We start from the raw sequence: 57,671 nt of genomic DNA on the forward strand, positions 1-57,671 counted from the left end.
GAAAATCGTATTTCTATCGATACCACGACTTTACCGGAAGATGTTGATGTCAAAAATAATTCAGAAATAGTGATTCCTAATAAAGGCGCCATGGTCACGGCTCACTTCGATGCGCATATCGGCGTAAGAGCATTAATCAAACTGGTTCAACCCGGTAATAAACCCGTCCCCTTTGGAGCCGTTGCGGTAAGTGAAGATCAGACGCTGGAAAATATTGTTGATGATGGCGGTATCTTGTATCTGACAGGGCTCACCCCGGAAAAAATGACCGTGCTGCATGTGAAATGGGGATTTGCAGCAAGCCAACAATGTCGTGCGAATATCAAAGTGAAAACATCCGGGAAGTCTGTGCAGACTCTCACGGCTCAGTGCATTTAAGGATGAAGATGAAGATAAACAAAGGGAAGCAGAGGATCACCCTCCTCGCGCTGGTATTAGCATTGTCAGGTACGTATTCCTCTTCAGCCCTTGCAGGGTCGGAAGCCTGCGAGCCCAGCACGGGCAGCGCGCTGTCTTATGACAATTCGCTCAATGAAGACATGAAAGCAGAAGAGAATACCGTGGGTAAGTCCTATGAACGTGCATTTAATGCAGGTCATCAGGGTTACCAGATAATGTGTAATTGCTCAGATGCCGATGTGAGTACCGATGCCATACTGATCCTTTATGCCCTGAAATCCTCTTTACCGGCCGGACATACAAACAATTATTATAAAATTAATGATCATCTGGATGTGATGACACGTATCGCTATTCCTAAAACGTCAGAGCCAGTGATTGTTCCGGCGAGTAAAATCAGTGATGCCACACGACACTGGGATAAGGACGGAACGGGAATTTGCCCACAGCAAAGTACACAGGACACCTTGACCACTGGCTCGGAAGGCAGCCTGTCGTTCTACGTCACAAAACCCTTTGTGGGTCAGCTGGAAATCCCGCGTACTGCGGTAGCTGAAATCTATGCAACGTCTGCAACATCATCCTCATACAGCACAAAATCGACTGTTCCGGTCGCCATTGTTTATATCGGCGGTACCATTACGGTTCCTCAAAGTTGCGAGATCAATAAAGGTGAAATTATATCGGTAGATTTTGGCACCATTAGCGCGGCCACATTTACCCGGCTCAAACAACCACCGGAGAATTTCCGACCTAATACATTCGATATCGTTTACGACTGTACGCAAAATGGTCTTCCGGTCATTCCTTCCGGCAACAAATTAACCATGACGCTCGAAGCAGAAGATGTGGTTGATCAGTACTATCTGGTGGGCAGACGCCGTGCTAAGGATAATGTGGCCGATATTGGCATCACTGTTTTAGATAGTGGCGGAATATCTATCCCGTTCAGAAACGGCATACTGCCTATGAATCAGAACGGTGAGGGGCAGATAACCCTGAGTGCCTACCCCATCAATCTGGTCGGCGGTAAGTTGGAAACCGGTGAATTCAGCGGGGTCGCGACCCTGAAAATTGATATTAAATAAGTGCTAAAAAGGCAGCCTTGATGCTGCCTGTTCTCTTCAGAGCATCCTTCTTCAGTTCACAATCTCTATATTCACTAACCGGCTGTCCGCCCTTCCATGATCGTCGACCGCACGGATACGGTACTGGCCGTTATTGATGGGCCGCCAGTTGATAGCAGATTTGCTGGCAGAGCTGCCGAGGTAGATGTCATCGACAAACCAATACACCGTTTTACTGTCCGCATCCGTGACCGCATTAAAGGCAATCCGGTCACGACCTTGCAGTGACTGCCGCAGCGTGTAAGTGGTATTTTTCAGTGGTGATGTGATGCGCGGAGGATTACCGCTGACATCCACCCCCTCATCTTTGCAGTGATTGGCCGGGGGTTTGCGTTTTGGCAGGCCTGCCTGTGCAAACACATTCGCCAGATCCGATGGCCAGAACTCAAACACTTCCGTACGGGTTTCGTCTTCTTCATAAGGCGGGCAGGCCACCTCACCGGTGAGTTTATCGAGACGTACCGGCCGGTAAACCGTATCAACTTTGATCGGCGACTTGCCCGGAATAAACCAGGTTTTCCCTTTTTGCTGGCACCACGGCGTTGGTAAATCACCACTGGCGAGGCAGATATCAACCCGCTTCAGCCGCTTCGGAAACGGGCGTTCAGGCTCCTGCAAATCAGGATAACTGGCGTTAATGTTGTCGATAATATTGAAAAATAACGGCGCCGCCGCCTCTGCGCCGACAAACACGTTGTTGCCTTTACTGTCAAAATTCCCTTCCCATACGACTAACACATAAGGCCCGAAAACCCCCACGCTCCAGGCATCACGAAAGCCCCAGGAGGTGCCGGTCTTCCAATAAACCGGCAGCGAAGACGGCGCCTGTGCCAGCGTATCGCCAGGTCGGCGGTGCTGGCGCAGCATGTCGAGTGTCATAAAACTGGCTTCCTCACTCAGCAAACGCACTGGCACCGTCTGGCGTGGATCGGACTTTTGCATCCGCAGTGGTTGCAACACACCCCGGTTCGCCAGCAGGGCATACAGTTTTGCCAGTTCCTGCATCGTCACCTCCCCGCCGCCCAGCACCAGCGACAAACCGTAGTGATTTTCGCCGGACATATTGGCGATGCCGGACAGACGCAGGAACTGATAGAACGTTGGCTGGTGAAGCTGTGACGCGACATAGACGGCAGGAATATTGCGACTGAAATTCAGTGCATCAGTTGCGGTCACCGGACCGAGAAAGCGGCGATCAAAGTTCTCCGGCGCGTAGGCACCAAACGCGGAAGGCACATCCTTCAGGATAGTCATCGGGTGCAGGACACCCTGTTCCATGCCCAGCGCATAAATGAAGGGCTTGAGCGCCGATCCCGGCGAGCGTTTGGCATTGGTGCCATTTACCTGCCCCTGAATCGCACGATTGTAATAATCCGCAGACCCAACCAGCGCACGCACACCCATATCACGGGTGTCGACCAGTAAAACGGCGGCATTGTGAATACCACGGTTTGTATTGCGGGTGATAAATGCATTGACCTGACGCTCGGTCAGCCGCTGCAAACCCGCATCCAGGGTAGTATCAATTCGGGTATCCGTGCGGATAACCTGCGGGTTTTGCTGACGTAACTGTTCAATGAAATGTGGTGCAATGTATGGCATCCGCTCGGGCTGGCGCATGGCCAACGGCAATCGGAATAATGAAAGCTGGCTGCTGTCTGTCGCATAATGCGCCTGCCAGCGCAGGAAAAGCCGATTACGTGCCTGCGTCAGCGCCGCACCGACAACACCGGTTTTAGGGTCGATACGGTTGCTCGGCGATTGCGGCAAAACTGCCAGCGTCATGGCTTCCGGTAACGTCAGGTATTTCGGGGCTTTGTTAAAATAGATCAGGCTGGCCGCGCCAATACTTTCAATATTTCGTCCGTACGGCGCGTTGTTCAGATAGGCTTCAAGAATGTCATGTTTGGAATAACTCAGCTCCAGTTGCACAGCACGCAACACCTGCATGAATTTACCGGATGGCGTGCGGGTATTCAGATGCCAGCGCATTCGCGCGAGTTGCATTGTGATGGTCGAGCCGCCCTGCATCTTTTCGCCAGCGATATAGCTGCGCCAGAAACCCCGCATCAGGCTGAACGGATTGAAACCGGGGTTATAATAGAACTCGCGATCTTCGTGCAGCAACAAGCTTTTCACCGCCAGCGGAGACACCTGTTCCAGCGGCGTCCACAGCCGGTAGCGATCATCGTTCGCCAGCGTGATACGCATCAGCGTGCCCTGCCGGTCATAGTAAACGGTGGAAAAAGGTTGCCCTTGCGAAAGAGGCGGATGCGGCCAGAGGCGACACGCCACCATAATCAGCACCAGTAAAAAAACCGCCATTGCTATGTTTTGCAGTTGACGTTTGGCTGTTTTGGAAAATGCGGGAAAGGTGATCATCTTGCTACTCAGAACAGGTTACGCCCCGCCGTAAACGACGGGGCTCTGCGTTTTGTTATTTTTCAGCCACTGCTGTGTCATCCGCCGGCACGACCACCAGTTTTTTATCACTGACGGACAAAGCCTGAACATCACGATTGTACATCGCCTCACCGTAGGCTGGCGGAATGAGGAAGCTGCCGGTATTGGTGGCTTTAATCTGATACACAAACTCCTGCACATCGGTACTGGCGCTGCCATAAATCACCACGCGATCTTCACGAATATCGCTGTAATCCGGTGCCCATGTCGAACCCGATGCCGCCAGTGGTGACTGCCATGACGCAGAAGCCTCTGCGCCATTGTTTTCCTCATCACTGTCAGATTCCGGCTCCGGTGGTGTTTGCTGCACCACTTCAAAACCACCCGGCAGCAAATCAACAATCGCCAGATTACTTTGTCCTTCCTGCGAATTAGCGCGAACTTTCAGATGTACATTGATCTTCTGCCCCAGCGTAATCTGCGTCACCGGCTTACCCTGCTCATCGGTGTAATCGCGGGTGATTTCCAGACCACGGGAAATGGCTTTCTCCGGCGCGGCCAGATCGTAGCCCGCCTGCGTCACCACATACCAGGCTGGCGCATTGTTGCTGTTTTCTACCCGGATAGCCTGCGCGTCAGCAGTGAAATTCGCTTTCGCAAACAGCCCCTGAACCTGAGAAATCAGCTGCGGTTCGACGTTTTTCGTTTTGCTGATCTGCGTGATTTTCAGCGCATCCGGCACTGTCGCCTGCGCCGCCACCTGTGTGGAATAACTCTCCAGCGCCAGAATGCTCATCGCCGAGGAATACGTCGTATAGCGCTCTTCTTTCAGCGCTTTAACCATATTTTCCAGTACCTGCGGCGGAATGGCCGACACTTTTTCCGGGAAGTGACGGGTGATCAGATACAGCCGCGTCGCGTCCTGCACCAGCGGATCAAAATAACTTTGCGTCCACCATGCTGTGTCATACGCCTTGCTCAGTTGCTTCCAGGTTGGCTGTAACAACGTATTCGCCTCATCATCCATTTTCAGCAAACGGTATGACGACGCCAGATACATCGCGCTCAGATCGGTTTCCCAGCTCTGTGGATAACGCTGCTGTAATGTGTCCTGCACCGAGGCCAGTAAACTGGTGGTGATTTCACCCTGACGGGTTAGCAGATATACCGCCCATGCCCGCAGACGCAGGGTATACAAATCATCGTTCTGATTGGCTGCCAGTTCGCGCAGCGCCGAATTGGCCTCTTCCAGCATACCGGCAGGCAACGCGATGCCCGCCGCTTTGGCTTCCAGCAAATATTGCACCACGTACGGTGTGACAAACGGATCGGTTTGCGGCGATGAACGCCACAGGCCAATCGCGCCGCTGTCGTTCTGACGTGAACGCAGCACCGCCATCATGTCTTTCAGTTGCTTGCTGCTGTCCGCCGGGCTGAGATTGCCGCGCATTTCCGGATGCATTGTTTCGAGGATCAACGGCACGGAGCGGCTGACAATCTGCTCAGAACAGTAATACGGATAATCCGCCAGATATTGGGATAAGCCGCGGGTCAGCACTAACGGCGAGTTGGATACCGCTGCCGTGCGCACCGCATAAGCATCAAACATCTGGCGCAGGTTATCGACGTTCTGACTGCTGCCGCTCATACGCCCCATCACTGACTGCGTGCGGAACGGCATCGCCGGGCGCACCGACGTACTGATCGTCCGGCGGCTGGTTTTATCTGCATACTTCGCGACAAACACCAGCGGTGCATCGCCCGGCAACGCTTTGGCGCGCAGGCGGAAGTTAACCACGCCTTCGCGTTTTTCTGCCAGTGACACGTTTTGATCGGCGTTACCCACCACTTCAAGCTGCGGCGGTACGGTCAGGTGAATCGCAACCGGGATGCTTTTGCCGTTCAGCCCTTCGAGGTTATTGCTGACCCCCACGCTGACATCAAACTCATCGCCCGGTGCCACCATCGACGGCACGTTTGGCGTCATGATGAAGTTGTCGCGCACGGTCGCCGAGGTCTGCGCTTTCCCTATTTTGTCCGGCGTGACGGAAATCGCCATCACGCGGATTTTACCGTTAAAGTAATCCGGCACCGGATAATTAAACTGCTTCTCACCGTTCACGTCGGTAATACCCGACCAGTACGCAACGGGCTTATCGCGCTTACGTTTGAACGGATTGACGTTCAGATCCAGCCCTTCACCGGCATCGCCGCCCGGCGCGGCGGCCAGCTGCATCAGCTTGCTGAATTCCGGCAGGATAAGATCCAGAATCTGCGCGCTTTCCACACCCAGTTCGCGTTTACGGAAGAAAAACTCCAGGGGATCTTTCAGGCGATAACGCGCCACCTGCAAGATACCTTCATCCACAGCAAACAGCGCCACCTGTTGCGGCCCCTCGGTTTTCACCGTCATGACCAGATTTTCGCCGGGTTTAATCACTTCAGGCGCGTTGACTTCAAGACTGTTCTGCCGTGCTTTGGTGCTGATTTTGAACGGCATCACCCCGTAGCTCAGCGGACTCATGAAGATTTCATTGGAATTCACATCACGCACGAACTGCACGTTAATGTAACCGTTGCCTTCCATTCCCGCCGGTACGCGAATTTTCTGCACCGAACTGGTGGTGTCGGTATGGAACCACTGCCAGCTGTACACTTTATCTTTCTCAATAGTGATCAGCCCGCTGCCGGTGTACGGCGCGTTAACGGAGACCTCGATTTCCTCACCTGGCTGATATTCCGCCTGATTGAGTTTCAGCTTCAGTTCAGCATTTCTGTCCAGCGAACGGCTGAGATTGGCGTTACCGGCCACGGTATAGCCAATGCGGTTCAGCACATTGCCTTTCGCATCTTCAATGACCAGCACGAAATCACCGGGTTTATCCGTCGCCAGCGTCAGGTTGTTGCCCTGCGCCGTCAGCGAAAGCGGTTGTTCCGACAACGGCACTTCCTTCATTTTCGACTGATATTTGTAAACGCCGGAATCCTGTTTGGTCAGCACTGAAATGTATTTCTGTTCAATCAGCGCGACTTTCAGGTCCGGCAGCGCAATCTGTTTTAGCGACGGGTCGATCGCAATAACGTTCAGATGTCGTGCGGCATCGCGGTTTATATAGCCTAAATCACCGTCGGCTTTTACGCCGATCAGAGAGTCATATGGCGATACCAGCACCCGCGCCGTCGCAGCCACGGAACGGCCACCACCGGCCACAAACGCCTCGGACAGCAGTTGCAGCTGGTACGTCGCGTCAGCATAAGATTTCAGATCCAGCGGGATATTCGCCGCGCCATTTTCGTCGGTCTTGCGGTCTTCCAGCTCGGTTTCAAAACCGTCGCTGTTCTGACGGTTCTCGTAAAAAGCGTAATCCGGGAATTGATCGAAGCTCGGATACATCGGGCGCAGCGTCAGTCTGGAGGTCACACGCCTGTCCTGCGCGGGCGTACCGAACAGGTTCTGTACGTCGATACTGGCCTGCAATTCTGACGGTTTCACCCAGCCCTGCCTGCGGTCCGGCGTCAGTTGCAGTTTCACCTTCAGTTGATCCGGCTCGAACTCTTTGACGTTGACCGAGGTATGGCCCAGCAAAGTGGAAGAGGCATTGTCTTTGCCAATCAGATACAAATAGATGTTCCATTCACCGGTTGGTGAATTATCGTCAGTGGTATAACTCAGCTCATTGAAACCGCTGGCACCGAGCGTCAGCGGAATAGTGCTCATCAGCTTGTCGCGCGGATCGTGAATTTCAGCCCGCACCGGCACACCCGCCAGACCGTTGCTCCAGTCGGCGGCGCGGGTAATCAGTCCGATATTGAAGGTGTCCCCCGGACGATAAACGCCACGATCAGAGAACAGATAGCTGCTCAGCGTGCGCGGGTCGTTCGGCGTGATTTCGCCATCGACATCAAAACGGGAGAAGTCGAGACCGCGATCGTTATTCCGGTCCGCCGGCAGGAAGGAGACATCGCCCTCCTTTTCCACCAGGAACATCACCGGCTGGCGTTCAAGGGTATAAACGTCCAGCGCAGGGAAGCGCACATGACCGTCAGCACCGGTGGTTTGTGTCAGCAGGGTAATGCCGTTTTTGGCAATCACGGAAACTTTCGCGTTCGCCACCGGCGCACCGCTGTGGATCGACTGCACAAACACATCACGTGTTTTATCCTGTGAACGCTTGGCAATAATCCCCAAATCGGTGACGACAACAAAACGTGAGTCGCCGACCGGTGCTTCTTCTTCGCCCTGCCCATCGTCCTGATAGACATTGCCGTCGTCATCAGTTTCCGGTTTATTTTCTTTCTTCTTCGGATCCCATTCCGACAGCGTCAGCAGGAATACGCCACGATGTGACGCCGGATCAGTGGAGAGGTAACGCGAAAGATCGACGCCCTGATAATTCACGTCGCCCGGTTTGTCGTTATTGACCGCCGTCTGATAGGTAAAGTGCTCGGTAAAATATTCGTCATTCAGGCGGTTAAATTCCGCCGATGAATACTCACGGCTTTTGAATGACACAATGTGTTGCAGCTGGCTTGGGATCACCCGTTTAATGTCCAGACGCAGGCCCGGCACGTTGCGTGCCGCCACGCTGATTTGTTTGTCACCGCTGACCGATAACAGCGAGCCCTGCGACATAAATTGCAGGGATTTCGGATAATCCGGAACCGCGACGATGCGGTACACTTTTTCCGGCATTTTGTAGCCACCGGAAGAGGTCAGAATATTGTCAATTTCCACCAGCATGGCGCGGCGGGCAGGCGCATCGAAGCGGAAGCTGAACTGCGGCTGATAATCGCTTTCCGCATCATTAAGCTGGATATTCAGCGGCGTGGACTGCGCGAGTACATTGTTTTCGACGCTGTCAACGGCCCAGCTGGCATAATCATCCGGGCCTTTGGCCTCGTCCTGATCATTTGGATTGTGCTGTGGCAATAGCCAGACTTTGACTGCCTGGCGGATATCTTTATCTTTCACCGCGTCGCTGAAACCGACGATCAGCGCCCGCTGACCTTTCGCCCCATCGGCATCCACCACCTGCGCACTGGCTTCATTCACCGCCAGGCTGTAAAGCGTCGGCACAGACACCACGGCATTTTTAGTCTGCGCAGTCGCATTCGACGGCACGGTCGATGTAATGCCTTCGCCAAGGGTGACACGCACCGAACCGCCGTGATCGAGCGGTTTCAGCGGCTCGGAATGTACCCAGGCGTTGAGTTTTTTCTGGTCATAGACCACAGAGTAATTGAGTTTCGACTCAGTTTTCGCTTTACCTTCGGTCAGGCCAAGCGAAATCTGTTTTTCGAAACTGGCAACATCCACCGGTGCATTGAATTTAACGTTAAAAATCGCGCTGCGTTTTTGCGGGTCCTGTGGATCCTGATAGTACTCAGCCTGCCCCAGCTGATAATCGAACGCAGGGGCGGTGAATTCATAACGGGTTTTCGCCAGCTTGATTTGCGGCGCAAGCAGGACATCAGGCGTAAAGTTCACGTCATATTTTCTGCCCATCGGCAGCGGATTTTTAGGGATGAAAACCAGCGTGTAGCCGCTCACCCATTTCCATTCACCTTCGGCGGCAGGTTTCAGGGAAATCCCTTTTTCAACCACTTTGCCAACATCAGTTACGGGCGCGGCGGAATGGCGGAAATTGAAAATCACCTGCTGTGATGCAGGTTTTTGCGCGGCGTAATTCACAACTTCAGGTCCGCTGACACGCACGCTGGTGTCCTGATACACCCTCGGGGCCGGGTCGATCGGCTGCGGGCGGCTGAGCCACCAGTGCCAGCCGTAAACGCCCGCCCCTGCGGCGCACAGCAAAACAAGAATCGCCAGGCTGATGGTTTTCGGGTAGTGATCTACGCCATTTTCCATGCGCGTAACACTGCGCTTAAGCCAGCCGGAAGTGGCTGCCCACCAGGCAGGCGCACGCCAGTCGATATTGCCGACCACCGGTTTGAAGACGCGACCCAGCAGGCTCAGTATAAAAGCCAGCACGCGGAAAAAACCTTTTATCAATATAAAAGGCAGACGAAGTAAGAATTTTAATAAATCCATTTGCTGCTGTACCTCTAATCCCTGTGAACTATCGCCAGAAGTGATATTTTTATGTGAATCAGGACTGTTATTAAATTCAACGCATTGCGCCGCAGGATAAAGATTATTTGCCCGCAAAGCCATCAGATATAGCGTAGCAGTAACGCAGAATTTCCGGCTGATTTCTGCGCTGCCAGCGGCGCCATTGTATGAAACAATAGCCGGAGAATGTTGAGGAAAGCGACAGGTGACATGAAAACCAAACTGATTACCCGTGAAGGCTACGACAAGCTCAAAACTGAACTGGACTTCCTGTGGCGCGAAGAGCGACCGGAGGTGACCAAAAAAGTCACCTGGGCCGCGAGTCTGGGCGATCGCAGCGAAAATGCTGACTATCAGTACAATAAAAAGCGGCTGCGCGAAATCGACCGCCGCGTGCGTTATCTGACGAAATGTCTGGAGCAACTGCGCATCGTCGATTACTCACCACAGCAGGACGGAAAAGTGTTCTTTGGCGCGTGGGTGGAGGTGGAAAACGACGACGGCGACATCAAGCGCTTCCGTATTGTCGGCTATGACGAAATTTTTGGCCGCAAAGACTACATTTCTATCGATTCGCCGATGGCGCGCGCCCTGCTGAAAAAAGAAGTGGGCGACAGTCTGGTGGTGACCACGCCGGTCGGCGACGCAACCTGGTACGTCAATGAAATTGAATACGTGAAATGATCAGCTAACTCCCAAAACACGCAGGTGGATGGCCTGATGACTGGCATTTTATGTCTTCAAACCGTATAACTGTGCCCTGCTTTTTTAAACGAAAAAACTGATACCAGACCTATGAATGATCAACTGAGCCGCATTATCGCAAGTGAATTGCAGGTTCGCCCGGAGCAGGTTGCTTCCGTGGTGCGTCTGCTGGATGAAGGTAATACCGTGCCGTTTATTGCACGGTATCGTAAGGAAGTCACCGGTGGGTTGGATGATACCCAACTGCGTCAGTTGGACACCCGTCTGGGTTATCTGCGGGAGCTGGAAGACCGTCGCCAGACCATTCTCAAATCCATTGAGGAGCAGGGAAAACTCAGCGACGATCTGGCGAAAGCCATCAATACCACGCTGAGCAAAACCGAGCTGGAAGACCTTTACCTGCCGTTTAAACCAAAGCGTCGCACGCGCGGACAAATCGCCATTGAAGCCGGACTGGAACCGCTGGCCGAACTGTTGTGGAACGCGCCGCAAAATGAGCCGGACGCTGCTGCCGCAAAATTTGTCGATGCAGACAAAGGCGTAGCGGACGCCAAAGCCGCACTTGACGGCGCACGTTATATTTTAATGGAACGCTTTGCAGAAGATGCCTCGCTGCTGGCAAAAGTCCGTGATTATTTGTGGAAAAATGCCCATCTGACCTCCCGGATGGTGGAAGGTAAAGAGCAGGAAGGCGCGAAATTTCGCGACTACTTCGATCATCACGAACCGATTTCCCAGGTACCTTCGCACCGTGCGCTGGCGATGTTCCGTGGCCGCAACGAAGGTATTTTACAGCTGGCGCTGAATGCCGATCCACAGCATGACGAACCGCCAAAAGAAAGCTATGCCGAACAACTGATCATCGACCATCTGGGTTTGCGCCTGAACAATGCGCCTGCTGACGTCTGGCGTCGCGCCGTGGTCAACTGGACATGGCGTATCAAAGTCCTGCTGCATCTCGAAACTGAACTGATGGGCACCGTACGTGAACGCGCAGAAGATGAAGCAATTAACGTTTTTGCCCGTAATATGCACGATTTGCTGATGGCCGCGCCGGCCGGTATGCGCGCTACCATGGGGCTTGATCCGGGTTTACGTACCGGTGTGAAAGTCGCCGTTGTGGATAACACCGGTAAACTGGTGGATATCGATACCGTTTATCCCCATACCGGTCAGGCGGCAAAAGCCGCGCAACAGGTTGCCGCGTTGTGCATCAAACACAACGTCGAACTGGTGGCGATCGGCAACGGCACCGCGTCGCGGGAAACGGAACGTTTCTTCCTCGAGCTGCAAAAACAGTTCCCGGCGGTAAAAGCGCAGAAAGTGATTGTCAGCGAAGCCGGTGCATCGGTGTATTCCGCTTCCGAACTGGCGGCACTGGAATTCCCGGATCTGGACGTTTCTATTCGCGGAGCCGTCTCTATCGCACGTCGTTTGCAGGATCCGCTGGCGGAGCTGGTAAAAATCGACCCGAAATCCATCGGTGTCGGTCAGTATCAGCACGACGTCAGCCAGAGCCAGCTGGCGAAAAAACTCGATACCGTCGTGGAGGACTGTGTGAACGCCGTGGGTGTCGATCTCAACACCGCTTCCGTTCCTCTGCTGACCCGCGTGGCGGGCCTGACCCGCATGATGGCGCAGAATATTGTCAGCTGGCGCGATGAAAACGGTCAGTTCCGTAACCGCGGGCAGTTGTTGAAAGTCAGCCGTCTGGGACCAAAGGCCTTTGAACAATGCGCGGGCTTCCTGCGCATCAACCACGGCGATAATCCGCTCGACGCCTCGACAGTTCACCCGGAAACCTATCCGGTCGTGGAACGCATTCTGGCAGCGACACAGCTGGCGCTGAAAGATCTGATGGGTGATTCCAATGTGTTACGCGGCCTGAAAGCCAGCGAATTCACCGATGAGCAGTTCGGTGTGCCAACGGTCACCGACATTATCAAAGAGCTGGAAAAACCGGGGCACGATCCGCGTCCTGAGTTCAAAACCGCCACCTTTGCCGATGGCGTCGAAACCATGAACGACCTGATGCCGGGTATGATCCTCGAAGGTTCTGTCACTAACGTTACCAACTTTGGTGCGTTCATCGATATTGGCGTCCATCAGGACGGTCTGGTTCACATCTCATCGCTTGCGAACAAATTCGTCGAAGATCCTCACACAGTGGTGAAGGCGGGTGACATCGTGAAAGTCAAAGTGATGGAAGTCGATCTGCAACGTAAACGTATCGCGCTGACTATGCGACTGGACGAACAGCCCGGCGAAGCACCGGCACGGCGTCCTTCCGCACCGGCGACAGATTCCCGCGATAATCAGAAGCGTCATTCACCGGGCAAACCGGCGGGGCGCAATGCGGCTCCTGCCGGTAACAACGCGATGGCCGATGCGCTGGCAGCTGCACTGAGTAAAAAACGGTAATTTTCCTTTTGCTCCTCTCCCTGTGAAAGCCGCTGATAATCAGCGGCTTTTTTTACGCCTCTTTTTTCGACACTTTTTAAACTCTCTCCTAATGAATCAATCACTGAGGTAAATCAATAAAACGCACATCCCGCAGGCATAGGATAGCGACGCGGTGGAGATACCCGCGAAGAGGCCCACCTCTTTTCTTTTGTCTCCATACGCGTACTAATTATGATAATTATTCTCATTTGTACTTCTTTGTGTATTCAGTGCACCGCCAGTTTCAGGCTGGCCATTTCGCACCAGGGACAATTTCAGAGCAATATTTTTAGCAACATAAATCGCCAGTCAGTGGAACCACCGGGCAAGGACGCACGGCGCAAAATCACTAAAACGCCGTCATCCATTAATGCCTGATCGCCTCGCGAGGAATTATGCAACTTCAGTCAAAACGTGCTTATAAAATTACCGGCTTTTCACACGAAATCAGTCCGGCTTACCGGCAGAAACTGCTGTCACTCGGGATGTTGCCGGGTTCATTTTTCAACATAATCCGCGTGGCGCCGATGGGCGATCCGGTACAAATTGAAACCCGCCGTACCAGCCTGGTGGTCCGCAGAAAAGATCTCGATCTGCTGCAGCTCGAGATGATGGCCTGATCCCCCGTCAGGCCGGTGACAGTACATTTTTCGCGGCGGGCCTTGCGCTTGCATATTCACCTTTTCTCACACGCAGACTTTAACGTATGAAACCATTAACTATCGGCCTGATTGGTAATCCGAACTCAGGTAAAACCACCCTTTTCAATCAGTTAACCGGTTCCCGTCAGCGTGTCGGTAACTGGGCAGGCGTCACTGTCGAGCGCAAAGAAGGTCAGTTCGCCACCGCAGAACATCAGATTACGCTGGTGGATTTACCCGGTACCTACTCCCTGACCACCATTTCCGAGCAAACCTCGCTCGATGAACAAATTGCCTGCCATTACATTCTTAGCGGCGACGCGGATCTGATGATCAACGTCGTGGATGCCTCAAACCTCGAGCGTAACTTGTACCTGACGCTGCAACTGCTGGAGCTGGGCGTACCGTGCATCGTGGCGCTGAACATGCTTGATATCGCCAAAATCCAGAACATCAATATTGATATCCCTGCGCTTTCTGCCCGTCTGGGTTGCCCGGTGGTGGCGCTGATCTCTACCCGGGCCAGTGGCATTCAGGAACTGAAAGTTGCCATCGACGCATTGCCTCAGGTGGCTGAGCTGGAGCGTGTGCAATATCATCCGCTGCTGCAACAGGAAGTCGATGTGCTGGCCGCCGGCATGCCGCAAGACATGTCGCTACAACAACGCCGCTGGCTGGCGCTGCAAATGCTTGAAGGGGATATTTATAGCCAGACACACGCAGGCAACGCGCACGCTTTATTGCCGCAGGTGAAAGCCCGGCTGGCTGAGCAAAAACTGGAAGACCCGGCGCTGCTGATTGCCGATGCGCGTTATCAGAGTATCGCGACACTCTGCGCGGAGGTCAGCAATTCTCATCTCACGGCACCGAATAAACTGACGCAGGTGCTCGATCGGGTGATCCTCAACCGCTTTCTGGGCGTGCCGGTTTTTCTGCTGGTGATGTATCTGATGTTCGTACTGGCCATCAACATCGGCGGCGCGCTGCAACCTATTTTCGATATCGGCTCAGCTGCGATTTTCATCCAGGGTATGCAGTGGATAGGCTTTACCCTGCATTTCCCGCAGTGGCTGACCATTTTTCTGGCGCAGGGGATAGGCGGCGGTATCAACACCGTGCTGCCGCTGGTGCCTCAAATTGGCATGATGTATCTGTTTCTGTCATTCCTTGAAGACTCCGGTTATATGGCGCGTGCCGCGTTCGTCATGGACAGACTGATGCAATCACTGGGTCTGCCGGGCAAATCCTTCGTACCGCTCATTGTTGGCTTCGGCTGTAACGTGCCGTCTATTATGGGCGCCCGCACGCTGGATGCACCGCGTGAACGTCTGATCACCGTGATGATGGCGCCGTTTATGTCATGCGGTGCACGTCTGGCGATTTTCGCGGTGTTCTCCGCGGCCTTTTTCGGACAGGACGGCGCATCCGTAGTGTTCTCGCTCTATCTGTTAGGCATCGTGGTCGCCATCCTGACCGGCCTGCTGCTGAAATACACCATCATGCGCGGCGAAGCCTCACCGTTTGTGATGGAACTGCCGGTGTATCACGTTCCGCATCTGAAAAGCCTGCTGCTGCAAACGTGGCAGCGTCTGAAAGGTTTCGTGTTGCGGGCCGGTAAAGTGATTGTCATCGCCAGTGTTTTCATCGGTGCACTGAACAGCTTCTCGTTCAGCGGCAAGGCGGTGGATAACATCAATGACTCGGCGCTGGCGTCAGTCAGTAAAGTCCTGACACCGGTGCTCTCACCGATGGGTGTCCATCCTGACAACTGGCAGGCGACCGTGGGGCTGGTGACCGGTGCCATGGCAAAAGAAGTGGTGGTCGGTACGCTGAATACGCTCTACACCGCCGAACACATCACCCATGAAGGTTTCGATGCGGCCAGTTTCAATCTGTTCGATGAACTGAGCGGTGCGGTGAAAGCAACCTGGCAGGGCCTGAAAGACACCTTCAGCATCAGCGTGCTGTCAAACCCGATCGAAGCCAGCAAAGGTGACGGCGAAATGGGCGTCAGCTCGATGGGCGTCATGAGCACCAAATTTGGCTCGGCGATTTCGGCTTACAGCTACCTGATCTTCGTATTGCTTTACGTGCCTTGCGTCTCGGTGATGGGGGCGATTGCCCGTGAAACCAGCCGCAGCTGGATGACGTTCTCCATCTTCTGGGGGCTGAATGTGGCGTATTCGCTGGCCACGCTTTTCTATCAGGCGGCGACGTTCAGCCGTCATCCGGCACACAGCGCCGGTATGATCCTGAGCGTGCTGATTTTCAATGCCATCGTCTTAACCGCCCTGCGCAAAGCCCGCAGCCGGGTCAGCATCCATCTGCATCCGCGCAATGTGGCGGCCTGCTGTAAACCCGCTACCGGCAGCGACTGTCACTAGGAGATAAAATGACCAGTCTGATTCAGGTTCGCGACACTCTCGCACTGGCCGGACGGGCAGATGCCCGCCAGCTCAGCCATCAGCTTAATGCCCCGCAGCCGCTGGTGCAGGCGATGCTTGAACGGCTGGTCGCCATGCACAAAGCAAAAGTCATCGAAGCCGATGACAACTGCCTGAGCGGCAGTTGTAAAAGCTGCGCCGACGGCAAGAAGTGCCTGACAATTTCTTACACCCTCATTCCCTGATACCGGCCTTTCCGCCCTTCCTGAATAGTCGCCCGGCGGCTATTCAGCTATCATTTCAGACCGCAACGGCCTACAACGCGCCGCAGGAGCCTGCATGATCGACAGTGAAATCACCTTCCGTAAACTCGAAATTTTTCTCGCCTATATGGAAAAGCAAAACATCACCCGCGCTGCCGAACAACTCGGTCTGAGTAGCGTCAGTGTGCATCGCGCCCTGCATTCACTGGAAGAAGGCTTGCGCTGCCCGCTGTTTATCCATCGTGGCCGCAATTTGCTGCCGCTGCCTGCCGCTGAAGCGCTGCTGGAGCACGCGACGCAGGTCATTGAGCAAATGGAGCACGGGATTCTGGCGACCCGGCGTGCCGCCGGTTATGGCGATAAGCGGCTGAAAGTCGGCACGTTATATTCACTGACACTGGAAACCATTCCGCGTCTGATCATGGGGCTGAAACTGCGCCGTCCGGAGCTTGAACTGGAGCTGGTGATGGGGTCCAACAATGATTTACTGCACAAGCTGGAAGACGGTCAGCTGGATGCCATTCTGATTTCGACCAGTGATTCCAACGTTGATGCCCAGCGTTACGATCAGTTGCCCCTGTTTCAGGACGATATTTTCCTCGCTGCCCCGGCCAGCGCTGAGCTGGCTTCAGAAGGCACAGCAGACTTACGCGATTTCAGACAGAAGAAATTCGTGTCGCTGGCCGAAGGGTTCGCCACCTATCACGGCTTTCAGGAAGCCTTCCAGGTCGCCGGTTTCGAGCCGGACATCGTCACGCGGGTGAATGATATTTTCTCGATGCTGAGTCTGGTGCAGGCGGGGGTTGGCTACACCCTCATTCCAGGCAGAATGAAAGGCGTGTATGAAAATACGGTGAGATTACTGCCACTGGCAGAAGCCTATCAGATGCGCCAGACCATCTCGCTGGTCTTCCCGCACAGCCGCGAGCACGACCCGAATTTGCTCGCCCTGGCCGCTGAAAGCCGGATGTATGCGTTAACGAGCAGAAAGCGCTGACAAGCGCTCGCTGTTTTGCGCAATCAGCACAACCGGCCAGTGCGTTTTATCAGGATGGTGGCTCCAGAGAGCTGATTCCGGAATGCTCACGCCGTCATAACGCATTTTCGAACCGTCATAAGGGTAAAACTGTCCTTTTTCCGTATCATGTTGTTGAATCGTATTTCATCGATGATTTCAAACCGTCTGGTCAGAGTGGCTGGACTGTACGACCTTTCAAGCACGATCATTTGCGAATCCCCGCGAATTAAAACTGGCATGATATCCCTTCATTCAGAGTGGTTGGACAATAGCACGTTGCACAATAATCAAACAATGCAATGTGTTTTCATCACCAACCTGTCATGCCTTTACTCAGCGTTCGTTTTCCCGTAACCGTGTTGCGAGACGTGCCGCAACCTGCGTGCCCGACTGACAGACAGACAGCGCTTCGCCCTGCTCCATCGCACGGCGTGTCAGGCCGGTCAGCACTGAGCCCGGCGGCATTTCTATCGCCAGCCGCACATCACGCTGATACGCAGCGACCATGGCATCCCGCCAGTTAACGGTACGCGCCATGTTCATTGCCAGATCGCCGGCGATTTTTTCCGGCTGCCAGTACACACGTCCGGTCGTTCCGCTGAGATAACCGCAGGCCGGACGGGAAAGATGAATCTGTTTAAACGCCTCCGCCAGTTTTGTCGCAGGCTCATCGAGCAGCGCACAGTGTGACGGCACACTGACCGCCAGCTGATGTGTTTTCTGCGCGCCCCGTGTTTTGGCGAGCTGCATCACCTGTGCCATGGCGGCATCGCTGCCCGCAATCACCAGTTGATCTTCCGCATTAATATTTGCCAGATACACCGGTGATGTGGCGCTGTTGACCTGAGCCACCAGTTCCTCAATCTGCGCCTGACGCAGGCCGGTGATCGCTGAAAGACCAAAGCCATGGGGATAAGCCTGCTGCATCAGTTCACCACGCAATGCCACCAGCCGGACGGCATCACCGAAGCCTAGCGCACCGGCAATCACTGCGGCTGGAAACGCGCCAATCGACAGCCCGCTGCAAAAATCCGCCTCAATCCCTTCGGCCTGACATTGTTTCGCCCAGACCACACCGGCAATCAATAAGCACAGTTGTACCGCACGGGTGGAACGCAAAGCATCGGTGCTGTCGAGCAACAGGACGTCTTCACCCAGTGCGAGACTTGCCTGTTCGATAAGAGAATGCGTGAGCGGATTATCCGGCAGGCGATGCAGCATCTGCGGCACCTGCGGCCCTTGTCCGGGGAAAGTAAATAAGATTTTCATCGTGCTCCTTGCTTCTTTTGGCCGGTATCACTCTGCCGGCAATTGCCACGGGTCACGCACCAGCAACGGGCCGGACGCCGTTTTCAGCATGATGTCACCGCCACGCAGCCATTCGCTGAGCGCAAATCCACCCCGTGGTGTATTGATCTGAACATCGGCGCGGCAGGGCAGCCGCTGAAGCTGGCCGTAAAAATCAGAAAACTGAGAGGGTTCTGCCGGCGTGTCGCAGCGCACCAGTAAATCGAGATCGCTGCCGGCGTGCATCACCGGGAGATCACTCACCAGCGCATACGCACAACTGCCTGTCACCCCCCAGACGAAGGGCCATTGCAGACTGCACAACGTAATCAGCGCCTGCACCGGTTGCTGAGACACAAACGGCGAGTGTAAAAGCGCGTTGACGTCGCTGATCAGGGATTCCGGTGTGACAACCCGCATCACCGCCGCCGGATCAATCCAGGCGGCGGCCCGCTGAATGCGGGTCAGCCCGCGAATACCCACCGGAACCGCACCGTCAGCACGCTTATCGCGACGCACCACCAGCGGCAGCGCCGTGCGCCAGCAGGTGTTCACCCATTCGGGTAAACCGCCGTCGTTCTCAAGCGCTGAACGGTCACTGATCCAGACAAAATCATGGGCACGCGGGTCAGACATATTCAATCCTTGTTTAATGCAGGGCTGCCGTTAACGAGATAAACAGCGGCAGGGTCACGATACACAAAACGGAACTGATCAGCAGTGAGGCTTCAGCATCCGGAGACTGCACGCCGAAACGGTTACCGAACACGATACCGAAGAAACCGGCAGACAACGCAATCATCAGGATCGCGGTCACCGCAACCTGACCACTCAGGCCAAACGCCAGAACCAGACCCCAGGCGATGAACGGCTGGATCAGATTTTTCGCCACACAAGATAACAGCACCGGACCGTTAATTTTCAGTTTACGGGCTGACAGAATCACACCGGTCAGGAACAGCGCAGACGCAGTCGCTGACAAACCCAGCGGCTTAATCGACGCCAGGAAGATTTCCGGCATTTTAATGCCAATCGCTGACAGGATCACGCCCAGCAACGGTGCCCAGACGATCGGTTTTTTCACGGAACGCCACATCAGAACCGGCAGCAGTGTCAGGGAAGACCCCTGATTTTCACCACTGAGACGCGCTTTTTCACGTTCCAGAATCAGCAGGCAGAACGGTGTCATCAGCACGGAACCGCAGGCGATAGAGACCGCAACGGACAACGATGTTGATGGCGCATCACCCAGCACGCTGCTCAGAATAGGCAACCCCAGCGCCGCATAGTTTGGCAGGGCTACGGTCAGCGTCAGAACGGCAGCGTCCTGCGGCGATTTTTTAAAGACTTTGGTGCAGATAAAGTAAATCGCCGCATAGGTGATCCACATGGCCAGCACCAGCACCAGAATCAGCGGTGACTGCTCCACAATGCCTGACCACGGGGTCTGTACGGTGGCGGCAAACAGCGCAGCGGGTAAAGCAAAATCCATCACGAATATATTCAGTAAAGAGACATTCTGGTTATCCACCATTTTCGCTTTCCCGGCGTAAAAGCCGAGGATCATGATGACGAAAATAGGGGCAAGCGCGTGCAATATTACGTAAGTCATAGCGTTTTTCCTGAGGCAAACAATGATTGCTCAGTCGGCGCCGGTGCGATGGTTTTTTTAGTATGACAGTCCAGTAGCAGACAACAGCAGGCCCTCACCCTGACGGATATGTCAGGGCGGGAACCCGCAATGCGGCTGCGTCACGCTGTTTGCAGGTGCGTTACCGGTTGAGACTGAAAGTGTTAAAGAATTACCATTCCTGACGCATCTGCTGGCGAACGCGCTGCGAACTTGCGCGGTTTTCTGCACCCAGACGGTTGCTGAGGCTAACGCCTTCTTTGCGTGCGTCCTGGATATTTTGCCAGACAGCGTTTTCTACGCTGCTGATGTCATCGGGTGTGGCGTTGTCCGGGTCAGCGATGTCGAGTAATTGCGACAGCAGACCCAGCGTGGCGTAGTTTTCGATGTCGTAAGCCATCGGCGGGATGGTGGCAGCCAGTTTTTCCAGGGCATCCACAGAACGCAGGGTGATACGTGCGGCAGATTCTTTGCCCATTGCATGGATCATTACGCCGTTGTTTTTGAAGGCGATCAGTTTGTTGGCCTGATAACCGTGCGCCAGAAATGCGCCTGACATCGCTTTGCCGACAATCAGCCCGATCACCGGATGTCCGGCCAGACGGGCTTTGGCATAAGCGCCTGCAGCACCGGCCAGCGCCTGATGGATCCCGAATGCTTCTTCGCGACGACCATACGCCTGACTTGGCACGTCAATCACCGCCACAATGGCACGTTTGGTACTGGCATTGGCGTCAGCCTCAATCACGTTGTTGACCACTTTTGCCAGATTCCAGCCTTCAAGCAGACCGACCTCGCCGCCCGCTGCACGCGGATACTGATTATTCTTGTCCGGTACCACGGCGATAAAACGCACGGACTGGTCATTTATTTTGCCGTCTGCCGCTTTCACGGAAGGGCAAAGACCGCTGACCGGAGTGGCGTCTTTGGTCAGTTCAGCGAACCAGTAATCACCCCGACTGGCTGCGTTACTCTTTACATTGCTCATGCGCGATCCTCCCGGTTAAACAAGGCTTCCGTCACTTCACGGCTGGCCTGCTGCGCGGTGTCAAAACCGGTCAGTTTTGGCAGGTAATAATCATATTTATCAGAACGATGACTCACTGGAACGCCTTTTTTGATGAAGGCCAGCATGCTGTCTTTCACCTCAGCGAGGGAGTCTTTCACCAGTGCATCAACAAAACCGCTGTGATAACGCACTTCGCCACCGGTCATGCTCCAGATGAACGGGCGGTCACGGGAATCGTATTCATCGATACCGGCTTCCTGTTCAATTACCTGCGGACCGTTCAGACCCAGGCGGGCTTCACGGGTGACAATCAGATAGCTGCACAATGCGGCGGCAATCGACATGCCACCGAAGCAGCCGACGGTACCGGCAACCACGCCGATCACCGGCGTATAGCGGCGTAAATCAACAATAGCAGCATGAATATCAGCGATGGCGGCAAGGCCCAGATTGGCTTCCTGCAAACGCACACCGCCGGTTTCAAGCAGCAGAACGGCCTGCGTCGGGATACCATTACGGTTATCTTCTGCCGCCATTTCCAGCGCAGCGGCCATTTTGGCCCCGGACACCTCCCCCATGCTCCCCCCCTGGAAGCTGCCTTCAATTGCCACAACCACCGCCGGCTGACCGTTAATCTGGCCTTTAGCAACGACCATGCCGTCATCGGCCTGCGGCACGATACCCTGCGGTTCCAGCCACGGTGACATAATGCGTTCAAACGGCCCGAGCAGTTCGCGGAACGTTCCGGCGTCCAGCAGTTTACGGGCGCGCTGACGGGCGCTCAGTTCGATAAAGCTCTGATCCTGAACGGAAGTATCAGTTGGCATGTTCAGCCTCCTCAAAGACCTGTTCGATACGCAGACGGGCCACCCCTGGTGTAGCGCCAAAATCATTGATGTCGAGATGGCCTGCCGGTAATTCACGCAGTGCGTTCAGACGGTTAAAAAAGTTCTGCCATAAGGTATGGCTGCCGTCGACGGACGTGGTGACGATAATTTTCAGCGTATTGGCTGTGTCAGGTTCATACAGCGCTTCTAAATCGCCGGACCCTACCACGCCTGCTTCGGCGCGGCCTGCCAGCGGTCTTGCCGCCGGGTAGTTAAATTCAAAACGTTCCATAACACCTCTTTGTACTGATGTTAGTTAATGCGTATCCGGTTCAGACCACGCTCACGCGGTCCAGGAACAGCGTCGCGGCCAGTAAATCAGCAGCACCGCCGGGAGATGTGTTGTCCGCCAGCATCCGGTGTTCGAGATGACGCAACAGCTGTTTACCTGCCAGTGTGCTCATCCCACCCGCTTCCAGCACGGCCCGCGCGCCCTGATGCATCGCTTGCAGGGCAGGCAAACCACCGCGGGACAATACGCAGGTATCTGCCAGCGAGGTCATCACCGCCAGTAAGGCATCGACCTGTGCTTCGCTTTCGCTCGCACCACGGGCCCGGCTGTCATGAAGCTGCGGCAGTGCACAACCGATAATGTGTGGGAAACCGCTTTGCGCCTCTTCGCGTGCACCCGGCACCTGATAACGCTGCACGGCGTGCGAACCTTTACTGAATTTTTTCGGACTGAAAGCATCGGGCAAGGCCGCAATTTTCGCGGCGCGCTGCGCAATATGCCCCGGCAGTAAACTTTCCGGCTGCATGGCGACGGCGCTGACCAGCAAGCCCATCGCCCAGATAGCGCCCCGGTGAGTGTTCACGCCGCCGGTTTCCGCCATCATCTGCGCTTCTCCCGCCCGGCCTAAACGTCCCACTTCCTGACGCAGGGCGATATCCGCCGGACGCTGCCAGCTGTGTAACGCCAGCAAAGAGAAAGTGGACGTCAGGCTGCGTGCCGAACGCACCATCAGATTTAAACTTAAATCCTGATGAGCCCCGGCACTCCGGCTGTCTACCAGACCCGGTTTCGGACTCAGCCGCGCTTCGTCGATCAGCGCCTGCGTCGCCGTTTCTGCCAGCCTTTCGGCCAGTTCTTCCGCTGTCAGCACAGCGCCAATCGCTAAAGTTTGCGGCATCGTGATCACCAGCTACGGAATTTGGCTGGCGGGTTATACAAACCGCCTGACCAGTCAACCAGTTCGCTCACGCTGCCAGCCGCCAGTAAAGAGCGGGTGGCGTCAGTGCGGCGAATGCCCATGTCTTCCGGGAAGACCACCAGTTCCTGACGGCGCAGATCGGCAACGCGTTTGGCGTCAACACCCAGACCGATATCAGTGATACCGGCGACTGCCGCCACCATCGCACGGCGCTCTTCGAGAGAACGGGCGCGGTAAAGATAGGCGATGCCTTCTTCGGTCAGCACGTGGGTCACGTCGTCGCCGTAAATCATCACAGGTGCCAGAGGCATTCCGGATTCTTTACCCACATCGACGGCTTCCAGTTTCTCAACAAATGTCGGTTTGCCACCGGCCTGGAAGGTTTCCACCATCTGTACAACCAGTTTTTTACCGCGTGCCATCGGGTCCGGCTCTTCAATCATGTCGAGCCAGGCTGGCGTGGAGTGACGACGACCGTGCGGGTCATGTCCCATGTTAGGCGCACCACCGAAACCGGCCAGACGACCACGGGTCACGGTGGAGGAGTTCGCCAGGCCATCAACCTGCAAGGTGGAACCGATGAACATATCTACGGCGTACTGACCTGCCAGCTGGCAGAACGCGCGGTTAGAACGCATGGAGCCGTCGGAGCCAGTGAAAAACACGTCAGGACGGGCGCGGATATATTCCTCCATTCCCAGCTCGCCACCGAAGCAGTGAACGGTTTCCACCCAACCGCTTTCGATGGCCGGGATCAACGTCGGATGCGGGTTCAGTGTCCAGTGTTTACAAATTTTGCCGCGCAGACCGAGCCGTTCGCCGTAGGTTGGCAGCAGCAGTTCGATGGCTGCCGTGTTAAAGCCGATACCGTGGTTCAGCGACTGCACGTTGTGCTTCGCGTAGATGCCTTTAATGGCCATCATGGCCATCAGCACGTGAACCGGTTTAATCAGACGCGGGTCACGGGTGAACAACGGTTCGATGAAGAATGGCTTGTCGGCGACGACCACAAAATCGATCCAGTCACCCGGGATATCCACGCGCGGCAGGTCGGTATCTTCATCAACCAGTTCGTTAACCTGCGCAATCACGATGCCGTTTTTGAAGGCTGCGGCTTCGACCAGCGCCGGGGTATCTTCCGTACTTGCACCGGTATACAGGTTGCCTTTGCGGTCAGCTTTGAAGCCCGCGATCAGGGCAATGTTCGGCACCAGATCAACATACAGGCGGGAATACAATTCGATGTAAGTGTGGATCGCACCGATTTCCATCTGACCGTCTTCCAGCAGTTGCGCGATACGCAGGCTTTGCGGGCCAGAGAAGGCGAAATCGAGCTTACGGGCGATACCGCGTTCGAAGAGATCCAGATGTTCAGCGCGGCTGACGCTCGGCATGATCATATGCAGGTCATGCAGCTTTTCAGGGTTCACTTTCGCCAGTGAGCGGGAAAGGAAGTCAGCTTGTTTTTGGTTGTTACCTTCCATCACCACGCGGTCGCCGGAGGCAATCAGCGTTTCGAGGATAGGGATGATTTTATCTGTGGGTAATACTTTACCCTCGGCCACGGAACGGACACTGTCGATACGCCGTTGTTTTTCATTGCGGCGGGTGTCCCACACTTTCGTGGTCTGCGGATGTTGCGGCATGCCAAACCTCCCTGGGTTGAGCTTGCTGAATACTTCCCGGCGTGATGAAACGAGACGATGTTGGGAAGTTCAGTCAAGTGGCGGTTGCATCACATTTGACCTGTTTTGATAGCCTGCTAAGTGTAAGCAGCGAAGAATATTCCATCAATTAAGCGGCCTGACACTTCATTACCCTGAGAGTAACGATCTGCCGTATTTCTTTAAAAACAAATTGATACCGGACAAGGAAAGAGAAGGAGTGCACAGAAAATGAGAAATAAAAAAGGGATGCCCGCAGGCATCCCGGAAATCAGAACAGCTCAAAAGGGATTATTTGAAGACTTCAGCCGTTGCTGTGATTTTCTTCTTCTCCTGAGCCGCAATCACAACATAGTATTTGCCACCCTTTTCATCAGCCAGTTTGGACAGCTCTTCTTTCGCATCCATCGGCGCGGTGTATTCATTGCTGGTCGTGATCACGCCCAGGCTGGTGTAACCTTTATCTTTGGCTTCTTCTTTCGAGATCATCTCAGCCGCCATTGCGTTGAGTGAGAATAACCCCGTCAGAATTGCCGCAACGATAATTTTATTTGATTTCATGACCTTACCTCTAAATTGGATGAATAGTTCTCAAAGAAAGCAGTCAACATATGAACAGCAGGTGCATCTGCGCTGGCATGACCTTCATGGTTAAACACCAGTAAACTCCCCAGAGACGCAAACAGGCTCGCGCAACAATTTACGCCCGCCTTTCACCCCGTCATCATCGGCTTAAGTATTAGTCACCCTTGGGAATTAGCCAGAAAATTGAAAAAAATATTTACATTGGTTTTCAATCTGCAATCAGGAACCGCCCGACAATTTCACAAAACGTTTCCGGATGGGAGATAAACGGCGCATGCGCGGCCTTTTCGATAATTTCCGAACGGGAGCCGGGCAGAATCGCATCCAGCAGGGGTACCATTTTGCGGGGCACCAGTCCGTCCAGCGCGCCGTAAATCCGCAGAACAGGCAACGTCAGTACAGTCATCGGCTGGCGTAAATCCACATTGCGTAAGATCTCCAGCCCGCCATTAAGCACATCGACAGAAGGCACCGGCTGACCCAGCACAATGGATTTCAGCAGGCGCGCATCCTGACGTGCGCTGTCGCTGCCGAGCGTCTGCAGTGCCAGAAAGCGCTCGACCGTGCGCTGAAAATCTTCGCTCAGCTGATGCTGGAACCCCTTCAGCACATCGGGGCGGATACCCGGCCAGTCTTCATGAGCCGTAAAACAGGGTGATGACGCCACGGTAATCAGTTTTTCCACACGTTGTGGCACACTCAGGGCTATCTGGCTGGCCACCAGACCGCCCAGTGACCAGCCCAGTAATGAGGCTTTTTCCGGCATGGCGGTGAGCACGGTTTCTGCCATGTCTTCCAGCGTCATCGCCCCGAATCCCTCACTGCGGCCATAGCCCGGCAAATCAATCAGATGCAGACAAAAATGCGGCGCAAGTCGCTCTGCCGTGTAACGCCACACTTCGGCATTCAGTCCCCATCCGTGAAGCAGCACAAGATGGCGATCTCCTTCGCCGATAGTCTCCCGATAAAGCGTATTCATAGCGTATTGTCCGTGTCTGTCTGTTTGGCAAAAGGAACCCGCCACTATGCTAACAATTGCCAGCCGCTGTTGGCTATGCCAGTGTCCGCTGCATCTCCCGGTTCAGGGTATTTGCAGCCTGTGCATGAAACATCTGCCGGTTGCCCCGCCCTGCTGTCTTCGCTGCGGATTGCCTTCCGCCGGGGGCAAAACCGATTGCGGACGATGCCTGTTGAAACCGCCACCCTGGGACGCGATGATCTTCGCCAGTCCTTATGAAATGCCGCTGAGCGGGCTGGTTTTGCGGTTCAAATTCTCAGGACTACCGGAACTGGACACCACGCTCGCCCGTTTGCTGTTGTTACGCTGGCAGGAACGCTACCGGATGAGCAATCTGCCCAGACCCGATGTGCTCCTCAGTGTACCGCTGCATCAAAAACGCTATTTTTCGCGCGGGTATAATCAGAGTGAATTGCTGGCGAAGCCGCTGGCACGATGGCTACATTGTAAATATCTGCCCAATGCCCTGAGCCGTGACCGGCGTACACCGCCGCAACAAAGCCTGAGCGAGCGAGAAAGAAAGTGGAATCTGCGTAAAGCATTCACCTGCCATGTCAGCCTGCGCGATAAGCACGTGATGTTGCTTGACGATGTGGTTACGACCGGCAGCACGGTGCGGGAAATCAGCAAAATTCTGCGCAATCAGGGCGTTGCTTCGCTGCAAATAGCTTGTATTTGCCGGACTTTACAGGCTTGAGCACGTGCTGCTAACACACTGGCAACGTGAAGGGTGACGGGTAAAAACAAAGGGCGTATTATAACCAACCAGAGTAGTCAACTATTGAGCGAATGTTATGATCCTTATTACCGATGCTGCCCAAGAGCACTTTGCCAAATTACTGGCAAACCAGGAAGAAGGCACCCAAATCCGCGTATTCGTGATCAATCCCGGTACGCCAACCGCAGAATGCGGTGTCTCTTATTGCCCACCTGACGCCGTGGAAGCGACGGATACCGAACTGAAGTTCGAAAAACTGTCTGCTTTCATTGATGAATTAAGCGCGCCTTATCTGCAAGACGCCGTGATCGACTTCGTCACCGATCAGCTCGGTTCCCAGCTCACGCTGAAGGCACCGAATGCCAAAATGCGTAAGGTTTCTGATGATGCACCGCTGATGGAACGTGTTGAATATCAGCTGCAATCGCAGATTAACCCGCAGCTCGCCAGCCATGGTGGCCGTGTTTCCCTGATGGAAATCACCGATGACGGCATTGCCATTTTGCAATTCGGCGGTGGCTGCAATGGTTGTTCAATGATTGATGTCACACTGAAAGACGGCATCGAGAAAGAACTGCTGCAAAACTTCCCTGAGCTGAAAGGCGTTCGCGACCTGACCGAACACCAGCGCGGCGAACACTCGTTCTACTGATCGCCTGAGCACATTTCAGTCTCCATCATCAAGGGTTCAGCACTGCTGAGCCCTTTTTATTGCCTGTTTCCCCCTTCCGGATGTGCCCTTGATGGTACAACCAGACCCGCTGTCAGCGCCTGCGGATTGCGCATAAAACAGAGGCAGGGGAAAAGGAATCGTGTAATACAACACGTCTCAGACCTGCTTTTTGCCGCAGGCGTCAGGCACGGAACACACACTTCCCCGGATGTCATTTCTAAGGAAATCACTGTCTGTCCGGAGTCTTTTATGAAAAAAATCTTACGCGTTTTAGTGCCTCTCGCAGGTCTGTTCGCCCTGACACCGCTGGTGTCTCATGCGGCGTCCGGCCAGTCGAACGTCTCCTGTTCCTACAGTCACACGCTGGGCGACGATGCCATTCTGATGTTTGGTATGCCCAATCATGCGATGCTCCATGACTTCTTCGGTAACACCAGCACGGATGCGTATTCCACCTACGATACGTTGCAGGCAAAACCGGAAACCACCTGTGACAATAAGGCGGATTCCACCGCCTATTGGGCACCGACCATGAAACTGCCTACAGGCGAAGTGGTGAAGCCGTCGTATCAGAAAACCTACTATCAGGCCAACTCGGTAGAAAAGTACCCGCTGACGCCTTTCCCAAAGGGGTTACAGTTGCTGGCCGGGGATCACGTGGGCACCGGCCCCAATCCGCACGTAAGCTTCTTGTGTGCCAATGGCAACGGTTACACCAACACCGCCGATCAGGTCTGTGGCTTACGCTCAGGCGGGGATGCTGTGCAGTTCAACATCGGCATTAACTTCCCTAACTGCTGGGACGGGGTTCATCTGGCACCGGTAAAAGGACAGGCGAATGCAACCTATGATTCGAACAATGTCTGCCCGGCGAATTTCCCGGTGAAAATTCCGAAGGTCAACATGAACATTGCCTATGTGTTGCCGCAGATCACCTCGCTGGATACCAGCAAAATTCAGCTTTCGCTGGACCCTGAAATGGTCGGAGATCAACGCATCGAGAAGTGGGGCAGCATTTACACCGCCCATGGAGATTTTGTGAATGGCTGGCCTGAACAGTCAGCGAAATACATGACCGACTTGTGTATGAATCTGGCTTTCGATTGCAGTAACAGTATTCCTTTCAGTTACGAGCCTGCACTGGAAGACACGGTCGTCAGCAGTACCAACAGCAGCACCAATTACGGCACCAGCACGTTGCTGACCGCCAGCGACAACTGGAAAAACGGCGGTCATGCCAGTAACCCGGAAAGCCTGATCCTGTTTAAGTTTAAAATTCCTGCACTGCCGGAAGCCATCCCGGCCTCTGAAGAGGGATTGTTCGTCTACCGTCTGCGGGTGTTTGGTGGCAATGCGGCTTCCAGCGCCACCGGCAAGCTGAATGTCTACAGCACATCCACGGACTGGGATGGCAAAACAGTGAACTGGGATAACCATCCGGCAACGGATTACCAGTCAGCTGGCACCATCTCGATGAATAATAACCGTCAGTATCGCGACGCTATCGTGGATACGGCTGTTCGCCAGGCGCTGGCAGAAGGCAAAACGGAAGTCGCTTTCTACCTCGGTGGTGACCAGAATGGCGGAACCTATACCTTCGATTCCACCGAAACCAACCATCCACCGTTGTTGATCGTGAAAGGCTACAAGGCGGTAACAGAGAATTAATCAGAGCGGCCTGAGGAAACTCAGGCCCTTTTCTGCCTCCTGGATTACCCCTTTCGCCGTTTGCTCAAATCGGCCAGCAGCGCATCAATATGCTCATCGCCAAACATCTCCTCCAGCGTCCGCGACAACTTGCGTCGCCAGTTGGGGTATTCGGTATTGGTGCCCGGCACGTTCACTGGTGTGGACATGTCCAGCCAGTCTTCCGGTTGCAGGCCCAGTAATGCGCTGGCACTGCCCGCCAGATAACGTTGTAAACCCCGGTTGAGCAGCGGTGTCATTGGCATATTTTCAGCACTGCGGCTGGTCGATTTCGGTACACATTGTTTCAGATGCAGCGCATTAAGAAGCCCCTGCTTGCTACGTTCGCGCTCCCCGCGCAGTTTTTCCAGCACGTGCGGATCCGGGTATATCCCCAGAGATGCGCCCAGTGTTAAATCACCGCCTTCCCAGTAGCCCCGCAACGTGGGTAAGTCATGCGTGGTCACGGTCGCCATCGCTTGCGAAACATAGTCTTCCGGCGGGTGGTACCGGAAGTTTTTATCGTGTTCGAAATACAACACCTTGTAGGAATACACGCCGCTGTCACGCAGACTGGCGAGGATTTCTTTCGGCACGGTGCCCAGATCTTCACCAATCACCATGCACCGATGCCGCTGGCTTTCCAAAGCCAGTACGCCGAGTAAATCCTCCAGCGGGTAACGGACATAGGCACCGCTGCCCGCGTCCTGGTCAGCAGGTATCCACCACAAACGCAGCAACCCCATCACATGATCGATACGCAATGCGCCGCATTCCGCCATATTTGCCCGTAGCAAATCAATAAACGGCTGATAGGCACGGGCTTTCATTTCGTGTGGATCAATGGGTGGAAGCCCCCAGTTTTGCCCCTGAGGTCCGAGAATATCGGGCGGCGCGCCGACCGTGGCATTCAGACAATACAGCGCCGGATCGGACCAGGTTTCCGCACCGCCTTGCGCCACGCCCACCGCCAGATCGCGGTATAAACCAACGGGCATCCCCAGCTCCACGCTGCGCTGATAACATTCAGACAGCTGCGTATGCGCCAGCCATTGCTGCCACTGATAAAACGCAATTTCACCGGCGTAACGCTCACTGAATTCATGTACGTCTGCACTTTTCGCATCGCGATAGGCATCCGGCCACACCGGCCATCCCCACTCGCCCAGCCCCTGATCCCGCAGATGCACATGCAATGCATCGAACAGTGCTTGTTGCCGCAGACTGTCACCGCCTTGCGCCACGAACTGACGGAAATCCTGCTTACGCGTACTGTTTTCCGGCAGCCCGCAAAACAGCCGCCATGCCAGTTTCAGCGCCGCCAGTTTCAGTTCCATCACCCGCGGATAATCAACAAACCCGGCGCTGCGCACCTGCAATAACGCATCACGCGTCTCAATAGAATGCCACCAGGTTTGTGCCTCGCTGCTGCTGGTAAATTCCTCCACGGCACTGACATCGATATAGGTCAGATTCAGCCAGCGGCGGGACGAGGGACTGTACGGGCTGGCACTTTGTGGATTCGCCGGGTAGAGCGCGTGTATCGGATTCAGTCCGACGAATGCCCCGCCGCGCTGGCCGACTTCTTCGACCATTTTTTTCAGGTCACCAAAATCGCCGACGCCCCAGTTATTCTCCGAGCGCAACGTGTAAAGCTGAACGGTCGCGCCCCACAGTTTTTTTCCTGCCAGCAATGCTTCAGGCTCATAACAGCGCGGCGGCACAACGATTATCCGGCAGGGCCAGACGTTGCCGTTTTGCGATAACGTCAGCAGGTGATAGCCGGCAGGCAGCAACACACCGAGATCCAGCGCCTTGCCTGCGGCGATCTCACCCTGTGTCTGGCTGCCATTTTCCTGCGTCAGTTGCCAGCTAAATACACCACTGACTTCCGGTGTCACCAGCACTTTTTTGCCTTGCGTAAATACTTTAACGGGCGGCACAGGTGTAACCTCCGGCACATAAGCCGGATCACGCCCCATAGCGGCCAGCAAGGCGACACGCGTGTCATCGGACACTATTTCCACGTCATCCGTCATATTAATGAAACTGTCTACAATGCCTGCCCGGCGCGCGGCCTCAGCAAGTTGCTTATTCTCCATATCGGCTCCTATCTTTTAGCCTGCCAGATGCGTTGCTGGTAATCGCGGACGGAGCGGTCGGCGCTGAACATACCTACGCGGGCCGTGTTGAGCAACGTACGGCGTGTCCATTCATCGGCATTACGGTAAAGCGTATCCACTTCTTTTTGTGCCTCGCAATACGCGGCAAAATCCGCCAGCACCAGATACGGATCACCGCCATCGAGCAGACTGTTCAGCATCAGATCGAAGGCTTTTTTGTCACCATTGGCATAAAAGCCGCTGGCAAGCTCATCGAGAATCGATTTGAGATGTTTGTCCTTTTTGACCCACGCTTTCGGCTTATAGCCTTTTTTCAGCTGCGCTTTCACTTCATCGACCGTCAGACCAAAGATAAAAATATTGTCCTCACCGACCTGTTCGGCAATCTCGACGTTTGCGCCGTCGAGCGTACCGATAGTCAGCGCACCATTCAGCGCCAGTTTCATGTTGCCGGTGCCGGAGGCTTCCTTACCGGCAGTTGAAATCTGTTCCGACACATCCGCCGCCGGGATCATCAGTTCTGCCACTGAGACACAATAATCGGGAATGAACACCACTTTAAGACGATCGGCGACGATCGGATCATTGTTGATCTTCTCAGCCACCTGATTGATCGCATAGATAATGTTTTTTGCGAGGTAATATCCGGGCGCAGCCTTCGCACCAAACAGAAAAACGCGCGGCACGATATCCAGCTTAGGGTTATCGCGTAACTGGCGATACAGCGAAAGAATGTGCAACAGATTGAGATGCTGACGTTTGTATTCGTGCAGACGTTTAATCTGCACATCGAAAATCGCCTCGGGATTAAGCCTGATGCCCATGCGCTGCCAGACATATTCCGCCAGCCGCACTTTGTTATCGTGCTTAATTTTGCGGTACTGTTTGCAGAATTTTTTGTCTTTGACGCCGTCTTCCAGACCTTTCAGCAGGTCAAGATTGTTGACCCAACTGTCGGTTTTCAGCCGTTCATCAATCAGCGCCGACAGCGCCGGATTACACTGTTTCAGCCAGCGGCGTGGCGTGATGCCGTTGGTCACGTTATGGAACTTTTCCGGCCACAACTGGTAATATTCCGGGAACAGATCTTTAACCACCAGATCTGAATGCAGCGCCGCAACACCGTTTACGGCAAATCCGGCAACCACGCACAGATTCGCCATACGCACCTGTTTGTCATGATGGACAGCAAGCTTCGCCCAGACCGCCTCGTCGCCGGGCCATTGTTTGCTGACCCGTTTCTTAAAGTCAGCATTAATCTGTTTGATAATCTGAAAATGACGCGGCAGCAGACTGCGCACCAGACGCTCGTCCCAGGTTTCCAGCGCTTCCGGCATCAGCGTATGGTTGGTATATGCGAAGGTACGGCTGGTGATGCGCCACGCGTCATTCCAGCTCAGCTGATGTTCATCGATCAGTACGCGCAGCATTTCAGGAATGGCGATAGTCGGATGTGTATCGTTGAGCTGGATAACTTCATAATCTGGCAGCTCGCTGATTTTACGACCCAGGAAATGGTGACGCCGCAGGATATCGGCCACCGAGCAGGCACACTGGAAATACTGCTGCATCAGTCGCAGACGTTTACCGGCCTGATGGTTGTCGTTCGGATACAGGACTTTGGTGAGTTTGGCGGCATCGATACCCTGTTGTTCGGCTTTCAGAAACTCGCCGTCATTAAACTTTTCGAGATCAAACGGATGAGGGTGCGTGGCTTCCCACAAGCGCAACGGTTGCGTGATGCCGTTGCGATAACCCATCACCGGCAAATCCCAGGCTTCACCGCGCAGGATAAATTCCGGTTCCCAGCGTGAAACGCCCTGCTCATTCTTTACAATTTTACCGCCAATACCGACATTTACCGCCAGCGAGCTATTATGGCGGAACCACGGATATTCGCTGCGATGCCAGTCGTCCGGTGATTCTTTCTGTTTACCATCGACAAAACGCTGGCGGAATAAACCGTACTGATAATTCAGGCCGTAACCGATACCAGGTTGCCCGACCGATGCCATCGCATCGAGATAACAGGCCGCCAGCCGCCCCAGCCCGCCATTACCCAGTGCCGGGTCGATTTCTTCTTCCAGCAGATCGGTCAGGTTGATATCAAAAGATTCCAGCACAGTGGCAATTTTTTCATACCAGCCGAGATTAATCAGGTTATTGCCGGTCAGACGGCCGACCAGAAATTCCATCGAAATATAGTTAACGTGGCGGGTGATTTTTTTATTCTTACTGCTGACCGGCTCGCTTTGCGGGGGAAGTTGCTCAGCAACGGCGGCACTGACGGCATGCCACCACTGGTGACGGGTCATATCAGAAGCTGAAGTAAGTCCGAACGCTTGCCACTGGCGGGTGAGTGCTGACAAAAAAACATCTTGCTTGAACGTGATCTTCGACATAGGGCAGTCTCTTTTCTGTCTGAGGGGACGGAATACTTCCGTGAGAAAAAGCCTGATTGCAGTAAAAAGCGTGATCCCAATATCTATGTATAAACCCTATGCTGGAAAAATGCTCACTGCGGGAGAGGGAAAAAATGCATGAAATCATGTCGAAGGGGTGACGGAGATACCATTAATACCCCATCCCTGCCTCCCCTGCAAAGCGGGAGTTGAAGTGGAGTTTTAATGGCCTCTCAATAGCTATTATTTCTGCCCGTAATACGCATCCGGCCCGTGTTTACGGCTGAAGTGCTTGTGCAATAAATAATCATCCATCGGCAATAGGTCGCGCCGGATTGTACCGGTGATCCACGCCATTTTAGCCACTTCTTCCAGCACCACAGCGTTATGTACCGCCTGCTCCGGCGTAGTGCCCCAGCAGAACGGACCATGCTGGGCAACCAGGATGCCCGGCATATGCAGCGGATCGGTGCCGGTCAGCGACGCGGCGATCACCTTACCGGTTTCCAGTTCGTACTCTCCGCCGACCTCCTGACGCGACAATGGTCGTGTGCACGGAACGGCACCGGCAAAATAATCCGCGTGCGTGGTGCCGAGCGGCGGGATGGCGATCCCGGCCTGCGCCCATGACGTCGCATAGGTCGAATGGGTATGCACAATACCGCCCAGCTGCGGAAAACGGGCGTACAGCTCAAGATGCGTTGCGGTATCTGAAGACGGTTTGTAATGCCCTTCCACGATGCCACCTTGCAGGTTCAGCACCACCATGTCACGGGCCTGCATTTTCTCATATTCCACACCGCTCGGTTTAATGGCAACCAGGCCGCGTTCGCGGTCGATACCGCTGACGTTGCCCCAGGTAAATGTTACGAGGCCAAAAGCCGGTAGCGCCATATTGGCTTCAAACACGCGTTGTTTCAGGGCATCCGTCATAAGGTGTCCTCCATGTTCAGCCCGGCTTTTTGCATTTTATCGATCACCCAGGCGCGGGCGTTGCGCACTTCCTGTATCGGATCGGCAGCGGTTTCACTCCACATTTCGATAAGATACGGCCCGCGATAACCGCTTTTTTGCAACGTCGCAAAGCAGCGTTCGAACTCCACCACACCGCTGCCGAAGGGTACGTTTTTAAATATGCCGGGCTGCGTGTCTTTAATATGTACGGCAACGATATGCCCCGCGCCACTTGCCAGTTCCATCTGCACGTCGTTATCCCATGCCGACAAGTTGCCGATATCAGGGTAAAGCTGAAACCACGGATTGTTCAGATAATGTGTGTAGCCGAGCGCTTTGCTGATCGAATTCATCAGCGGATAATCCATGATTTCCATCGCCAGCGTGACCTGCGCACGGCTGGCCATTTCAACCGATGTCTGTAAGCCATCACGAAAACGTTCACGGGTATTTTCATTAGCCTGCTGGTAATACACGTCATAACCGGCAAGCTGGATCACGCGGATGCCTAAATCCTGCGCCAGCACGATAGCCTTGCGCATGATTTCCAGGCCCTGATTGCGGGTTTCATCGTCTTCGGCACCAAGCGGAAAGCGTCGGTGTGCGCTCAGGCACATCGACGGAATGCGGATGCCGGTATGCGATATTGCCTCCACCACCCGCAAACGTTGCCCGCGTGACCAGTCAAGCCGTGCCAGCCGGTTGTCGGTTTCATCCACCGACATTTCAACGAAATCGAAGCCCAGTTCTTTCGCCAGTGTCAGGCGCATCAGCCAGTCTTCGCCCGCAGGCAAGGCTTTTTCATAGATACCGAGCGGAACGGCTTTATGCATCATGCGGTGTTCCTTAGCCCCAGAGCTGGCGAATGGATTTTTTAAACTGACGTGCTGCATCAACCGGATCTTTGGCGTCGCGGATGCTGCGACCGGCGATAAAGACGTGCACAGGAATGTCTTTAAACAGCGGCAAATCTTCCAGTGCCAGTCCTCCGGTAATGGTCACTTTGAAACCCATGGCAGAAAGATGTTTAATCGCCGTGATATCAGCATCGCTCCAGGCCACACCGGCGGCCTGCGCGTCGCGGCTGCGGTGATAAACCACCTGCTGAATGCCTGCGTCACGCCATTCCTGCGCCTGCTCCCACGTCCAGTAACCGGTCAGTTCAATCTGCACGTCGCCGTTGAATTCTTTCGCCACTTCCAGCGCACCTTTGGTGGTGTTGATGTCAGCACAACAAATGACCGTCACCCAGTCAGCATTAGCTTCGAAGCACATCCGCGAGAGAATTTTTCCTGCATCCGCGATTTTGGCATCGGCCAGCACAATTTTTTCCGGATACAAAGCCTTAAGGTCGCGTACCGCACGCACACCTTCGGCGACGCACAAAATAGTACCGACTTCGATGATGTCGACTTCACCGGCGATCAGACGCGTGGTCTTGTAAGCGTCGTCCATTGACTGGTTATCCAGCGCCACCTGCAACATAGGTAATGAATGAGACATAATGAATTCCTTCTCTGCTAATGAATTAGTGAACCGCCGTGGCGGAGGTCAGGTCGATCAAATCCAGTACCTGTTGCGCGGTGGTACAGGCGCGCAGGCGGTCAAAATTGGCTTCATCATCAAAAAGGTTTACCACCTGCATGATGCCAATCTCCTGATGTGCGTTGGCATCCACCGCCGCCAGCGTAATAAGAATGTCCACCGGATCGTTATCTTCGTGGTTGAACACCAGCGGTTTTTTCAGTGTCACCAGCGCAAAGCCAGTTTTAATCACACCTTCTTCCGGGCGACCATGTGGCATGGCAAGCCCGGGCGCGATCACGAAATACGGTCCGAAACGTCCGACACCATCCAGAATCGCCTGGTAATAACGCGGCTCAACCACACCCGCGACGACCAGCATATCGACGCCAATTTTCACCGCGTCCTGCCAGGTTTCTGCCTCAGCATTCAGGCAAATCGAGTTATTTTCAGCCAGTGAATCTCTCAGTTTCATGGCATGTTCCTTATTTTCTCAGATCAGCAGAAAAATGAGCGTTGATGACGGCCATCACTTTCGGGCCGAAGTCCGCCGCCGACAGCATATTGCGGACACCGACCACATATTTATTGCCGCTGACAGTAATTTCATCCGCCACGTGGGTAGACGCGACGATAATGTCCGCACTGCCCAGCTCTGATTTGTATTCACCCACTGCGCAACTGTTCATGGTGTGGTCCACACCCTCCTGTGTCAGGAACTGACCGATTTTCATCTTCATGATCATCGAACTGCCTTGCCCGCAACCGCATACCGCCAGAATTCGTACTGTCATGAGAACCTCATTGGTTTGTGAGAAGTCATTAGTGAGAAGGGGATTGATTAAGGGTTTGTTTTTCCGCGTCTTCTTCAGCGCGCAGTGCGCGACCGGCAAAAAACATATACAGCAGTGCGATCACCACGATAATGCCCATAAAAGCAATGCCGATACTGAAGAAGCCCTGCATCATTGGCGGTGCCAGAATCGACCAGTCGGCCATGCCCATCCAGGCACTCAGGCCGGTGAGTTTAATGGCCCATACACAGCCGAAAATTTCGATCATTCCCATCACCAGACAGATTTTCAGCGCTGCGCGCCAGCCGCCGAAGTGGTTGGCAAACACGCCGATTGTGGCGTTGGAGAAGAACATCGGGATAAAGCCGGGAATAATCATGATCGAAGAGCCCATGCCGAACAGAATGCCGACGGCAATCAGCTGGCCGATAGTGCCCCACATAAAGCCCCAGACCACGGCGTTCGGTGCAAAGCTGTAGATGGCCGCACAGTCGATGGCCAGAACGGCACCGGGAATTAAGCGTTGAGAGATGCCGTTAAAGGCTTCGGTCAGTTCAGCGACGAACATCCGCACGCCCTGAATGATGATGAAAATCGCCACCGCAAACATCAGACCGGTTTGCAGAATGTAGATGGTCCAGTGAGTTTTTCCGGCCATTTGCTGCAGGGTGTCGAGGCCGAAGGAACACAGGATGATGCCAAAGAACACCGTCATCACGATGGCGGTGGAGACGATATTGTCATGGAAGATATTCAGCCAGCCGGGCAATTTGAGGTCTTCCACGCTGTCTTCTTTTTTACCGAGATATGGCGCGATTTTATAGGCTATCCACGACGCAAATTGCTGCTGATGACCTATCGAGAAACCGCTGTTTTCAGTCACCGCCTGCGTCGGTTTGTACATCATGTTTGAGGTGATGCCCCAGTAGAGCGACACCAGAATGGCCGTTGACCAGATGGTCGTCCACATCGGATAGCCCATGATGAAGAAGAACACCGCAATCAGCCCCGCCTGCTGGAACATGATGTGCCCGGTGAGCATGATGGTGCGGATGCCGGTGATACGGCGGAATATCACCATCAGGATATTCAGTGCAAGGGCGATCAGCACCGCATATCCGACCCAGCTGTAAGCCTCACCCATGCGTTCGACTGTTGCCATCATTGAAGCGTAGGTGTCTGAAATGGCACCATTAATGCCATACACTTCCGAAAGTTTCGCCACCACCGGTTTGAACGTCCCGGTCAGAATGCCGGAACCTGCCTGTAGCAACATGAAGCCGATGATGGTCTTGATCGTGCCCTTGATGATCACCGTGGCGCTCTTTCTGAGCAGGATGTAACCGAGCATGGTCACAATACCCAACAGCAGCGGCGCGTTGGTCATTACCTGATTAAAAAATACGGTGAAGATGGTGTAGAGGAATTCCATAAGACTCTCCGTCTGACCTTGTTTGATCTCTTCAACGCGCTCACACATCAAACTTCGCGCTAAAAAGTGAGGGACAGACGCACTCTAATGCTCACATCGAATCAGATAAAGATTCACAATGATTATTTGTGAGCAGTCTCGCAAGATATCGTCATGAGCATGAATTTATTTATGCATCCGAAACTTTATATTTATTCGATATTTCAGTTATATAACTCTATAAAAAACATCTCATCATACCCTAGATCCGGTCACTCCCCCTGCTGGCAGGCATTTCTTGCCATGGAAAAACCCGCTTTAAAATCATTGTCACAATGAATTTTCAATGATAACTTTCGCACAAATAAATCACATTTAATCATTAAATGATTTATTGTGATTCGATTTTCAAAGCAAATTCAAATGAGGAAATATTATGAGCAAAGTAGAAACGATCAGCCGTGAGTCCTGGATCCTCAGTACCTTTCCGGAATGGGGCACCTGGTTAAACGAAGAAATCGAGCAGGAAAAGGTCGCACCGGGCACGTTTGCCATGTGGTGGCTGGGCTGCACGGGGGTCTGGCTGAAATCAGAGGGCGGTGCGAATATTTGTGTCGATTTCTGGTGCGGCGTCGGCAAGCAAAATCACAGCAGCCCGCTGATGAAAACCGGCCACCAGATGCAGCGCATGGCCGGTGTGAAGAAGCTACAGCCGAATCTGCGCACCACGCCGTTTGTGCTCGATCCCTTTGCGATCAGGGAGATCGACGCAGTGTTATCCACTCACGATCACAATGATCATATTGATGTGAACGTCGCCGCTGCCGTCATGCAAAATTGTTCTGCCGACGTGCCCTTTATCGGCCCGCAAACCTGCGTGGACTTGTGGATGAGCTGGGGCGTACCGGCAAACCGGTGCATCGTGATGACGCCGGGCAAAGTGGTGAGAATCAAAGATGTGGAAATCCACGCGCTGGATTCTTTTGACCGCACGGTGCTGATCACCCTGCCCGCCGGCCAGAAAGCTGCGGGCGTATTACCCGACATGATGGATCAGCGTGCAGTGAATTATCTGTTCAAAACGCCGGGCGGAAACCTGTATCACAGCGGCGACTCGCACTATTCCAACTACTATGCCAAACACGGCAATGAGTACCAGATTGACGTGGCACTCGGCTCGTACGGCGAGAACCCGCGCGGCGTGACCGACAAAATGACCAGTGTCGATATGCTGCGTATGGCGGAATCACTGAGAACCAAAGTGGTGATCCCGTTCCATCATGATATCTGGTCTAATTTCCAGGCCGATCCCCAGGAAATACGTGTGCTGTGGGAGATGAAAAAAGACCGTCTGAAATACGGCTTCAAGCCCTTTATCTGGCAGGTAGGCGGCAAATTCACCTATCCGGATGATAAAGATAATTTCGAATATCATTACCCGCGTGGTTTTGACGACTGCTTTAGCACAGACACGGATTTACCGTTCAAATCCTTCCTGTAAGACATCTTTCTAAAAGGCGGAGGCAACAGACTCCGCCTTTTTATTAACAATGTAATTGCCATTACTGCTCGTTTATAATCACGCGGTAATCACCTATTTACCTGCGGAGCCACCATGACTGAGCCACAACGCCATAATGCCATTCTCGATCTGCTACAACGCCAGGGGCAGATTTCCGTTGCCGATGTGATTGATCAATTTGATATTTCACCGGCCACGGCGCGTCGTGACATTACCAAGCTCAATGAACTGGGGAAGTTGCGTAAAGTGCGCAACGGCGCGGAAGCCGTTAATCAGCCACGTCAGAACTGGACACCGCTGAATATTCACCAGACGCACAATCTCAACGAGAAAATGCGTATCGCTAAAGCAGCAGCCGAACTGTGCCTGCCGGGTGAAAGCGTGGTGATTAACTGCGGTTCGACGGCATTTCTGCTGGGCCGTGAAATGTGCGGAAAAGACATTCAGGTCATCACTAATTATCTGCCGCTGGCTAATTACCTGATTGAGCAGGAGCACGACAGCGTGGTGATCATGGGGGGTCAGTACAATAAAAGTCAGTCCATTACGCTGGCACCTCAGGACGGCGACGCCAGTCTGTATGCGGGGCACTGGATGTTTACCAGCGGTGCCGGGCTGACCCCCGACGGCCTGTACAAAACTGATATGCTTACCGCAATGGCCGAACAGAAGATGCTCAATTATGTGGGAAATCTGGCGGTGCTGGTCGACAGCAGCAAAATCGGTCAGCGTGCAGGCATGTTGTTCAGCCGCACCGAACAAATTGATGTGCTGATCACCGGCAAAGAAGCGAACGATGAAATCATCGGACAGTTACGCCAAAAAGGCGTGAAAGTGATCCTGGTTTAACTTTATCCCTTCTCTTTGTCTGGTCTTAGTTGTGCCATTATTGGGTAGAATGTGGGCATCACCTTTTATGAGGCACGACCAGAATGGAACAATTTGAAGCAATCAGCGTAGAACAAGCCCGTAACCGCCTGACAGCTGGCGAAGCCGTGATGGTCGATATCCGCGACCCGCAAAGCTTCGGCGCAGCACATGCACCGGGTGCCTGGCATCTGAGTAACGACAGCCTGCCTGAATTTATTCAGCAGACCGATGCCAAAACACCGGTGCTGGTGATGTGCTATCACGGTATCAGCAGCCGGGGTGCCGCACAGTTTCTGATCTCTCAGGGTTTCGAATCAGTCTACAGCGTTGACGGCGGTTTCGAAGCCTGGTCAAAAACTTTCCCGCAAGATATTGAAGTCTGATCCTCTCTTTATTTGTCCCTGGCGCAAGCTATAGTCTTTATAACCAGGCTATCGGGTTTGCGCCGAAAATATTCTTAAGCCGAAAAAGCTACCTTTCTCCAGTGTTGATATAATTTCCGCCTACTATCGACAGGATTTCAAGATGAAAAATCTGAACACTTCACGTTCTTTAGGGTTGCGTACGCTCGCCGTTCATGGTGGACAGCAGCCCGATGCTCTGACCGGCGCCATTGCCACGCCAATTACCGCCGCATCGGCATTTTCATACCCGGATTTCGACAGCGGCGCACGCCGTTTCAGCGGTGAAGAGCCGGGCTATATTTACAGCCGTTTCGCCAATCCGACCGTGGCCGTTTTCGAACAAAAACTGGCAGCGCTCGAAGGCGCAGAAACCGCCGTCGCCTGTGCCAGTGGCATGGCGGCGATCAGCGCCACGCTGTTTGCCCTGCTGGTTCCCGGCGATGAAATCATTCATATCGGCACGCTGTACGGCGGTACCGAAGGCGTAGTGCGTAATTTGCTGCCGCGATATGGTATCAAACCGGTTCACGTTGCGAATGTGAATGAACTGGAAGCCGCATTCACCAAAAATACCAAAGTGGTACTGGTGGAAACTCCCGCTAATCCGGGGCTGGATATCGCCGATCTGGCAGAAATCGCGCGTCTTTCCAAAGCGGCCGGTGCGGTCAGTGTGGCGGATAACACTTTCGCCACGCCGTACCTGACACGTCCGCTGGCGCTGGGTATTGATATCGTTCTGCATTCCGCGACCAAATACATCAGCGGTCATGGCGATGCGACCGGCGGTGTGGTGGCCGGTTCGGCGGCGTTGATCACGCCCATCCGTACCCTGAGTCTGAAACAATTTGGCGGTAACCTGAGCCCGTTCGAAGCCAGTTTGCTGATCCGCGGCCTGAAAACACTGCCGCTGCGCGTCGAAGCCAGTTCGCTGAGCGCACAGGCGGTGGCGGAATTCCTCGACAGCCACAGCGCGGTAGACACCGTGTTCTATCCGGGGCTGAAACAGCATCCGGGACACGCCACCGCCTCACGCCAGATGAAACTGTTTGGCGGCATCATGGCCATTGAGCTGAAAGGCGGGCTGAACGCCGCACGGACTTTCCTTGATAAGCTGAGCATTATCACGCAGGCGGTCTCGCTCGGCGACACCGATTCGCTGGCCTGCCATCCGGCATCCACCACGCACAGCGCCGTCGCGCCGGAAGTCCGCCGTCAGAGCGGTATCACCGACGGGCTGGTGCGCATCAGCATCGGTATCGAAGACACCGAAGACCTGATTGCTGATCTGCAACAGGCGCTTGAAGGGCTTTAAGGGCTTGATTTTGCAACACCGTCATCCGGCGGTGTTGCAAAAGACTTCGATCCTCATCACATCACTATAATTTTCTATTCGCAGATAACCGCACAGCATGCCTAAATTCCCCTCCTTTATCCTTCTGACGTTATAATCGACATCCCCCACGCTGGCAGATAAGGTATTGCCCTAAAATGACGGCAACAAATCAAACAATTAGGGAAACCGCTTAACGCTATGGTGCGCATTCTTAATCTGAACAACCCCCGCCTCGCTCAGGCTTTTGTCGATTACATGGCAACGCAGGGTTTTACGCTGACGATGAAACATGAAAGTCAGGAAGTGCAGCTCTGGCTGGAAGATGAATCCCGCCTGGAAGAAGCCGAAAAGCAGGTGGCGCTGTTTGTGCGCGATCCGCTGCATCCGCGCTATCAGGAAGCCAGCTGGAAAACCGGCAAGGCGCAGCCCAATTTGCGGATGTCACATACACCTTTTCTGAAAACCCTGCGCAGCCGCGCCGGCCCCCTGACGATTGGCATGATTGTGCTGAGTCTTGCAGTGTTTATCCTGCAACAGATGGTCGGCGACGAACTGGTGATGAACTGGCTGGCCTGGCCGGACAGTTCACGCGTTTTCCAGTTATGGCGCTGGTTCACTCCGGCTCTGATGAACTTCTCCTTTATTGCCCTGCTGATTAATCTGGCCTGGTGGTGGTATCTCGCCAGCCAGATTGAGATGCATCTGGGCAGCGGCAAACTGTTTACCGTGACTCTCATTTCAGCCCTGATCAGCGGCTGGGGCCAGTCAATGGTTAATGGTTCGTGGTTCGGTGGTTTGTCCGGTGTGGTTTACGCGCTGATGGGTTACGCCTGGCTGACCGGCCAGCTGAAACCGGAAAGTCGTCTGTACGTCCCCGGCGGATTACTGGTCATTTCGTTGATTTTCATGTTCATTGGTTATGCAACCGGCGGCGCGGCCGTGTCGAATGCCGCCCATGCGTTTGGTCTGGGTCTCGGCCTGGTCATGGCATTTGTTGATACGCGCACTCCGCGCAACAAAAAAAGTAAGTAGGGGATTCGGGTGAAACAAACACAACGCCATGATGCCATTATCGATTTAGTTCGCCAGCAAGGCTATGTCAGTACCGAAGAACTGGTGGAACATTTTGCAGTCAGCCCACAGACTATCCGCCGTGATCTCAATGATCTGGCTGAACAGAATAAAATTCACCGTCACCATGGCGGCGCGGCCTTGCCGTCCAGCTCAGTGAATGCGGCATACAACGACCGTAAAGTGATGTGGTCGGAAGCGAAAGCGCGTATCGCCGAACGCGTCGCCAGCCAGATCCCTGATGGCTCAACGCTGTTTATTGATATCGGTACCACGCCGGAAGCCGTGGCACACGCACTGCTTAACCATAAAAATCTGCGCATCGTGACCAATAATCTGAACGTTGCGACACTGCTGACGGCCAAGGAGGATTTTCGTTTATTCCTCGCAGGCGGCGAAGTACGTGCCCGCGATGGCGGTATCATGGGCGAAGCAACGCTGGATTTCATCTCACAGTTCCGCCTTGATTACGGCATTCTCGGCATCAGCGGCATTGATATGGACGGTTCACTGCTCGAATTCGACTATCACGAAGCCCGTACCAAGCGTGCCATTATCGAAAACTCCCGCTGCGTTATGTTGGTAACCGACCATTCCAAATTTGGTCGCAATGCGATGGTTAACCTCGGCAAAATGGATCTGATCCATTACCTGTTCACCGACAAACAGCCGCCGGACAGCGTGAAGCAAATCATCGATAAGTACGACGTACATCTCGAACTCTGCTGATTTTCCTGGATTTAGGGAGCGTCGCTCTGGCGCTCCTGCTTTTCTTCCCCCCCATCCGCCAGACCAAAACGAACAATTTCGAAAAATTCCACGCGTAGCAGCGTTCGGTTTCGTCCTCCCTTTACCATTTTGCTCGAAACCGCCACAAAAATGTTACCTCCATCACGCATAATTGTTTTTATTTGGTTAACGCTTGGCTTGTATGTCGATTCTCGATTACAATCATGAGCGAAAACGAACATAAAAGAGCTATTGCGAACATCTGGAGGAAGATGACGTGGAAACCAAAGACTTGATCGTAATTGGTGGCGGTATTAATGGTACCGGCATCGCAGTAGATGCAGCTGGCCGCGGGCTGTCTGTTCTGCTGCTTGAAGCGCAAGACTTGGCCTGCGCGACCTCTTCGGCCAGTTCTAAACTGATCCACGGTGGCCTGCGCTATCTGGAACATTACGAATTCCGTCTGGTCAGCGAAGCGCTGGCCGAACGTGAAGTGTTGTTGAAAATGGCACCGCATATTGCTTTCCCGATGCGTTTCCGTTTACCGCATCAGCCGCATCTGCGCCCGGCCTGGATGATCCGCGCCGGTTTGTTCCTGTACGACCATCTGGGCAAACGCACCAGCCTGCCGGCCAGTAAAAGCCTGAAATTCGGCAGTGATTCTGTGCTGAAGCCAGAACTGACCAAAGGTTTTGAATACTCGGACTGCTGGGTTGACGACGCGCGTTTAGTGGTCGTCAATGCCCAGGAAGTGGAAGCGCGTGGCGGCGAAGTCCGCACACGTACCCGCGTGACCCGTGCATGGCGTGAAGACGGACTGTGGATGGTGGAAGCCGAAGAGATCGATACCGGCAAAACCTTTACCTGGCGCGCCAAAGGTCTGGTGAACGCCACCGGTCCATGGGTAAAACATTTCTTCGACGACGGCCTGAAGTTGAAATCACCCTATGGCATCCGTCTGATCAAAGGTAGCCATATTGTGGTGCCGCGCGCGCACAATCAGCCTCAGGCTTACATTCTGCAAAACGAAGATCACCGCATTGTGTTTGTGATCCCGTGGATGGATGAATTCTCGATCATCGGGACAACCGACGTGGAATATCACGGCGATCCGAAAGAAGTAAAAATTGATGATAAAGAGATCGGTTATCTGCTGAAAGTTTACAACGATCACTTTAAGAAACAGCTGACCACAGAAGACATTGTCTGGACCTACTCCGGCGTGCGTCCGCTGTGCGATGACGAATCAGATTCACCGCAGGCTGTCACCCGTGATTATACCCTCGACGTTCACGATCAGGATGGCAAAGCGCCGCTGCTTTCTGTATTTGGCGGCAAGCTGACCACCTACCGTAAACTGGCGGAACACGCACTGGAAAAACTGGTGAAGTACTATCCGAAAGCCGGCCCGGCGTGGACCAAAACGGCAATACTGCCTGGCGGGAAACTCAATGGTGACCGTGATACTTACAGTGCTAATTTACGTAACCGTTTCAAATGGTTACCGGAACCTCTGGCTCGCCGTTATGCGCGCACCTATGGCAGTCAGACAGAGTTGCTGCTGAATGGCGCAACCAGTCTGGCGTCGCTGGGCGAAGATTTCGGTCACGGATTCTACGAAGCAGAACTGCGTTATCTGGTGGAAAAAGAGTGGGTTTCACAGCTTGATGATGCCATCTGGCGTCGCACCAAACTGGGCATGTGGCTGGATAAAACCCAGCAACAACGCGTTGCTGAATGGCTGGAAACACACAAACAGCAGAAGAAACATTTGTCGCTGGCTTCTTGATTTAATCAGCTCCCCCCCTTCGCAGGGGGAGGAGCTGAAAGTCCCATCTTTATTCCCGTTCTACAACTTCACCGGCTTAATGTTCCAGATCTCATCGGCGTATTCCTGAATGGTACGGTCCGAGGAGAAATAGCCCATATTGGCGATGTTATGTAACGTGCGTCGCGTCCACTCCTCCGGCAGTTTATACAGCTCATCGACTTTATCCTGCGTATCGACATAACTGCGATAATCCGCCAGTACCTGATAGTGATCACCGAGGTTGACCAGCGTATCGAACAAATTGGTATAACGCTTCGGCTCGGCCGGACTAAAGACGCCAGTGGCGATTTGCGTCAGCACCTGATGCAGTTCGGCATCCTGCTCGAAATAGGTATGCGGGTTGTAGCCCTTGCGGCGTAATTCCTCGACCTGTGGCGTGGTGTTGCCAAAGATAAAGATATTCTCCTCACCCACATGTTCGAGCATTTCGACATTGGCACCGTCCAGCGTGCCTATCGTCAGTGCGCCGTTAAGGGCAAACTTCATGTTACTGGTGCCGGATGCTTCAGTGCCCGCCAGCGAGATTTGCTCGGAAAGATCAGCTGCCGGGATAATCAGCTGGGCCAGACTGACACTGTAGTTCGGAATGAAAACGATCTTGAGTTTGTTAGCCACACGCGGATCGTTGTTGATCACCGCCGCCACGTCATTGATCAGCCGGATGATCTGCTTCGCTGCGTAATACGCCGAGGCCGCTTTACCGGCAAAAATCACCGTGCGTGGCACCCATTCGGCGTCCGGTTCTTCGAGGATACGGTTATAGCGGGTGATGACATGCAACACGTTCATCAGCTGACGTTTATATTCATGGATGCGCTTAATCTGCACATCAAAAAGACTTTTCGGATCAACCACGATGTTCAGCTTCTGGGCAATATACAGCGCCAGCCGTTTTTTGTTGTCCAGCTTGGCCTTACGGATTGCCTGCAGGAAGCTCGGATAATCCAGATTCTGCTCCAGTTCCGCCAACTGGCTCAGATCAGAACGCCAGGTCTTGCCGATAGCATCATCAATCACCGCTGACAGCGGTTTATTGGCCAGCGCCAGCCAGCGGCGCGGCGTGACGCCATTGGTTTTATTACAAAAACGGTCAGGATAAACACGGGCGAAATCGGCGAACAGCGATTGCACCATCAGCTCGGAATGCAGTTCGGAAACACCGTTAACTTTATGACTGGCGATCACCGCAAGCCACGCCATTCGCACTTTACGACCGTTGCCTTCATCGATAATCGAGACCCGTGACAGCAGGCCATTATCATTGGGGATCTTTTCCGCCACTTCTTTCAGGAAGTGATCGTTAATCTGGAAAATAATCTCCAGATGACGTGGCAGGATCTTACCGATCATGTCTACCGGCCAGGTTTCCAGAGCTTCACTCATCAGCGTGTGATTGGTGTAAGAGAAAACGTGACACACAGTTTCCCACGCGGCTTTCCACTCGAATTTATGCTCATCGATGAGCAGACGCATCAGCTCAGGGATCGACAGCACCGGATGCGTATCATTGAGGTGAATGGCGATTTTATCGGCCAGATTGTCGTAAGTATGGTGCGTAGTGTAATGCCGGTTGAGGATATCCTGCACGGTTGCCGACACCAGGAAATACTCCTGCCGCAAGCGCAACTCGCGACCGGAATAGGTCGAGTCATCGGGATACAACACGCGGGATACGTTCTCAGAGTGGTTTTTGTCTTCCACCGCCGCGAAATAATCACCCTGATTGAATTTACCCAGATTGATTTCATTACTGGCCTGCGCGCCCCACAAGCGCAGCGTGTTGGTGGCGTCGGTATCGTAGCCGGGAATGACCTGGTCATAGGCGCAGGCAATGACTTCTTCCGTTTCCAGCCAGCGGGTTTTGATGCCTTCATGTTGCACACGTCCGCCGAAACGCACTTTATAACGGGTGTTATAACGCTGGAACTCCCACGGATTACCGTATTCCAGCCAGTAATCCGGCGCTTCTTTTTGCTCACCGTTGATGATGCTTTGCGCGAACATACCATATTCATAACGGATGCCGTAACCACGCCCCGGCAGCGCCAGCGTTGCCAGTGAATCAAGGAAACAGGCCGCCAGCCGCCCGAGGCCGCCGTTACCTAAACCGGGATCATTTTCTTCCCCGATCAGTTCTTCCAGATCAAAGCCCATTTCATCAAGCGCGTTTTTCAGGTCATCGTAAATGCCCATCGCCAGCAGCGCATTGGAAAGCGTCCGTCCAATCAGAAACTCCATCGACAGGTAATAAACCTGTCGTACGTCCTGTGAGGTTTGCGCCCGGTTAGAACGCAACCAGCGTTCCACCATACGGTCGCGCACCGCAAACAATGTGGCGTTCAGCCAGTCGTGTTGTGTCGCAATAGACGGATCTTTGCCGATGATAAACATCAGTTTATAGGCAATAGAATGCTTAAGCGCTTCGACACTGACTGTCGGTGAGTTGTAATTAAACGGTGAAGTCATAACGTTACATTCCCGATCAAGTTAGCTGCGTTCAGGGTCAGGACAGCAGGCGGTTGTACAGGGCAATATATTCCTGTGCAGCCACCTTCCAGCCGAAATCAATACCCATGGCGTGTTGCTGGACGTGTCGCCAGTGTTTCGGTCGGCTCCACAAAACAAATGCCCGGCGGATCGCATTTCCCAGCGATTTCCCCGTTGCTTCTTCAAAGACAAAACCACTGGCTGTTCCGTCGGCCAGATTTTCCAGCGCACAATCGACCACCGTATCAGCCAGCCCACCGGTGCGGCGCACCAGCGGTAATGTGCCGTATTTAAGGCCATACAACTGGGTTAAACCGCAAGGTTCAAATCGGCTTGGCACCATAATGACGTCCGCCCCACCGATAATACGGTGGGAAAACGCTTCATGATAGCCAAGTTGCACGCCAACCTGCCCCGGATTATCTGCCGCTGCCGCCAGAAATGCCTGTTGCAGCACCGCGTCACCCGCGCCCAAAAGCGCTAACTGGCCCCCGCGTTCGAGCAAGTCCGGTAAGGCTTCAAGCACCAGATCCAGCCCTTTCTGGCTGGTCAGACGACTCACAACCGCAAACACCAGACGCGAATCATCAACATCCAGTCCCATCGCCCTTTGCAGATAGGCTTTATTGACCGCTTTGGCGCGTAAATCCTCCGCATCGTAGCGTGCCGACAGCAACACGTCATCACGTGGCTGCCAGATGGCTTCATCGACCCCGTTAAGGATCCCCGTCAGTCGCCCCTGCATTTCACGTTCCAGCAGCAAAGATTCCATGCCGTAACCAAATTCGGGACGGGTGATTTCTTTTGCATACGTCGGGCTGACGGTCGTCACGTGATCAGAATAGAACAGACCGGCTTTCAGAAAAGATATCTGGCCATAGAATTCCAGCCCGTGCATCTGAAAGAACTCGCGCGGGATATACAGCTCATCGAGATGATGTGCACCAAACAATCCCTGAAACGCCAGATTATGTACGGTGAAAATCGTCCGAACGGGCGCATTGCGGGCGCGGATATAGGCGGAACACAGCCCGGCGTGCCAGTCATGAGAATGGACAATGTCAGGCCGCCACTGCGGATCGAAATTCAGGGCCAGTTCACAGGCCATCCAGCCCAGCAGCGCAAAGCGCAGATGGTTATCCGGATAGGCGAACGACGATTGATCGTGATACGGGCTACCGGGACGGTCATACAATCCCGGTACATCAATAATATAAATACCCACGCCATCAAAATAACCCAGTGAAAGGGTGACATCCCCAGCAAAGGTGGCCAGCGTACCAATCACCTGCGTTTCCCCCAGCCCTTTTTTGACGTCAGGGAAAGCCGGAATGAGTACGCGGACATCCGCGCCCTCCGCAATCTGAGCGGCGGGTAATGCACCGGCGACATCCGCAAGGCCGCCTGTTTTTAATAGCGGAAACAGCTCAGAACAAACATGTAAAACCTGCATTCGCGCTCCTGATTATCCCGGTCATCCCGGCGCTCACCAGGATGACGAAAATTCGTATTAATATCGTCTGTTTAAAGCTTCGCCAGCATTGCGCGGGTCACCAGCACTACGCCACCTTCCGAACGGTAGAAACGCCGGCTGTCTTCCTCGGCATTCTCACCAATCACCATGCCTTCAGGGATCTGACAAGCGCGGTCAATGACGCATTTGCGTAAACGGCATGAACGACCGACATTCACATCCGGCAGGATGATGGCCGAATCGATATTGCAGAAAGAATTGACCCGTACCCGCGGGAACAGTACGGAATGCACCACCACCGAACCGGAAACAATCACACCACCGGCTACCAGTGAATTCATGGTCATGCCGTGACTGCCGGAGCGATCCTGTACAAATTTGGCGGGCGGCAGCGGCTCCATATGAGTCCGGATCGGCCAGTCGCGGTCATACATATCCAGCTCCGGCGTGACGGAAGCCAGATCCAGATTGGCGCGCCAGTAAGCCTCCAGCGTACCGACATCACGCCAGTACGGCGGTGCCTCATCGTTTTGCGTGACACAGGAAAGACCAAACGGATGCGCACGGGCAACGCCCTGACGGGTCAGTTTGGGGATCAGGTCTTTGCCGAAATCATGGCTCGACTCTTCACTCGCCATGTCTTCTTCAAGCATGCGAAACAGATAATCTGCATTAAAAATGTAGATGCCCATGCTCGCCAGCGCCATATCGGGATTGCCGGGCATCGGCGGCGGGTCTTTGGGTTTTTCAACGAAACTGGTGATGTGATAATCCTCAGTGACGCCGATAACACCGAATTCACTGGCTTCGGCGCGCGGTACTTCCAGGCAGGCGACGGTACATTCACCGCCTTTCTGCACATGGTCGATCAGCATCCGTGAGTAATCCATTTTGTAGATATGATCGCCCGCCAGGATCACCACAAATTCGGCCTTGTAACGACGGATAATATCCAGATTCTGATAAACCGCATCGGCAGTCCCTTTGTACCAGTGCTCGGTACTGTGGCGTTGCTGCGCCGGGAGTAAATCCACAAATTCGTTCATTTCTTCATTGAGGAAAGACCAGCCACGCTGGATATGCTGAACCAGCGTGTGTGACTGATATTGTGTGATTACGCCGATGCGGCGGATGCCAGAGTTCAGGCAATTTGACAGGGCAAAATCAATGATGCGGAATTTCCCGCCAAAATGAACGGCGGGTTTTGCCCGGGTTGCGGTCAAATCTTTCAACCTTGAACCCCGTCCCCCGGCAAGGATTAATGCCACGGATTTCAGCGGCAACTGTCTTGCCAGCATGACCGGGTCCCGGTTATCTAATGTCGCCATATCTGACTCCTTCATTTTTATAATGACCGGCTCTGTGGAGTGAAATCTTGTAGGACACAGAGGGTTTTTGCTGCCGCCCGCCATTGCGAGCCTTCCATGACACGCCGGGGTTCCTCATCAAAAAGCACGCTGTTGAACGGTGCCACCGGCTGCCAGTTTCCCGACGGCAGGTGCAAATCTACCTCGTGCAGTGAGGCATTAACGATAACCAACCAGCGCTGTGACAGGCAGATTTGCAGCCACTGCTGCGGACCCTGCTCCCAGTCACCGGGACTCATTGGTTGCCCTTGTTGATTCAGCCATTGCACCTCCCCGCTGCCCTCCTGCCACCAGCGGTTTTGCGTCAGTGCCGGAATTTTCCGGCGCAGCGCAATCAGTGCGCTGGCATAGGCCATCAGGCTTTCATCAGCGCTTTCCCAGTCGAGCCAGGTCATCGGATTGTCCTGGCAATAAGCATTGTTATTACCCGACTGGCTATTACCGAGTTCATCACCGGCCAGCAACATCGGTGTACCCTGTGATAAAAACAGCGTCGCCAGCAAGGCCCGCTGGCTGAGACGGCGCTGCTGTAATATGTCATCAGGCGCCTCCAGCCCCTCCTGACCGTGGTTTTGGCTGAAATTTTCGTTATGGCCGTCGCGGTTTTCTTCACCGTTAGCCTGGTTATGTTTGTGGTTAAAACTGACAAGATCGCGCAACGTGAAGCCGTCATGTGCCGTCAGCATGTTGATGCTGGCGTAAGGTTCACGCTGTGCCGGGATGAACGTGTCGGCAGAGCCTGCAAAACGCCCGGCAAACCGACCGAGGGCAAGATCGCCATGCAGCCAGAACTGACGCATATTGTCGCGCCATACATCACTCCATTCGGCAAACGGTGCCGGGAAATTCCCCAGCTGGTAACCGCCGGTACCGATATCCCACGGCTCAGCAATCAGTTTGATTTTTGAGAGAACATCATCCTGCTTAATGGCCATGAACAGCGGTGACTGAGCGGAAAACTCCGGCGTTCTGCCGAGAACTGTCGCTAAATCAAAGCGGAACCCATCAACGTGACATTCGCGTACCCAATAATGCAGGCTGTCGATTGTCCAGGCGATCATCTCCTCATCCACCAGCCGCATTGTGTTACCGCAACCGGTCATGTTGTTGTCAGAGCCGTCGTCGTTGAGCCAGTACAGGCTGGCGTTGTCGATGCCGCGAAAAGAAATAAACGGACCGTCGATATCCAGCTCGGCGCTGTGATTAAACACCACGTCCAGGATCACCTCGATACCCGCCTGGTGCAGCGCTTTGACTGCCGATTTAAATTCATTCAGCGCCGATACACCGCCCAGTCCGCTGGCATAACGCGGATCCACAGCGCAAGGCGCCAACACGTTGTAGCCCCAGTAATTGCTCAGTCCGAGGCGTTGCAGGCGCGGTTCGTCGGCATGATGCTGCACCGGCAACAGTTCTATTGCGGTAATGCCCAGATGCTGCAAGTATTCAAGCATCACCGGATGTGCCAGCCCGGCATAGGTGCCGCGTATGGCGGCCGGAATATGCGGATGCTGGCGCGTCAGGCCGCGGACATGTGCCTCGTAAATCACCGTTTCGCCCCAGGGTTTCGCCGGGGGTTTATCATCACCCCAGTCGAAATTTCCGGCGACCACCACCGACTTAGGCGCAACCACGGCGCTGTCTTTCTCGTCCGGAGCACCGGTGCCGCCGGTGAACCGTGCGTTGTCGAGCAGTACGCCGTCAATCGCGCGGGCGCTCGGGTCAATCAGCACTTTTTTCGGGTTAAACCGGTGGCCCTTTAGGGGATCGAATGGACCGTAAACGCGGTAACCGTAGCGCTGCCCGGCTTTGAGATCTGGCACAAATCCATGCCAGAGGTTGCCGGTTCGCCCGGTCAGGGGCAGATGCTGCTCACTGCCGGTCTCATCAAAAAGACATAACTCCACTTTTTCCGCATGGGCGGAGTACAGGCAAAAATTGACACCGTTATCTCTGAGATGCGCACCAAAAGGCGCGGGCAGACCGGGACCGGGCTGTTTCATTACGCCTCCCTTCGCAAATAAACCGTCGCCAGCGGTGGAATGGTCACGCTGATCGAATGGTCACGCTGATGATGGCTGATATTCTCACTGTAAATATCGCCGCCGTTGCCGACATTGCTGCCACGGTAGTAATGCGAATCTGTATTGAGGATTTCGTGATAGCGACCCGGACGGCTGATACCGATGCGATAATGCTCGCGCGGGACCGGCGTAAAGTTACTGATGACGATCACTTCACCGCCCTGTTCGTCACGGCGGGCAAAGGCGAAAATCGAGTTCTCATGATCGTCGACCACCAGCCATTCGAAGCCACGGGGATTGTAATCCAGCTCATATAACGACGCGTTAGCCTGATAGACCAGGTTCAGGTCGCGTACCAGATGCTGTACGCCGCTGTGCCAGCTGGTCGGATCGTCGAGCAGGTGCCAGTCGAGGCTGGCGTCGAAATTCCACTCACGCCCTTGTGCAAATTCATTGCCCATAAACAGCAGTTTCTTGCCCGGGTGCGCCCACATAAAACCGTAGTAGGCACGCAGATTAGCGAATTTCTGCCAGACGTCGCCGGGCATTTTATCCAGCAAGGATTTCTTACCGTGCACCACTTCGTCGTGCGACAGTGGCAAGATAAAGTTCTCGCTGTAGGCGTAAAGGACGCCGAATGTCATGAGATTGTGATGATATTTGCGGTGAACAGGATCAAGCTGCATATAGGTCAGGGAATCGTGCATCCAGCCCATATTCCACTTGTAATGAAAACCCAGCCCGTTGGCATCCGGTGGCATGGTGACGCCAGGATAATCGGTCGATTCTTCTGCCAGCGTCACCGCACCACCGAGTTCGCGTCCGATGGTCTGGTTGGTGTATTTGAGGAAAGAAATGGCTTCCAGGTTTTCGCGTCCGCCGTAATAATTCGGGATCCACTCTCCGGGTTTACGGCTGTAATCGCGGTAAATCATGGAAGCCACTGCATCGACACGCAGGCCGTCGATACCAAATCGCTCAATCCAGTAAAAACCATTGCCTGCCAGGTAGTTACGCACTTCATGGCGACCGTAGTTATAAATCAGCGTATTCCAGTCCTGATGATAGCCTTCACGCGGATCGGCATATTCGTACAGCGCGGTGCCGTCAAACTGTGCCAGACCGTAGGCGTCGCTTGGAAAATGTCCCGGCACCCAGTCAAGAATCACGTTCAGCCCGGCGTTATGCGCCGCATCGACAAAGGCTTTAAAATCCATGGGCGTACCGAAACGACGGGTCGGCGCGTACATACCAAGCGGCTGATAACCCCAGCTTCCGTCGAACGGATGTTCATTGACCGGCATCAGTTCAATGTGCGTAAAACCCATCCATTTAGCATAAGAAACCAGTTGCTCGGCCAGTTCGCCATAGCTCAGCCAGAAATTATCATCAGCATGACGACGCCATGAACCCAGGTGCACTTCATATACCGAAACCGGCTGATTCAGCGCATTGGCTTTCTTTCTGCTTTCTGAATGCGGCACGACGTCGGGTAATTTCCGTACGCACGAAGCGGTGTCCGGACGCATCTGCGCCTCGAAAGCATAAGGGTCGGCGCGCAGGCTGACCTGCCCGCGGCAGTCGATAATTTCGAATTTATACAGCTGACCTTCGCGGACAGCGGGAATAAAGAGTTCCCAGATACCGTTTTCTCGGCGCTGACGCATCGGGTGCCGGCGGCCGTCCCAGAAGTTGAATTCACCGACCACGGAAACCCGCATGGCGTTCGGTGCCCAGACGGCAAAACTCACCCCCTCGACGCCGTCCAGCGTTTGCAGATGCGCGCCGAGTTTTTCGTAAGGCCGCAGGTGTGTGCCTTCTGCCAGCAGCCAGATATCCAGTTCCTGCAACAGCGTGCCGAAACGGTACGGGTCATCAATCACCTGGAGATTCTCGCCCCAGCGGACCTCCAGCTGGTAACGAAACGCATTTTTACGGCGTGGGATCAGGCCGACAAAGAAACCGCGGTCGTCGTAGCGACGCAGTTCTGCCACCTGTTTACCTTTTTCTACATCAATGACCCAGACCTGATCCGCATCCGGCAACAGGGCACGTACTTCCAGCCCGGCAGCCACAGAGTGCATTCCCAACAGAGAAAAAGGATCAGCGTAGTGGCCAGATATGATTTGATTAATGACGTGCTGATCGGGAAGTACAGACATGTATTACGTCCTATGATTAATTAAATCAATAAATCCAATAAAATCAGTCAAGTATTCAATGCGAAACGTGATCCTAGTGTGCTCCCCTTTTTATCGCCGCTTTGTGATCCGGCTATGTTTCAGTTTTGCCAAAAGGTGCGTGATCACGCTTACGGTCACAATTTCCAAATAAGTGCTTATTTCAGCTTCTCAAAGAGGCAGAGCTCTTCTACTAAGCATAGACAAAGGTTCGAAAAATCAGCGTGAAGAAACCAATGAATTTTTCACAAAATGAAATTCAGAGAGTTGCGCTGGAAAAAGGCGGATAAAGGGGGAAGAGAATGATGGCAGAATTAAAAACGGGACACCGTGCTGGTGTCCCGTGAGAAGTCATCGTGAAGAAAACAGGGCAGTTTTCAACCTGGCGGCGGATTACAGAAGAATTCGCAACATACGTCGTAAAGGTTCTGCCGCGCCCCATAGCAGCTGGTCACCGACGGTGAACGCTGAAAGATATTGCGGGCCCATGTTCAGTTTACGCAGACGGCCGACCGGCGTGTTCATGGTGCCGGTGACTGCCGCTGGCGTCAGTTCACGCATCGATAATTCGCGGTCATTCGGAATCACACGAACCCAGTCGTTATGCGAAGCCAGTATCTGTTCGATTTCCGGCACCGACACGTCTTTTTTCAGTTTCAGCGTAAACGCCTGGCTGTGGCAGCGCAGCGCGCCGATACGGACACACAGCCCATCTACCGGAATAATGCTGGAAGTGCCGAGGATTTTGTTGGTTTCCGCCTGACCTTTCCACTCTTCTTTGGTCTGGCCATTGTCGAGCTGTTTATCGATCCACGGGATCAGACCGCCCGCCAGCGGAACACCAAAGTTATCGGTTGGCAACGTGCCGCTGCGGGTCAGCGCCGTTACGTTACGTTCGATATCCAGAATGGCGGAAGCCGGGTTTTCCAGCTCTTTCGCCACGCTGTTATGCAGCATTCCCATCTGGGTCAGCAGTTCGCGCATGTGCCGCGCACCGCCGCCGGAGGCCGCCTGATAGGTGGCGACAGACGCCCATTCGATGAGATCATGAGCGAACAGGCCGCCGAGCGACATCAGCATCAGACTGACGGTACAGTTACCGCCCACAAAGGTTTTGATGCCTTTATCAATGCCCTGACGGATCACGGCGTTGTTGACCGGGTCGAGGATGATTATCGCGTCATCTTCCATTCTCAGAGAGGATGCTGCGTCAATCCAGTAGCCCGACCAACCGATTTCACGCAGCTTCGGATAGATTTCATTGGTATAATCGCCGCCCTGACAGGTGATTATAATGTCCAGTGCGCTCAGGGCGTCCAGATCATAAGCATCCTGCAAGGTTCCGGACTGACCCGTGAAAGAAGGCGCGGCCTGACCGTGCTGAGAAGTGGAGAAGAATACCGGACGG

At 54.0% G+C, this 57,671-nt stretch carries 44 protein-coding genes (2 of these 44 cut by a window edge); 18 read left to right on the forward strand and 26 right to left on the reverse strand.

Features of this window, described 5'->3' with window-relative positions:
• Both EVX52_RS13265 and EVX52_RS13270 read left to right on the forward strand, forming a co-directional pair.
• On the forward strand, window positions 1-378 hold the final stretch of the coding sequence (locus EVX52_RS13265; RefSeq protein ID WP_129991568.1) for a fimbria/pilus outer membrane usher protein. Its footprint begins 2,082 nt before the window's first position; the window shows 378 of its 2,460 coding nt (coding positions 2,083-2,460); its start codon lies beyond the left edge, outside the window; the stop codon is at window positions 376-378.
• 8 nt (window positions 379-386) lie between these two features.
• A complete protein-coding gene (locus EVX52_RS13270; RefSeq protein WP_129991458.1) occupies window positions 387-1,487 on the forward strand; it encodes a fimbrial protein in 1,101 nt (366 codons plus the stop codon).
• Window positions 1,488-1,538: 51 nt separating this feature from the next.
• Here EVX52_RS13270 and pbpC read toward each other — a convergent pair whose 3' ends face one another.
• Complete coding sequence (gene pbpC, locus EVX52_RS13275) at window positions 1,539-3,908, reverse strand: penicillin-binding protein 1C (protein WP_129991459.1); 2,370 nt, start codon at window positions 3,906-3,908, stop codon at window positions 1,539-1,541.
• 55 nt (window positions 3,909-3,963) lie between these two features.
• Window positions 3,964-9,981: an MG2 domain-containing protein gene (locus EVX52_RS13280; protein WP_129991460.1), complete on the reverse strand. Its 6,018-nt coding sequence runs from the start codon at window positions 9,979-9,981 to the stop codon at window positions 3,964-3,966.
• A 231-nt stretch (window positions 9,982-10,212) separates the two neighbouring features.
• Between EVX52_RS13280 and greB the strand changes: the two genes are divergently transcribed.
• The 6 genes from greB (at window position 10,213) to EVX52_RS13310 (ending at window position 17,434) form a co-directional block, all read left to right on the forward strand.
• Window positions 10,213-10,686, forward strand: a complete 474-nt coding sequence (greB, locus tag EVX52_RS13285) for a transcription elongation factor GreB (RefSeq protein WP_129953807.1) — start codon at window positions 10,213-10,215, stop codon at window positions 10,684-10,686.
• Window positions 10,687-10,797: 111 nt separating this feature from the next.
• Entirely contained in the window at window positions 10,798-13,128 is a 2,331-nt protein-coding gene (locus EVX52_RS13290) for a Tex family protein (RefSeq protein ID WP_129991461.1), read from the forward strand.
• Window positions 13,129-13,544: 416 nt separating this feature from the next.
• On the forward strand, window positions 13,545-13,769 hold the full coding sequence (gene feoA, locus EVX52_RS13295) for a ferrous iron transporter A (protein ID WP_013573590.1): 225 nt from the start codon (window positions 13,545-13,547) through the stop codon (window positions 13,767-13,769).
• 86 nt (window positions 13,770-13,855) lie between these two features.
• Complete coding sequence (gene feoB / locus EVX52_RS13300) at window positions 13,856-16,174, forward strand: Fe(2+) transporter permease subunit FeoB (protein ID WP_129991462.1); 2,319 nt, start codon at window positions 13,856-13,858, stop codon at window positions 16,172-16,174.
• Window positions 16,175-16,182: 8 nt separating this feature from the next.
• Window positions 16,183-16,419, forward strand: coding sequence for a FeoC-like transcriptional regulator (locus EVX52_RS13305; protein WP_129953810.1), 237 nt, complete (start codon window positions 16,183-16,185; stop codon window positions 16,417-16,419).
• Window positions 16,420-16,513: 94 nt separating this feature from the next.
• Window positions 16,514-17,434 carry a LysR family transcriptional regulator gene (locus tag EVX52_RS13310; protein ID WP_129953811.1) on the forward strand — a complete coding sequence of 307 codons (921 nt, stop codon included), beginning with the start codon at window positions 16,514-16,516 and terminating at the stop codon, window positions 17,432-17,434.
• A gap of 354 nt (window positions 17,435-17,788) precedes the next feature.
• On the opposite strand, the gene mdcH is transcribed toward EVX52_RS13310, so the two are convergent.
• From mdcH to bioH, 10 genes are all read right to left on the reverse strand, one after another.
• Window positions 17,789-18,724 carry a malonate decarboxylase subunit epsilon gene (gene mdcH, locus EVX52_RS13320; RefSeq protein WP_129991463.1) on the reverse strand — a complete coding sequence of 312 codons (936 nt, stop codon included), beginning with the start codon at window positions 18,722-18,724 and terminating at the stop codon, window positions 17,789-17,791.
• A gap of 27 nt (window positions 18,725-18,751) precedes the next feature.
• Window positions 18,752-19,378 (reverse strand): malonate decarboxylase holo-ACP synthase, encoded by a 627-nt coding sequence (locus EVX52_RS13325; protein ID WP_129991464.1) that lies wholly within the window; start codon window positions 19,376-19,378, stop codon window positions 18,752-18,754.
• Window positions 19,379-19,391: 13 nt separating this feature from the next.
• Window positions 19,392-20,354 carry an AEC family transporter gene (locus EVX52_RS13330; RefSeq protein WP_129953814.1) on the reverse strand — a complete coding sequence of 321 codons (963 nt, stop codon included), beginning with the start codon at window positions 20,352-20,354 and terminating at the stop codon, window positions 19,392-19,394.
• A gap of 190 nt (window positions 20,355-20,544) precedes the next feature.
• Window positions 20,545-21,360 carry a biotin-independent malonate decarboxylase subunit gamma gene (mdcE, locus tag EVX52_RS13335; RefSeq protein WP_129991465.1) on the reverse strand — a complete coding sequence of 272 codons (816 nt, stop codon included), beginning with the start codon at window positions 21,358-21,360 and terminating at the stop codon, window positions 20,545-20,547.
• Window positions 21,357-22,208, reverse strand: coding sequence for a biotin-independent malonate decarboxylase subunit beta (locus EVX52_RS13340; protein WP_129991466.1), 852 nt, complete (start codon window positions 22,206-22,208; stop codon window positions 21,357-21,359). The genes mdcE and EVX52_RS13340 overlap by 4 nt, the downstream gene beginning before the upstream one ends.
• A complete protein-coding gene (locus EVX52_RS13345; protein ID WP_129991467.1) occupies window positions 22,198-22,500 on the reverse strand; it encodes a malonate decarboxylase subunit delta in 303 nt (100 codons plus the stop codon). The genes EVX52_RS13340 and EVX52_RS13345 overlap by 11 nt, the downstream gene beginning before the upstream one ends.
• Window positions 22,501-22,540: 40 nt before the next feature.
• The gene (locus EVX52_RS13350; protein WP_129991468.1) at window positions 22,541-23,398 is read right to left on the reverse strand and encodes a triphosphoribosyl-dephospho-CoA synthase; all 858 of its coding nucleotides are present in this window, start codon (window positions 23,396-23,398) and stop codon (window positions 22,541-22,543) included.
• A gap of 5 nt (window positions 23,399-23,403) precedes the next feature.
• The gene (gene mdcA, locus EVX52_RS13355) at window positions 23,404-25,065 is read right to left on the reverse strand and encodes a malonate decarboxylase subunit alpha (protein WP_129953819.1); all 1,662 of its coding nucleotides are present in this window, start codon (window positions 25,063-25,065) and stop codon (window positions 23,404-23,406) included.
• 309 nt (window positions 25,066-25,374) lie between these two features.
• Window positions 25,375-25,644, reverse strand: a complete 270-nt coding sequence (locus EVX52_RS13360) for a YdgH/BhsA/McbA-like domain containing protein (protein ID WP_129953820.1) — start codon at window positions 25,642-25,644, stop codon at window positions 25,375-25,377.
• A 232-nt stretch (window positions 25,645-25,876) separates the two neighbouring features.
• On the reverse strand, window positions 25,877-26,647 hold the full coding sequence (bioH, locus tag EVX52_RS13365) for a pimeloyl-ACP methyl ester esterase BioH (RefSeq protein WP_129953821.1): 771 nt from the start codon (window positions 26,645-26,647) through the stop codon (window positions 25,877-25,879).
• Between the two features lie 46 nt (window positions 26,648-26,693).
• Between bioH and gntX the strand changes: the two genes are divergently transcribed.
• From gntX to EVX52_RS13380, 3 genes are all read left to right on the forward strand, one after another.
• Window positions 26,694-27,383, forward strand: coding sequence for a DNA utilization protein GntX (gntX, locus tag EVX52_RS13370; RefSeq protein WP_129991469.1), 690 nt, complete (start codon window positions 26,694-26,696; stop codon window positions 27,381-27,383).
• Window positions 27,384-27,480: 97 nt separating this feature from the next.
• The gene (nfuA, locus tag EVX52_RS13375; RefSeq protein ID WP_129953823.1) at window positions 27,481-28,056 is read left to right on the forward strand and encodes a Fe-S biogenesis protein NfuA; all 576 of its coding nucleotides are present in this window, start codon (window positions 27,481-27,483) and stop codon (window positions 28,054-28,056) included.
• A gap of 270 nt (window positions 28,057-28,326) precedes the next feature.
• Entirely contained in the window at window positions 28,327-29,745 is a 1,419-nt protein-coding gene (locus tag EVX52_RS13380; protein WP_129991470.1) for a DUF1996 domain-containing protein, read from the forward strand.
• Window positions 29,746-29,789: 44 nt separating this feature from the next.
• Here EVX52_RS13380 and malQ read toward each other — a convergent pair whose 3' ends face one another.
• From malQ to ulaA, 8 genes are all read right to left on the reverse strand, one after another.
• Window positions 29,790-31,865: a 4-alpha-glucanotransferase gene (gene malQ, locus EVX52_RS13385; protein ID WP_129991471.1), complete on the reverse strand. Its 2,076-nt coding sequence runs from the start codon at window positions 31,863-31,865 to the stop codon at window positions 29,790-29,792.
• Between the two features lie 8 nt (window positions 31,866-31,873).
• Window positions 31,874-34,288 carry a maltodextrin phosphorylase gene (malP, locus tag EVX52_RS13390; RefSeq protein ID WP_129991472.1) on the reverse strand — a complete coding sequence of 805 codons (2,415 nt, stop codon included), beginning with the start codon at window positions 34,286-34,288 and terminating at the stop codon, window positions 31,874-31,876.
• Between the two features lie 243 nt (window positions 34,289-34,531).
• Window positions 34,532-35,221 carry an L-ribulose-5-phosphate 4-epimerase gene (locus tag EVX52_RS13395; RefSeq protein WP_129991473.1) on the reverse strand — a complete coding sequence of 230 codons (690 nt, stop codon included), beginning with the start codon at window positions 35,219-35,221 and terminating at the stop codon, window positions 34,532-34,534.
• Window positions 35,218-36,078, reverse strand: coding sequence for an L-ribulose-5-phosphate 3-epimerase (locus tag EVX52_RS13400; RefSeq protein ID WP_129953828.1), 861 nt, complete (start codon window positions 36,076-36,078; stop codon window positions 35,218-35,220). Before EVX52_RS13400 ends, EVX52_RS13395 begins: the two co-directional genes overlap by 4 nt.
• Before the next feature lie 10 nt (window positions 36,079-36,088).
• Window positions 36,089-36,745, reverse strand: a complete 657-nt coding sequence (locus EVX52_RS13405; RefSeq protein WP_129953829.1) for a 3-keto-L-gulonate-6-phosphate decarboxylase UlaD — start codon at window positions 36,743-36,745, stop codon at window positions 36,089-36,091.
• Between the two features lie 25 nt (window positions 36,746-36,770).
• Window positions 36,771-37,241 carry a PTS ascorbate transporter subunit IIA gene (ulaC, locus tag EVX52_RS13410; protein ID WP_129953830.1) on the reverse strand — a complete coding sequence of 157 codons (471 nt, stop codon included), beginning with the start codon at window positions 37,239-37,241 and terminating at the stop codon, window positions 36,771-36,773.
• 10 nt (window positions 37,242-37,251) lie between these two features.
• Window positions 37,252-37,560, reverse strand: a complete 309-nt coding sequence (ulaB, locus tag EVX52_RS13415; protein ID WP_129953831.1) for a PTS ascorbate transporter subunit IIB — start codon at window positions 37,558-37,560, stop codon at window positions 37,252-37,254.
• A 28-nt stretch (window positions 37,561-37,588) separates the two neighbouring features.
• Window positions 37,589-38,992 (reverse strand): PTS ascorbate transporter subunit IIC, encoded by a 1,404-nt coding sequence (gene ulaA, locus EVX52_RS13420; RefSeq protein ID WP_129991474.1) that lies wholly within the window; start codon window positions 38,990-38,992, stop codon window positions 37,589-37,591.
• 415 nt (window positions 38,993-39,407) lie between these two features.
• Between ulaA and ulaG the strand changes: the two genes are divergently transcribed.
• From ulaG to glpD, 7 genes are all read left to right on the forward strand, one after another.
• Window positions 39,408-40,472, forward strand: a complete 1,065-nt coding sequence (ulaG, locus tag EVX52_RS13425; protein WP_129991475.1) for an L-ascorbate 6-phosphate lactonase — start codon at window positions 39,408-39,410, stop codon at window positions 40,470-40,472.
• Between the two features lie 114 nt (window positions 40,473-40,586).
• On the forward strand, window positions 40,587-41,342 hold the full coding sequence (ulaR, locus tag EVX52_RS13430) for an HTH-type transcriptional regulator UlaR (protein WP_129953834.1): 756 nt from the start codon (window positions 40,587-40,589) through the stop codon (window positions 41,340-41,342).
• Window positions 41,343-41,425: 83 nt separating this feature from the next.
• Window positions 41,426-41,746 carry a thiosulfate sulfurtransferase GlpE gene (gene glpE, locus EVX52_RS13435; RefSeq protein WP_129953835.1) on the forward strand — a complete coding sequence of 107 codons (321 nt, stop codon included), beginning with the start codon at window positions 41,426-41,428 and terminating at the stop codon, window positions 41,744-41,746.
• Between the two features lie 142 nt (window positions 41,747-41,888).
• Window positions 41,889-43,079, forward strand: a complete 1,191-nt coding sequence (locus EVX52_RS13440) for a PLP-dependent aspartate aminotransferase family protein (RefSeq protein WP_129953836.1) — start codon at window positions 41,889-41,891, stop codon at window positions 43,077-43,079.
• A 219-nt stretch (window positions 43,080-43,298) separates the two neighbouring features.
• A complete protein-coding gene (gene glpG / locus EVX52_RS13445) occupies window positions 43,299-44,132 on the forward strand; it encodes a rhomboid family intramembrane serine protease GlpG (protein WP_129953837.1) in 834 nt (277 codons plus the stop codon).
• A 9-nt stretch (window positions 44,133-44,141) separates the two neighbouring features.
• Window positions 44,142-44,900 (forward strand): DeoR/GlpR family transcriptional regulator, encoded by a 759-nt coding sequence (locus EVX52_RS13450; RefSeq protein WP_013573556.1) that lies wholly within the window; start codon window positions 44,142-44,144, stop codon window positions 44,898-44,900.
• Window positions 44,901-45,177: 277 nt separating this feature from the next.
• Entirely contained in the window at window positions 45,178-46,689 is a 1,512-nt protein-coding gene (gene glpD / locus EVX52_RS13455) for a glycerol-3-phosphate dehydrogenase (protein ID WP_129953838.1), read from the forward strand.
• A 60-nt stretch (window positions 46,690-46,749) separates the two neighbouring features.
• On the opposite strand, the gene glgP is transcribed toward glpD, so the two are convergent.
• From glgP to asd, 6 genes are all read right to left on the reverse strand, one after another.
• Window positions 46,750-49,197 carry a glycogen phosphorylase gene (glgP, locus tag EVX52_RS13460; protein WP_129953839.1) on the reverse strand — a complete coding sequence of 816 codons (2,448 nt, stop codon included), beginning with the start codon at window positions 49,195-49,197 and terminating at the stop codon, window positions 46,750-46,752.
• Between the two features lie 37 nt (window positions 49,198-49,234).
• A complete protein-coding gene (glgA, locus tag EVX52_RS13465; protein ID WP_129953840.1) occupies window positions 49,235-50,671 on the reverse strand; it encodes a glycogen synthase GlgA in 1,437 nt (478 codons plus the stop codon).
• Between the two features lie 71 nt (window positions 50,672-50,742).
• Entirely contained in the window at window positions 50,743-52,020 is a 1,278-nt protein-coding gene (glgC, locus tag EVX52_RS13470) for a glucose-1-phosphate adenylyltransferase (protein WP_129953841.1), read from the reverse strand.
• Between the two features lie 17 nt (window positions 52,021-52,037).
• Window positions 52,038-54,062, reverse strand: coding sequence for a glycogen debranching protein GlgX (glgX, locus tag EVX52_RS13475; protein ID WP_129991476.1), 2,025 nt, complete (start codon window positions 54,060-54,062; stop codon window positions 52,038-52,040).
• Window positions 54,062-56,245 carry a 1,4-alpha-glucan branching enzyme gene (gene glgB, locus EVX52_RS13480; protein WP_129991477.1) on the reverse strand — a complete coding sequence of 728 codons (2,184 nt, stop codon included), beginning with the start codon at window positions 56,243-56,245 and terminating at the stop codon, window positions 54,062-54,064. The genes glgX and glgB overlap by 1 nt, the downstream gene beginning before the upstream one ends.
• 411 nt (window positions 56,246-56,656) lie before the next feature.
• Window positions 56,657-57,671: the 3' portion of an aspartate-semialdehyde dehydrogenase gene (asd, locus tag EVX52_RS13485; RefSeq protein WP_129991478.1), read on the reverse strand. 89 nt of this gene lie beyond the right edge of the window; the window shows 1,015 of its 1,104 coding nt (coding positions 90-1,104); its start codon lies beyond the right edge, outside the window; its stop codon occupies window positions 56,657-56,659.

Source organism: Rahnella sp. CFA14(1/10), from assembly GCF_004195095.1.
Classification (GTDB): Bacteria; Pseudomonadota; Gammaproteobacteria; order Enterobacterales; family Enterobacteriaceae; genus Rahnella; species Rahnella perminowiae.

Coding starts and splice junctions, on each gene's coding strand:
- EVX52_RS13270 (WP_129991458.1), top strand. CDS start 387: ATGAAGATAAACAAAGGGAAGCAGAGGATCACCCTCCTCGCGCTGGTA.
- pbpC (WP_129991459.1), bottom strand. CDS start 3,908: ATGATCACCTTTCCCGCATTTTCCAAAACAGCCAAACGTCAACTGCAA.
- EVX52_RS13280 (WP_129991460.1), bottom strand. CDS start 9,981: ATGGATTTATTAAAATTCTTACTTCGTCTGCCTTTTATATTGATAAAA.
- greB (WP_129953807.1), top strand. CDS start 10,213: ATGAAAACCAAACTGATTACCCGTGAAGGCTACGACAAGCTCAAAACT.
- EVX52_RS13290 (WP_129991461.1), top strand. CDS start 10,798: ATGAATGATCAACTGAGCCGCATTATCGCAAGTGAATTGCAGGTTCGC.
- feoA (WP_013573590.1), top strand. CDS start 13,545: ATGCAACTTCAGTCAAAACGTGCTTATAAAATTACCGGCTTTTCACAC.
- feoB (WP_129991462.1), top strand. CDS start 13,856: ATGAAACCATTAACTATCGGCCTGATTGGTAATCCGAACTCAGGTAAA.
- EVX52_RS13305 (WP_129953810.1), top strand. CDS start 16,183: ATGACCAGTCTGATTCAGGTTCGCGACACTCTCGCACTGGCCGGACGG.
- EVX52_RS13310 (WP_129953811.1), top strand. CDS start 16,514: ATGATCGACAGTGAAATCACCTTCCGTAAACTCGAAATTTTTCTCGCC.
- mdcH (WP_129991463.1), bottom strand. CDS start 18,724: ATGAAAATCTTATTTACTTTCCCCGGACAAGGGCCGCAGGTGCCGCAG.
- EVX52_RS13325 (WP_129991464.1), bottom strand. CDS start 19,378: ATGTCTGACCCGCGTGCCCATGATTTTGTCTGGATCAGTGACCGTTCA.
- EVX52_RS13330 (WP_129953814.1), bottom strand. CDS start 20,354: ATGACTTACGTAATATTGCACGCGCTTGCCCCTATTTTCGTCATCATG.
- mdcE (WP_129991465.1), bottom strand. CDS start 21,360: ATGAGCAATGTAAAGAGTAACGCAGCCAGTCGGGGTGATTACTGGTTC.
- EVX52_RS13340 (WP_129991466.1), bottom strand. CDS start 22,208: ATGCCAACTGATACTTCCGTTCAGGATCAGAGCTTTATCGAACTGAGC.
- EVX52_RS13345 (WP_129991467.1), bottom strand. CDS start 22,500: ATGGAACGTTTTGAATTTAACTACCCGGCGGCAAGACCGCTGGCAGGC.
- EVX52_RS13350 (WP_129991468.1), bottom strand. CDS start 23,398: ATGCCGCAAACTTTAGCGATTGGCGCTGTGCTGACAGCGGAAGAACTG.
- mdcA (WP_129953819.1), bottom strand. CDS start 25,065: ATGCCGCAACATCCGCAGACCACGAAAGTGTGGGACACCCGCCGCAAT.
- EVX52_RS13360 (WP_129953820.1), bottom strand. CDS start 25,644: ATGAAATCAAATAAAATTATCGTTGCGGCAATTCTGACGGGGTTATTC.
- bioH (WP_129953821.1), bottom strand. CDS start 26,647: ATGAATACGCTTTATCGGGAGACTATCGGCGAAGGAGATCGCCATCTT.
- gntX (WP_129991469.1), top strand. CDS start 26,694: ATGCTAACAATTGCCAGCCGCTGTTGGCTATGCCAGTGTCCGCTGCAT.
- nfuA (WP_129953823.1), top strand. CDS start 27,481: ATGATCCTTATTACCGATGCTGCCCAAGAGCACTTTGCCAAATTACTG.
- EVX52_RS13380 (WP_129991470.1), top strand. CDS start 28,327: ATGAAAAAAATCTTACGCGTTTTAGTGCCTCTCGCAGGTCTGTTCGCC.
- malQ (WP_129991471.1), bottom strand. CDS start 31,865: ATGGAGAATAAGCAACTTGCTGAGGCCGCGCGCCGGGCAGGCATTGTA.
- malP (WP_129991472.1), bottom strand. CDS start 34,288: ATGTCGAAGATCACGTTCAAGCAAGATGTTTTTTTGTCAGCACTCACC.
- EVX52_RS13395 (WP_129991473.1), bottom strand. CDS start 35,221: ATGACGGATGCCCTGAAACAACGCGTGTTTGAAGCCAATATGGCGCTA.
- EVX52_RS13400 (WP_129953828.1), bottom strand. CDS start 36,078: ATGATGCATAAAGCCGTTCCGCTCGGTATCTATGAAAAAGCCTTGCCT.
- EVX52_RS13405 (WP_129953829.1), bottom strand. CDS start 36,745: ATGTCTCATTCATTACCTATGTTGCAGGTGGCGCTGGATAACCAGTCA.
- ulaC (WP_129953830.1), bottom strand. CDS start 37,241: ATGAAACTGAGAGATTCACTGGCTGAAAATAACTCGATTTGCCTGAAT.
- ulaB (WP_129953831.1), bottom strand. CDS start 37,560: ATGACAGTACGAATTCTGGCGGTATGCGGTTGCGGGCAAGGCAGTTCG.
- ulaA (WP_129991474.1), bottom strand. CDS start 38,992: ATGGAATTCCTCTACACCATCTTCACCGTATTTTTTAATCAGGTAATG.
- ulaG (WP_129991475.1), top strand. CDS start 39,408: ATGAGCAAAGTAGAAACGATCAGCCGTGAGTCCTGGATCCTCAGTACC.
- ulaR (WP_129953834.1), top strand. CDS start 40,587: ATGACTGAGCCACAACGCCATAATGCCATTCTCGATCTGCTACAACGC.
- glpE (WP_129953835.1), top strand. CDS start 41,426: ATGGAACAATTTGAAGCAATCAGCGTAGAACAAGCCCGTAACCGCCTG.
- EVX52_RS13440 (WP_129953836.1), top strand. CDS start 41,889: ATGAAAAATCTGAACACTTCACGTTCTTTAGGGTTGCGTACGCTCGCC.
- glpG (WP_129953837.1), top strand. CDS start 43,299: ATGGTGCGCATTCTTAATCTGAACAACCCCCGCCTCGCTCAGGCTTTT.
- glgP (WP_129953839.1), bottom strand. CDS start 49,197: ATGACTTCACCGTTTAATTACAACTCACCGACAGTCAGTGTCGAAGCG.
- glgA (WP_129953840.1), bottom strand. CDS start 50,671: ATGCAGGTTTTACATGTTTGTTCTGAGCTGTTTCCGCTATTAAAAACA.
- glgC (WP_129953841.1), bottom strand. CDS start 52,020: ATGGCGACATTAGATAACCGGGACCCGGTCATGCTGGCAAGACAGTTG.
- glgX (WP_129991476.1), bottom strand. CDS start 54,062: ATGAAACAGCCCGGTCCCGGTCTGCCCGCGCCTTTTGGTGCGCATCTC.
- glgB (WP_129991477.1), bottom strand. CDS start 56,245: ATGTCTGTACTTCCCGATCAGCACGTCATTAATCAAATCATATCTGGC.